Origin of the sequence: Streptomyces sp. NPDC057565 (assembly GCF_042801455.1) — a bacterium.
In the GTDB taxonomy this organism is placed as follows: domain Bacteria; phylum Actinomycetota; class Actinomycetes; order Streptomycetales; family Streptomycetaceae; genus Streptomyces; species Streptomyces yanii.
Genome location: NZ_JBHVFU010000001.1, coordinates 457,775 through 515,445, shown reverse-complemented (window position 1 = coordinate 515,445; position 57,671 = coordinate 457,775). Strand labels below are relative to the sequence as shown.

The 57,671-nt window shown below is 69.3% G+C and carries 45 protein-coding genes and 1 pseudogene (2 of these 46 running past the window's edge); 18 read left to right on the top strand and 28 right to left on the bottom strand.

Annotated elements, in window-relative coordinates; genetic code table 11:
• The 3 genes in view from fabD to ACFU8W_RS02140 are tightly spaced (at most 11 nt apart) and all read right to left on the bottom strand, a layout consistent with a single transcriptional unit that may run on beyond the window.
• Window positions 1-1,059: the 5' portion of an ACP S-malonyltransferase gene (gene fabD, locus ACFU8W_RS02150; protein ID WP_384031403.1), read on the bottom strand. 5,739 nt of this gene lie to the left of the window's left edge; 1,059 of the gene's 6,798 nt are visible here — the first part of the coding sequence; it begins with the start codon at window positions 1,057-1,059; its stop codon lies off the left edge, out of view.
• On the bottom strand, window positions 1,056-1,847 hold the full coding sequence (locus tag ACFU8W_RS02145) for an enoyl-CoA hydratase-related protein (RefSeq protein ID WP_345519347.1): 792 nt from the start codon (window positions 1,845-1,847) through the stop codon (window positions 1,056-1,058). Before ACFU8W_RS02145 ends, fabD begins: the two co-directional genes overlap by 4 nt.
• Window positions 1,848-1,858: 11 nt before the next feature.
• Window positions 1,859-3,094, bottom strand: coding sequence for a hydroxymethylglutaryl-CoA synthase family protein (locus ACFU8W_RS02140; RefSeq protein WP_384031401.1), 1,236 nt, complete (start codon window positions 3,092-3,094; stop codon window positions 1,859-1,861).
• A gap of 82 nt (window positions 3,095-3,176) precedes the next feature.
• Between ACFU8W_RS02140 and ACFU8W_RS02135 the strand changes: the two genes are divergently transcribed.
• A complete protein-coding gene (locus ACFU8W_RS02135) occupies window positions 3,177-3,950 on the top strand; it encodes a 4'-phosphopantetheinyl transferase family protein (protein ID WP_384031399.1) in 774 nt (257 codons plus the stop codon).
• Here ACFU8W_RS02135 and ACFU8W_RS02130 read toward each other — a convergent pair.
• From ACFU8W_RS02130 to ACFU8W_RS02110, 5 genes are all read right to left on the bottom strand, one after another.
• Complete coding sequence (locus tag ACFU8W_RS02130; protein ID WP_384031397.1) at window positions 3,860-4,633, bottom strand: thioesterase II family protein; 774 nt, start codon at window positions 4,631-4,633, stop codon at window positions 3,860-3,862. The two genes, ACFU8W_RS02135 and ACFU8W_RS02130, sit on opposite strands and share 91 nt — an antisense overlap.
• Window positions 4,630-11,451 carry an amino acid adenylation domain-containing protein gene (locus tag ACFU8W_RS02125; protein WP_384031395.1) on the bottom strand — a complete coding sequence of 2,274 codons (6,822 nt, stop codon included), beginning with the start codon at window positions 11,449-11,451 and terminating at the stop codon, window positions 4,630-4,632. Before ACFU8W_RS02125 ends, ACFU8W_RS02130 begins: the two co-directional genes overlap by 4 nt.
• Window positions 11,451-12,038 (bottom strand): Crp/Fnr family transcriptional regulator, encoded by a 588-nt coding sequence (locus tag ACFU8W_RS02120; RefSeq protein ID WP_327242725.1) that lies wholly within the window; start codon window positions 12,036-12,038, stop codon window positions 11,451-11,453. The genes ACFU8W_RS02125 and ACFU8W_RS02120 overlap by 1 nt, the downstream gene beginning before the upstream one ends.
• A 128-nt stretch (window positions 12,039-12,166) precedes the next feature.
• The gene (locus tag ACFU8W_RS02115) at window positions 12,167-13,051 is read right to left on the bottom strand and encodes a DUF6039 family protein (RefSeq protein ID WP_384031393.1); all 885 of its coding nucleotides are present in this window, start codon (window positions 13,049-13,051) and stop codon (window positions 12,167-12,169) included.
• Between the two features lie 69 nt (window positions 13,052-13,120).
• On the bottom strand, window positions 13,121-14,281 hold the full coding sequence (locus tag ACFU8W_RS02110) for a cytochrome P450 (protein ID WP_327242726.1): 1,161 nt from the start codon (window positions 14,279-14,281) through the stop codon (window positions 13,121-13,123).
• A gap of 174 nt (window positions 14,282-14,455) precedes the next feature.
• On the opposite strand from ACFU8W_RS02110, the gene ACFU8W_RS02105 reads away from it, so the two are divergent.
• Entirely contained in the window at window positions 14,456-14,713 is a 258-nt protein-coding gene (locus ACFU8W_RS02105) for a ferredoxin (protein ID WP_384031392.1), read from the top strand.
• Here the strand turns inward: ACFU8W_RS02105 and ACFU8W_RS02100 are convergent.
• From ACFU8W_RS02100 to ACFU8W_RS02085, 4 genes are read right to left on the bottom strand one after another with little or no spacing between them, the layout of a single operon-like run.
• Window positions 14,689-15,927, bottom strand: a complete 1,239-nt coding sequence (locus tag ACFU8W_RS02100) for a hydroxymethylglutaryl-CoA synthase family protein (RefSeq protein ID WP_384031390.1) — start codon at window positions 15,925-15,927, stop codon at window positions 14,689-14,691. The two genes, ACFU8W_RS02105 and ACFU8W_RS02100, sit on opposite strands and share 25 nt — an antisense overlap.
• Window positions 15,924-16,169 carry an acyl carrier protein gene (locus ACFU8W_RS02095; protein ID WP_384031388.1) on the bottom strand — a complete coding sequence of 82 codons (246 nt, stop codon included), beginning with the start codon at window positions 16,167-16,169 and terminating at the stop codon, window positions 15,924-15,926. Before ACFU8W_RS02095 ends, ACFU8W_RS02100 begins: the two co-directional genes overlap by 4 nt.
• Window positions 16,166-17,143: an LnmK family bifunctional acyltransferase/decarboxylase gene (locus ACFU8W_RS02090; RefSeq protein WP_384031386.1), complete on the bottom strand. Its 978-nt coding sequence runs from the start codon at window positions 17,141-17,143 to the stop codon at window positions 16,166-16,168. Before ACFU8W_RS02090 ends, ACFU8W_RS02095 begins: the two co-directional genes overlap by 4 nt.
• The gene (locus ACFU8W_RS02085) at window positions 17,133-20,810 is read right to left on the bottom strand and encodes an alpha/beta fold hydrolase (protein ID WP_384031384.1); all 3,678 of its coding nucleotides are present in this window, start codon (window positions 20,808-20,810) and stop codon (window positions 17,133-17,135) included. Before ACFU8W_RS02085 ends, ACFU8W_RS02090 begins: the two co-directional genes overlap by 11 nt.
• A 129-nt stretch (window positions 20,811-20,939) precedes the next feature.
• Between ACFU8W_RS02085 and ACFU8W_RS02080 the strand changes: the two genes are divergently transcribed.
• Window positions 20,940-21,656, top strand: coding sequence for a PIG-L deacetylase family protein (locus tag ACFU8W_RS02080; protein ID WP_345519323.1), 717 nt, complete (start codon window positions 20,940-20,942; stop codon window positions 21,654-21,656).
• 77 nt (window positions 21,657-21,733) lie between these two features.
• On the opposite strand, the gene ACFU8W_RS02075 is transcribed toward ACFU8W_RS02080, so the two are convergent.
• Both ACFU8W_RS02075 and ACFU8W_RS02070 read right to left on the bottom strand, forming a co-directional pair.
• The gene (locus ACFU8W_RS02075) at window positions 21,734-22,645 is read right to left on the bottom strand and encodes a DUF6039 family protein (protein WP_384031382.1); all 912 of its coding nucleotides are present in this window, start codon (window positions 22,643-22,645) and stop codon (window positions 21,734-21,736) included.
• Window positions 22,646-22,718: 73 nt separating this feature from the next.
• Window positions 22,719-23,264, bottom strand: a complete 546-nt coding sequence (locus ACFU8W_RS02070) for a DUF1697 domain-containing protein (RefSeq protein ID WP_384031380.1) — start codon at window positions 23,262-23,264, stop codon at window positions 22,719-22,721.
• 214 nt (window positions 23,265-23,478) lie between these two features.
• Here ACFU8W_RS02070 and ACFU8W_RS02065 point away from each other — a divergent pair, with 214 nt between their 5' ends.
• Window positions 23,479-24,123, top strand: coding sequence for a YbhB/YbcL family Raf kinase inhibitor-like protein (locus ACFU8W_RS02065; protein WP_384031378.1), 645 nt, complete (start codon window positions 23,479-23,481; stop codon window positions 24,121-24,123).
• Between the two features lie 197 nt (window positions 24,124-24,320).
• On the opposite strand, the gene ACFU8W_RS02060 is transcribed toward ACFU8W_RS02065, so the two are convergent.
• Window positions 24,321-26,135, bottom strand: a complete 1,815-nt coding sequence (locus tag ACFU8W_RS02060; protein ID WP_384031376.1) for an ABC transporter ATP-binding protein — start codon at window positions 26,133-26,135, stop codon at window positions 24,321-24,323.
• 481 nt (window positions 26,136-26,616) lie between these two features.
• Between ACFU8W_RS02060 and ACFU8W_RS02055 the strand changes: the two genes are divergently transcribed.
• Window positions 26,617-27,705 carry a protein kinase family protein gene (locus tag ACFU8W_RS02055; RefSeq protein ID WP_384032040.1) on the top strand — a complete coding sequence of 363 codons (1,089 nt, stop codon included), beginning with the start codon at window positions 26,617-26,619 and terminating at the stop codon, window positions 27,703-27,705.
• A gap of 211 nt (window positions 27,706-27,916) precedes the next feature.
• On the opposite strand, the gene cpt is transcribed toward ACFU8W_RS02055, so the two are convergent.
• A complete protein-coding gene (gene cpt / locus ACFU8W_RS02050) occupies window positions 27,917-28,447 on the bottom strand; it encodes a chloramphenicol phosphotransferase CPT (protein ID WP_384031374.1) in 531 nt (176 codons plus the stop codon).
• A gap of 261 nt (window positions 28,448-28,708) precedes the next feature.
• Between cpt and ACFU8W_RS02045 the strand changes: the two genes are divergently transcribed.
• Entirely contained in the window at window positions 28,709-29,590 is an 882-nt protein-coding gene (locus ACFU8W_RS02045; RefSeq protein WP_384031372.1) for a hypothetical protein, read from the top strand.
• Window positions 29,591-29,984: 394 nt separating this feature from the next.
• On the opposite strand, the gene ACFU8W_RS02040 is transcribed toward ACFU8W_RS02045, so the two are convergent.
• Window positions 29,985-30,647 carry a response regulator gene (locus tag ACFU8W_RS02040; protein ID WP_384031370.1) on the bottom strand — a complete coding sequence of 221 codons (663 nt, stop codon included), beginning with the start codon at window positions 30,645-30,647 and terminating at the stop codon, window positions 29,985-29,987.
• Window positions 30,644-31,771, bottom strand: coding sequence for a sensor histidine kinase (locus ACFU8W_RS02035; RefSeq protein ID WP_384031368.1), 1,128 nt, complete (start codon window positions 31,769-31,771; stop codon window positions 30,644-30,646). The genes ACFU8W_RS02040 and ACFU8W_RS02035 overlap by 4 nt, the downstream gene beginning before the upstream one ends.
• Before the next feature lie 218 nt (window positions 31,772-31,989).
• Between ACFU8W_RS02035 and ACFU8W_RS02030 the strand changes: the two genes are divergently transcribed.
• From ACFU8W_RS02030 to ACFU8W_RS02020, 3 genes are all read left to right on the top strand, one after another.
• Window positions 31,990-32,397, top strand: a complete 408-nt coding sequence (locus ACFU8W_RS02030) for a DUF6223 family protein (protein ID WP_384031366.1) — start codon at window positions 31,990-31,992, stop codon at window positions 32,395-32,397.
• A gap of 235 nt (window positions 32,398-32,632) precedes the next feature.
• Window positions 32,633-32,758 (top strand): hypothetical protein, encoded by a 126-nt coding sequence (locus ACFU8W_RS02025; protein ID WP_384031364.1) that lies wholly within the window; start codon window positions 32,633-32,635, stop codon window positions 32,756-32,758.
• 7 nt (window positions 32,759-32,765) lie between these two features.
• The gene (locus ACFU8W_RS02020; protein ID WP_384031362.1) at window positions 32,766-34,142 is read left to right on the top strand and encodes a TerD family protein; all 1,377 of its coding nucleotides are present in this window, start codon (window positions 32,766-32,768) and stop codon (window positions 34,140-34,142) included.
• A 215-nt stretch (window positions 34,143-34,357) separates the two neighbouring features.
• Here ACFU8W_RS02020 and ACFU8W_RS02015 read toward each other — a convergent pair whose 3' ends face one another.
• Together ACFU8W_RS02015 and ACFU8W_RS02010 are read right to left on the bottom strand one after the other, a co-directional pair.
• The gene (locus ACFU8W_RS02015; protein ID WP_384031360.1) at window positions 34,358-34,690 is read right to left on the bottom strand and encodes a MerR family transcriptional regulator; all 333 of its coding nucleotides are present in this window, start codon (window positions 34,688-34,690) and stop codon (window positions 34,358-34,360) included.
• A 39-nt stretch (window positions 34,691-34,729) separates the two neighbouring features.
• Window positions 34,730-34,922: pseudogene (locus tag ACFU8W_RS02010) on the bottom strand (IS5/IS1182 family transposase); the annotation flags it as partial.
• A 216-nt stretch (window positions 34,923-35,138) separates the two neighbouring features.
• On the opposite strand from ACFU8W_RS02010, the gene argG reads away from it, so the two are divergent.
• Together argG and ACFU8W_RS02000 are read left to right on the top strand one after the other, a co-directional pair.
• Complete coding sequence (gene argG, locus ACFU8W_RS02005) at window positions 35,139-36,587, top strand: argininosuccinate synthase (protein WP_345519302.1); 1,449 nt, start codon at window positions 35,139-35,141, stop codon at window positions 36,585-36,587.
• A gap of 1,059 nt (window positions 36,588-37,646) precedes the next feature.
• Window positions 37,647-38,120 (top strand): VOC family protein, encoded by a 474-nt coding sequence (locus ACFU8W_RS02000; RefSeq protein ID WP_384031358.1) that lies wholly within the window; start codon window positions 37,647-37,649, stop codon window positions 38,118-38,120.
• 527 nt (window positions 38,121-38,647) lie between these two features.
• Here the strand turns inward: ACFU8W_RS02000 and ACFU8W_RS01995 are convergent.
• Window positions 38,648-39,100 (bottom strand): MarR family winged helix-turn-helix transcriptional regulator, encoded by a 453-nt coding sequence (locus tag ACFU8W_RS01995; RefSeq protein WP_384031356.1) that lies wholly within the window; start codon window positions 39,098-39,100, stop codon window positions 38,648-38,650.
• Between the two features lie 214 nt (window positions 39,101-39,314).
• On the opposite strand from ACFU8W_RS01995, the gene ACFU8W_RS01990 reads away from it, so the two are divergent.
• A complete protein-coding gene (locus ACFU8W_RS01990; protein ID WP_384031354.1) occupies window positions 39,315-40,349 on the top strand; it encodes a hypothetical protein in 1,035 nt (344 codons plus the stop codon).
• Between the two features lie 449 nt (window positions 40,350-40,798).
• Window positions 40,799-40,975, top strand: a complete 177-nt coding sequence (locus tag ACFU8W_RS01985; RefSeq protein ID WP_384031352.1) for a hypothetical protein — start codon at window positions 40,799-40,801, stop codon at window positions 40,973-40,975.
• Window positions 40,976-41,024: 49 nt separating this feature from the next.
• Here the strand turns inward: ACFU8W_RS01985 and ACFU8W_RS01980 are convergent, their stop codons facing one another.
• Window positions 41,025-42,644, bottom strand: coding sequence for an IS200/IS605 family accessory protein TnpB-related protein (locus ACFU8W_RS01980; RefSeq protein WP_384031350.1), 1,620 nt, complete (start codon window positions 42,642-42,644; stop codon window positions 41,025-41,027).
• A 604-nt stretch (window positions 42,645-43,248) separates the two neighbouring features.
• Between ACFU8W_RS01980 and ACFU8W_RS01975 the strand changes: the two genes are divergently transcribed.
• Entirely contained in the window at window positions 43,249-43,830 is a 582-nt protein-coding gene (locus tag ACFU8W_RS01975; protein WP_384031349.1) for a hypothetical protein, read from the top strand.
• 74 nt (window positions 43,831-43,904) lie between these two features.
• On the opposite strand, the gene ACFU8W_RS01970 is transcribed toward ACFU8W_RS01975, so the two are convergent.
• Complete coding sequence (locus tag ACFU8W_RS01970; protein ID WP_384031347.1) at window positions 43,905-44,423, bottom strand: hypothetical protein; 519 nt, start codon at window positions 44,421-44,423, stop codon at window positions 43,905-43,907.
• Window positions 44,424-44,849: 426 nt separating this feature from the next.
• Here ACFU8W_RS01970 and ACFU8W_RS01965 point away from each other — a divergent pair, with 426 nt between their 5' ends.
• The 3 genes from ACFU8W_RS01965 to ACFU8W_RS01955 all read left to right on the top strand — a co-directional run bounded on the left by ACFU8W_RS01965 (window position 44,850) and on the right by ACFU8W_RS01955 (window position 46,683).
• Window positions 44,850-45,086: a hypothetical protein gene (locus ACFU8W_RS01965; protein WP_384031344.1), complete on the top strand. Its 237-nt coding sequence runs from the start codon at window positions 44,850-44,852 to the stop codon at window positions 45,084-45,086.
• A 430-nt stretch (window positions 45,087-45,516) separates the two neighbouring features.
• A complete protein-coding gene (locus tag ACFU8W_RS01960) occupies window positions 45,517-45,894 on the top strand; it encodes an ASCH domain-containing protein (protein WP_384031340.1) in 378 nt (125 codons plus the stop codon).
• A 132-nt stretch (window positions 45,895-46,026) separates the two neighbouring features.
• Window positions 46,027-46,683 (top strand): flavin reductase family protein, encoded by a 657-nt coding sequence (locus ACFU8W_RS01955; protein WP_384031338.1) that lies wholly within the window; start codon window positions 46,027-46,029, stop codon window positions 46,681-46,683.
• A gap of 319 nt (window positions 46,684-47,002) precedes the next feature.
• On the opposite strand, the gene ACFU8W_RS01950 is transcribed toward ACFU8W_RS01955, so the two are convergent.
• The 4 genes from ACFU8W_RS01950 to ACFU8W_RS01935 form a co-directional block, all read right to left on the bottom strand.
• Window positions 47,003-47,482, bottom strand: coding sequence for a lamin tail domain-containing protein (locus ACFU8W_RS01950; RefSeq protein ID WP_384031337.1), 480 nt, complete (start codon window positions 47,480-47,482; stop codon window positions 47,003-47,005).
• Window positions 47,483-47,976: 494 nt separating this feature from the next.
• A complete protein-coding gene (locus ACFU8W_RS01945) occupies window positions 47,977-51,714 on the bottom strand; it encodes a S8 family serine peptidase (protein WP_384031335.1) in 3,738 nt (1,245 codons plus the stop codon).
• A gap of 278 nt (window positions 51,715-51,992) precedes the next feature.
• Complete coding sequence (locus tag ACFU8W_RS01940; RefSeq protein WP_384031333.1) at window positions 51,993-52,742, bottom strand: response regulator; 750 nt, start codon at window positions 52,740-52,742, stop codon at window positions 51,993-51,995.
• Window positions 52,739-53,893 (bottom strand): sensor histidine kinase, encoded by a 1,155-nt coding sequence (locus ACFU8W_RS01935; protein ID WP_384032038.1) that lies wholly within the window; start codon window positions 53,891-53,893, stop codon window positions 52,739-52,741. The genes ACFU8W_RS01940 and ACFU8W_RS01935 overlap by 4 nt, the downstream gene beginning before the upstream one ends.
• Window positions 53,894-54,699: 806 nt before the next feature.
• Here ACFU8W_RS01935 and ACFU8W_RS01930 point away from each other — a divergent pair.
• Entirely contained in the window at window positions 54,700-55,845 is a 1,146-nt protein-coding gene (locus ACFU8W_RS01930; RefSeq protein ID WP_384031332.1) for a PucR family transcriptional regulator, read from the top strand.
• A gap of 166 nt (window positions 55,846-56,011) precedes the next feature.
• Here ACFU8W_RS01930 and ACFU8W_RS01925 read toward each other — a convergent pair whose 3' ends face one another.
• Window positions 56,012-57,671: the end of a carboxypeptidase regulatory-like domain-containing protein gene (locus ACFU8W_RS01925; protein WP_384031330.1), read on the bottom strand. The gene runs 2,471 nt beyond the window's last position; only the last 1,660 of its 4,131 coding nucleotides appear in the window; its start codon lies off the right edge, out of view — the gene reads right to left on this strand; its stop codon occupies window positions 56,012-56,014.

Below are 57,671 nucleotides of genomic sequence, written 5' to 3'. Positions count from 1 at the left end.
GGTCTGGGTGGTGTACGCGACGTCGGCAGTCCGCAGCCCGCGGTGCTCGCGCACATGGTCGCGCAGTCTGCGGGCGACCTCGCGCAGCTGCTCGGCGCCCGCGGCCGAGATCAGTACCAGCCGGTCGGCGCCCGGCACGGTGGCGGCGGGTGGCGGGGCCGCCTCCGCGGCGGGCGAACCGCCGTCCGTGGCCGGCCCGGTCCCTGCGTCCGTCCGCGCGGCCTTCGCCGCGGCCCAGAACTTGCCCAGCACCTGCCCGGGCCCGATCTCGCGTATCTCGGCGACTCCTTCGTCCAGCAGAAGGTTCATGCTGTCCAGCCAGCGCACCGGACGGTACAGATGACGCCGCAGCATGTCGGCGATTCCGTCGGCCGGGTAGGGCGCGGCCGTCAGGTTGGCGATGACGGGGACCGCGGGAGACGCGAACCGTACCGCGTGCAGGTCCGTCGCGAACTCGTCGGCCGCTGCCTCCATGTACCGGGAGTGGGCGGGCACGTCGACATTGAGCAGGACGCACTTCGTCGCCCCCGCCTCCCGCAGCACGGGGCGCAGTTCCCGCACCCGCGCGGCGGGCCCGGACAGCACCAGCTGCTCGGGCCCGTTGAGGTTGACGAGGTCGACGTCGTCGAAGCCGCGGGCCGCCAGCGTGCGGCCGACCCGCTCCGAGTCCAGTCCCAGCACGGCGAGCATGCCGCCGCCGGTGACACCGTCCATCACCTCGCCCCGGCGGCGCACCAGCCGGAGCCCGGTCTCGAAGTCGAAGCACCCGGCGGCGAACAGTGCCGCGTACTCGCCGAGGCTGTGCCCGGCGACGAAATCGGGCAGCGGGTCGCCGTCGTCGCGGGCGGCCAGGAAACTCAGTGCGTTCACGACGAACATCGCGGGCTGCGCGTAGCGCACATGGTGCAGCAGTTCGTCGTCCTCCAGGCACAGCGCCCGTACCGGGTGTCCGATGACCGCGTCGGCGATCGCGCACAGTTCCGGATAGCGGTCGAGGACGTCCTCCCCCATGCCCTTGCGCTGCGAACCCTGGCCCGGGAACACCCATGCGGTAGTCAATCCGAACTCCTCGTGGTGGGGGCGGTGCTGCTCTGCCACGGAAAGGTGCCGTCGGCGGCGAACGCGTCGAAGTTCCGGCGTACCCGGTCCGACGAGGTCAGCCGCATCAGTTCGGCCACGGCGATGTCCTCCGTCTCCGGGGGCATCGGCCGCAGCCGGGTCAGATAGGTCTTCAGGTCGCCCACCACATCGGGCGCGACCTTGCCCGCCCGGAACGCCACCCGCCGGAGCAGGGTCTCGGGATCGTCGTCCACGGCGTCCACGAGCCCGCGGCGTTCCGCTTCGGCCGCGGACAGCGGCAGGGTGGTCAGTGACATGGTGTACGCGGTCTGCCGGCCGGCCCGTCGGATCAGGAACGGCAGTACGCAACAGGGCAGCAGTCCCCACAGTCCTTCCGGCAGGCCGAACGACGAGCGGGGGGCCGCGAACATCAGATCGCAGGCCGCCGCGAGGCCGACGCCGCCGCCCGTGGTCTGTCCGTCCACCAGGGCGACCACGATCCGCGGGACGGTGGCCAGTCTGGTCATCAGGGCGAAGAATCGGCGGGCCGTGTGCTCGTCGTCCGCGGGAGTGTCCTGGGCCGCCCCCGCGATGTCCATGCCGGTGCAGAAGATGCCGTCCCGGCCCTGCAGGACCACGATCCGGCAATCGGGGCTGCGTTCGGCCCGGTCGAGCGCGGCGTCCAGCGCGTCGACCAGAGCCGCGTCCATGGCGTTGCGGCGGTCCGGACGGTCCAGGGTGATCCGCAGCAGTGCGCCGTCCTCGCGAACGGTGATTCTCGGGTCCATGGCCGGCTCCATCAGCTCCACCGATAGGTGCGGCGGTAGGCGTCGATCCGGTCGAGGACCAGCAGCCCGCGCCCCGCCATCCGGCGCTCGTAGGCAGCCGCGTACGGTCCGGTGTCGAACACGGCGTCCCTGGTGCCGAATCCGCGGTCGTCGGCCATGCCGGTGATCCGGTCGTACTCGGCCACGGTCAGCGGGTAACGGTCGGCCAGCTGCCGGTCGATGCCGCGTCGGACGGGCGGTTCGTGACCCACGACTCCGCTGAAGAACTCCGAGGCGCAGCCGGAGCCGTAGGAGAACAGCCCGACCCGTTCGGGGCCGTCGAGACGGGCGTGCTCCAGGAGCGAGCACACGGCGAGATAGAGGGCGCCGGAGAACAGATTGCCCGTGTCGGCGCAGTACTCCAGGGAGGGGGCGACCCGTTCGGTGAAGTCCCGGTCGATCTCTGCCGCGCCCGCCGCTGCCTTCTTGCGCATCAGGAGCCGGTGTCCGCCCCTGACCATGCCGGGGAATGGGGTGTGCATGACCAGGTGGCCGAAGGTCTTGCGCAGATCGGCGCCCGCGACCCGTTGGCAGTAGTGCTCGAAGCTCTTCTCCAGACAGGTCATGTACGCGAGCAGGGAGGCGTCCGCGTTGACCACGTCCACATCGGCGCGCGGGCGGGCGGTGTCCAGGACCTCGAAGGTGTGGAAGCCGCTGCCTCCCGGGTCGAGCCGCAGGATCCGGCCCGGTGAGCCGACGAGCATCGCGACCGCACCGGCACCCTCGGCGGGCTCCCAGGTGGTGCCGCGGGCGGCGGTACCCGGGGCGTCGGTGGCGATGACCAGGGCCAGCGCGCCCGGTACCGGACTGGCGGCGATCATCGCAGCGGCGGTCTGCAGGGCGGCCGTCCCCCCGTAGCAGGCGTGTTTCACCTCGAAGGACCGGCAGGCGTTGCCGAGCCCCAGGTGGTGATGCACATAGGTGCTGATGGGCTTGCCCAGGTCGAGGCCGGATTCGGTGGCCACCACCAGGAGTTCGATCCGTGCGCGTGCGTCCTCGTCCAGTTCGGCGAGGAGCGGCCGGGCCGCGTTGACCGCGTTGGTGACCGGGTCCTCGCACGGCAGGTTCACGGATTTTCGCCGCATCATGAGGTTGTCGAATCTGCTCAGGTCGAGGCCCCGGGCGACGAAGAGTTCCCGTACGTCGACGAAGGCCGGCCCGATGTACGAATGGATCGCTTCGATGCCGATTGTGCTGCCAGTACCCACGCGACTTTTCTAGCGGGCGGCCCGGCCCGGGTCTGCGCAGCATTGAGCAGGCGGCCGGAAGCGCGGTGGTCACGATGGGACGGTGACTTCGCCGAGCGGGTGGCCCGAGCACCCCGTGCATGTGTGGACCTGTGCGGTGACCGGGCCACCGGACGGATACCTCCGGGTGCTGTCCGCCGACGAGCTGGATGTCGCGGAGCGCCGGGTCGGCGACCGCGCCGAGTACGTGGCGGCCCATGTGCTGCTGCGCACGGCTCTGAGCTGGTGGGTTCCACGGGTTCCGCCGCGCGCCTGGGCGTTCGTCAGATCGCCGCTCGGGCGCCCGGAGATCGCCGAGCCGCGCGCGTACCGCTGGCTGCGGTTCAATATCTCGCACACGGGAGGGCTGGTGGCCTGTGTGCTGGCCGCCGGTACGGACTGCGGGATCGATGTGGAGACGGTCCGGCGGCGCACCGACACCGACGCGCTCGCCCGGCGGGTGCTCAGCTCCGGGGAGTACGCCGGGTTCGCCGGGCTGCCCGACGGGGTCAGGGCGCACCGCTTCCTCCAGCACTGGGTGCTGAAGGAGGCGTATGCCAAAGCGCGCGGTCTCGGGCTGCGGCTGCCGTTCGACGCCTGCGGATTCCTGCTCGGGCCCGGCCCGTTACGCGCCGAGCTGCCCGACGCCCCGCAGCCGTGGCGGTTCCAGCAGTGGCGCCCGACCCCGTGGCATGTGGCGGCGCTGGCGTTGCGCGGCGGCCAGGGGCGGCAGCCGCAGCCCGTCCATCACGGTGCGCCGCCCACCGGGGCGGGGTCGAGCAGTCCGAGGTCGGTACGGATCGCCGAGACCACCGGTGGCGGAGCCGACTTGAGGTAGAAGTGGTCTCCGTCGAAGGTGCGCATTCTGAAGTCCCGGCAGGTCACGGCGGACCAGGCGGCGATGTCGTCCCGGGTGACCTCGGGATCGGCGTCGCCGGTCAGTGCCGTGACCGGGCAGAACAACGGCGGGCGCTCAGGCGCCGGATCGTAGGTCTCATTCATCCGGAAGTCGGCCCGCAGCGACGGCAGGAACAGCTCGGCCATCCCGGGTTGTCGCAGGATTTCGGGCGGGGTACCGCCGAGCTGGGTCAGCAGGCCGAGGAAGTCGACGTCGGTGAGGGTGTGGCGGGGGGCGTGCCGTGCGGGCAGGTGCGGTGCACGGCGGCCGGAGACGAACAGGCGCAGCGGCGGGCCGGTCCCGCTCTCGCTGAACAGCCGGGCCATCTCGTAGGCGACGATCGCACCGAGGCTGTGCCCGAACAGCGCGAACGGCCGGTCGGCGTAGGGCCGCAGGGCGTCGAACAGGGGCGGCAGCAGTTCGTCGAGCCGTTCGCAGGGCCGTTCCCTGACCCGGGTCTCCCTGCCGGGGAGGACCGCGGCGAGCACCCCGATCTCCGGGAGCAGGGGGTCCCGCCAGGGGCGGTAGAACAGCGGGCCGCCGCCGGCGTGCGCGAAGCACAGCAGCCGGATCGGCGCCTCCTCGAAACCCGGGCCGGTGGACGCCCAGACACCGGCGTTCATGACTGCCCCGGAACGGACCTGAGCACCGCGTGGCCGAGGGTGCCGGATGCTCCTGTCACATTGACCAGGGCGCGCAGCGGTGCGCCGGGGGCGAGCGGCTCCCAGTCCCGCAGAGTGTCGGCGAGCTGTACCCGTTCGAAGCCGATCAGCGGGCTGAGCGAGGCGGCCCGGACCGTCGGGGCGATCCGGCGGTGCTCGAACTGGAGCAGCACCTTGATGAGCTGGGAGAGCCCTGCCGCGGCCTCCAGGTGCCCGATGCCCGGTTTGACCGTGCCGACGAGCGGGCGGCCACCGGTGCGGAAGATCTCGCCGAGTGCGGTGATCTCGGCGGCGTCGGCGATACTCGCACCCGCAGCGGCGCACTCGACGTAGCCGATGTCACCGGGCTCGAGTCCGGCTCCGTGCAGGGTCTGGCCGATCGAGGCGGTCAGGGCCTCCGCGTTCGCCGAGCCGTAGCGGCCCGCCCCGCCGATGTGCCCGGTCCAGGTGGTCTCGATGATCCCGCGCAGTGGAACGCCGCCGGATTCGGCACCGTCGGCCGGCCGGGGGCGCAGCAGGAGTGCGCCGATGCCCTCGCCCGGTATCCACCCGGAGGAGTCTGCCGAGAACGCCCCCGGCACTCCGGCGGACCGGAGCAGGCCACCGTCCTCCAGCAGTGCCAGGTGGTAGGGGTGCGAGACGAGGCTGGCGCCGGTGACGACCGCCGCGTCGCACTCGCCCGAGCGCAGACTGCGTACGGCGAGGTGCAGTGCGGTCAGCGAGGAGGAGCAGGAGGTGTCGACGGCGATGCTCGGCCCGGTGAGACCGAAGTGGTGCGAGATTCGGTTCGGGATCTCGGACGCGCCGCCGAAGATCTCCGCCTGTTCGCCACGCCGCCACGCGTCCGCGCCGATGTGCTGGTGGTCCTGCCACATCGCCCCGGTGAACACACCGATTCGGGGCGCCGTGGCGCGCAGCGACGCCGCGGTCAGCCCCGCGTCCTCCAGGCATTCCCATACGGCCTGGAGGGTGAGCCTGGTCTGCGGGTCGAGTGTGCGGGCCTCGGTCGGCGAGATATGGAACAGCAGGCTGTCGAAGGCCTCGGTGTCCCGCAGATAGCCCGCGTCGGGTGCGTGCTGTCCCAGGGCCGCGCGGCGGGACGCGGGCGGCGGCCCGATCGCGATGTGCCCGGCGGCCAGGTTGCGCCAGTAGGTGTCGAGGTCGTCGGCGCCGGGAAAGCGTCCGGCGGCTCCGAGCACGGCGATGTCGTCCACCGCGCGCGGTGCGTCAGCGGGGCGGGGTTCCGTGCGCGGCCGCGTGGTGGCCCGCCCGGACCGGGTGGCCGGGTCCGCCCCGCGGTCCGGGACCGTGGCGGGGTACTGCGGCGCCGCGCCGTGGGATTCGTGGCCGGTGCGGGTGCCGCCGATGAAGGTGTGCAGCAGCCGGTGCCCCTCGTCGAGCCCGAACTCGGCCCGGATGGCGCCGAAGTTCAGCGATCCGACCGGGCAGAGCCCGATGCCGCAGGCGGCCTGGGCCCCGGTGAGCAACTGGCCGATGTAGCCGGCCTCCAACGCCAGGTACAGGTCCGCGTCCTGCCCGTACAGGGGGGTGATGCCGTCCCGCTGGCCGATCAGGAACAGCTCGAAGGCCGCCTTGTCGAAGACCGGCCGGTTGTAGAAGACATGCGCGGTGCGGTCGAAGTCCGGTGCCGGTGTGATCAGTTCCAGTTCGTGCCGGTCCGGCCGGTAGTAGTGGACGCCCGCTTCGACGCCGGTGACACGGCCGGGCCGCACCCGCACATAGGCCTGGACGGCGTAGGTTTCGCCGGCCGACGGGTAGAGGTACCGGGACCGTCCGCCCGTCGTCGTGCGGCGCAGCAGTCCGAGCAACCGGGCCAGCGATTCCGCGGGCAGGGGCGCGGAGTCGAAGTCGCGCTGGGTGGACCGCGCGGCGTAGACCTCCTCGGCGAATCCGACGTCGGCGAGGGGGAGCACGCTGCGCGCGGGCGCGTGCCGGGTGGCATGGCCGGCGGATTTGAAGAGCTGCCGGTCCTCGGGCGAGAAAAAGTCCACGGCGGTGGGCCGTTCGAGGGCTTCGGGGGTGTCCTGCGGTACGGTTCCGGGCTCCGCCCGAGCCGCGGCGGGTTCGCCCGGTGCGTTCGGTGCAGGGGGCGGGGCCGGTTCGTCCTGCGCGGCCGGCGGCGCGACGGCGTCGGCTGCCCCGGGCGTGGCGGACAGGTGCCGGGCGATCGATATGCAGGTGGCCTCGGCGAGCAGCACCGCGACCTCGGTCCGCCGGCCGTACCGCTCCTCGATGAGAGCGGATGCCTGCACCATGGTGAACGACGAGGCACCGCTGTCCCACAGGTCGGCGGCCGGGTCCAGCGTGTCCAGCCCGAGGAGTCCGGCGAAGACCTCGGCGATGTCCTCGGCGCGCACCCCTGCCGCGGCGGGGGCCGCCGGCGTTGTCTGTGGCGCGGCGGGCGGCCGGGCGAGCGCCGCGCGGTCGAGCTTGCCGTTGGCGGTCGCCGGGAACTCGGTGAGCTGCTCCACGTAGTTGGGCACCATGTAGTCCGGCAGCGTGCGTGCGGCGAAGGCGCGCAGGTCCCGCACCGCGGGCATCGTGCCGTTCGCGGGGATCACATGCGCGACCAGCTTGCTGTCGCCGTTCTGGCTGCGTACGACGACGACCGCGTCGCGCACGTCCGGGTGCAGCCGGAGCCGGTGCTCGATCTCCTCCAGTTCCACCCGGAAGCCCCGGATCTTGACCTGTCCGTCGGAGCGTCCGAGGAAGACCAGGTGACCGTCCGGCCGGTGCAGGGCGCGGTCGCCCGTCCGGTACATCCGCTCTCCCGCACGGGCGGCGAACGGGTCGTCGACGAATCGCTCGGCGGTCAGCTCGGGCCGCCGGTAGTAGCCCTGGCTCAGGCACTCCCCGGCGATGAACAGATCTCCTTCGGTGCCCGGTTCGCAGGGCCGCAGCTCCTCGTCGAGGACGTAGTAACGGGCGTTGTCGATGGGTTTGCCGTAGGGGATGCTCCGCCACTGGGGGTCGACCTCGTCGACCGGGAAGAAGTTCGACCAGACGGTCGCCTCGGTCGCCCCGCCCAGGCTCACGATCCGCGCACCGGGGAACACCGCGCGCACCTCGTCGGGCAGGGACAGCGGGGTGTAGTCGCCGCTGAGGAAGACCAGCCTGAGCGTGCCGGTGCCGGGGTGGTCCGCGTGGGCGGCCATTCTCGGCGCGAGTTGGGCCAGGGTGGTGGGCGCCGAGTTCCAGAAGGTCACGGGTTCCTCGACCAGGGCGCGGAGCAGCAGATCGGGGTCGTGCTGCTCCGCCTCGTCGGCGAGGTAGAGCGCGGCGCCCCGGCCGAGCAGTCCGAGGATGTCGAAGACGGACAGGTCGAAGCCGAGTGAGGTCACGCACATGCCGAGGTCGCCGGGGGCGAACTCCCAGGTCCGGTAGCACCAGTTGAGGAGGTTGAGCACGGCCCGATGGGTCACCGCGACACCTTTGGGGCGGCCGCTGCTGCCCGAGGTGAAGATGACATAGGCCGTGTCGGACGGTGTGGCGTGGGCCGGTGGGTCGGTGCGTTCGCGGATGTCCTCGGCGAGCGCGGTCACATCGACGGTGGTGACCGCGCTCTCCGTGGGCCACCGGCGCTGTTCCGGGCCGGCCACGAGCACGATTGCGACGGCGGCGTCGGCCCGTATGGATTCGGCCCGTTCGGGCGGCAGTTGGGGCTCGATCGGCACGTAGGTACCGCCTGCTTTGAGTACGCCGAACACCGCGGCCACCAGGTCGGGGGTTCTGGGCAGGGCGATGCCCACGGCCGTCCCCGGGCCGACTCCGAGGTCCCGCAGCCGCCAGGCGATCCGGTTCGCCCGCCGATTCAGCTCCCCGTACGTCATGGGCGGCCCCGTGCGCCGGCGGACCGCTTCCGCGTCGGGCCGCCCGCGGGCCTGGTCCTCGAAGAGGCGGTGGACCGGGTGCGCGGCGGGGAAGTCGACGGCGGTGTCGTTCGCCTCGCGCACGACGGGATGGAGCGCCTGTGTGCGGTCCGGGACGTCACCGATGCGGGCGACCAGGTCACCGAAGGCGGCGAAGGCCTCGGCGAGCGCCTGCGGGTCGAAGGCCGAGGGGGCCACGTCCCAGCAGTAGTGCAGCCGGTCGCCGTCCACGGTCACGATGCAGTCGAGTGCCACCCCGGGAGTACTGGTCAGTCCGGGACCGGGGGTGACGCCCGCGGGCAGGGGCGTTCCGGTCACGTCGTAGGCGCTGGTGAGAACGACGGGGAGGGTGGGCGCGGGCCGGGTACGGACGCCGCGCAGGCCGGTCAGCGCAGAGGCGGTGTCCGCCGCGGTGTCCTCGTCGAGGATCCGCTGGTAGTACGCGGCCCGCTCGTGCGACGGCAGGCGCGGTTCGGCCGTCAGCAGGCTCAGGGCCGTGTGTTCGGCGGGCCTCGGTGCCTGCGGCCAGCGGACCACTTCCAGCGGGTACGGGTCGGGGAGGAGTCCGGTGAGCGCCTCGGTGAGCGCGCCGAGCAGGACCGGGTCGCCCCGTAGCCCTTCGTCCCGCAGGGTCGCCGTGGCGGCGCGCCAGCCGGTACGGACCCCTTCCAGACGGGTCCGCGGCCCACCGGTGTCCCGCGGTGCGGGTCCCGGCGGGAGTGCGGCGGCGCGGGCCCGCCAGTGCTCCTCGGCCCGGGTGTCGCGGGCCGGGGGCGGCTGCGGGGCAGGGGGTGTGCCAGGGTCCGGAGGTTCCGCGCCGTGCAGCAGACGCATCAGCCGGCGTCCGATGAGCTGGATACTCAGCCCGTCGGCGGTGAGCAGGTCGACGGCGAGGTGCAGCACGGCGGGGCCGCCGTCCTCCCCGCCGGTGATCCGCAGGTCCCACAGCGGCCACCGGCCGGGCTGGAAGGGGCGGGCGGTCATCTCCTGCGGCAGCCGCTGTGCCGCTTCGGCCGGCAGCACGGGGATGTGCAGGCTCCGGGGTGTGTGGGCGCGTATGCGCAGCTTCCCGCCGGGTGTCACGTCCGTGCGGAGCACATCCGTGGAATCCACCAGCCGTAACCAGGCCGTCTCCAGCCGTTCCGGGTCGAAGCTGTCGAGGCGGAAGCTCTGGTAGACCTGGCAGCCCTCCCGGGCTCCCGCGAGCCGGTCGACGAGATACCCCTGCTGCAGCTCGTTGAGGGCTCGCTCCTCGGCCTCCTCGGGATCGGCCAGCGCCATCAGCGCGCCCACGAAGTCCGCGAACAGTGTCCGGCCCGCGCCGGGCGCGAACAGCTCGGGCACCAGGTCCCAGCGCACCCGGAGCGAGCCGTCCTCCTCCCACATCTGGTGGTCGAGGGCGACGCCGGAGGTCTGGCCGACCGCGTACGACACCTGCCGGCCGAATCCCTCGTCGTGCCGCTTCGGCCGCAGATCGAGCATGCTGGTGAAAACGACCGGGAGCCGCGGGGCCGCGCTGCCGCCACGGCCGGTCCCGACCGCCCTGATCACCTCGATGCCCGAGGCCGACGAGTGCCCGAACCCCTCCCAGAGGCCGCGGTGCGTCGCTGCCGCCGACTCCGCGAGCGGCCGGGCGGGGTCGGGCCGCACCGGCAGCAGCATGGTCGAGGTGAGCGGTGCCACCAGCTCCGCGGTGGCCGCAGGGAGACGGACCCGGTCGCTGGTGGTCAGTACGAGCAGGAACTCCGGCCCGCCGCCCGCCCGTTGCAGTGCCTCGCCGAAGACGGTGAGGACCAGCGAGGTGGGCGACACCTCCCAGGCCGCGGCCTTTTTGCGCAGGGCCTGCCACTGCTCGGGGGCGAGGGTGGCCCCGAGCGGTTCGCGGCGGTGGCAGGACAGCTCTCCGCCGGAGGGCGGCCGGTCCGCCGCCAGTACGTCCGGGGCCGCGGGGATCTCGCGCAGCCGGGTGGTCCAGTAGTCGACATCTGCGGCGAACTCCGCTGTCCCGCGGTGTTCCTCCAGGGCCCATGCACAGTCCTGGGCGCTGATCCCGGCAACGGGCAGTTCCGTGCCGGGGTCGTGGTAGCACTGCCCCCAGTGATCGAGCAGGAGTTCCAGGCCGTAGCCGTCGGTCACCAGACCGTCGATGCTGAGGTGGACGACATCCAGGCCACCCGGTCCGTGGGAGACCTCGATCTCGAACAGGGGCGCCCTGTCGGGCGGGTAGCAGCGGTGGGACATCCGGTTCCGCACCGACGCCACATGGGCGTCGAAGTCCGCGCGGGAGCCGGAGCGCCGGTCGTGCGCCGTGATGTCCCATGTCCCGCCGTCACCGATGCGCTGACGGGTCCCGGCCACCACGACACGCAGCATTGCGTGATGGCCGAGGACCATGCGCCAGGCGTTCCGCAGCCGGCCCACATCGGTGTCCGCGAGCGCGAACTCGCGGTAGTGGTGGCAGCCGACGGTGTCGGGGCTCAACTGCGGGTGCTTGCCGACCACGTACGACTGCTGGACCGAGGTGAGCGGGAACTCCTCGGACCCGCCCGGTCTGCCCGGTGGGCGGACCGGGACGTCCAGCTGTCTGATCCCGCCGGCACGGCCCGGTGGTACCCCCGGCCCGCCGGCGACCGCCCCGGCCAGCGCCGCCACGGTGGATGACCGGTCGAGCCGGTCGAGGGGCAGATCGACCCCGTACCGGTCATGGATCTCCAGCAGCAGCCGGGCGGCCATGATGGAACTCAGGCCGATGCTCTCCAGCACATCGGTCTCCTCGATCCCGGACCGGTCCGTCAGCTCCTCCAGCATTCCGATGATTCCGGCCGTGACTCCGGCCGACGTTTCCTCACCGGCGGATATCCGTACGTGTGGCACCGAATTTCCCTTCATCAGGCTGAGATGCCCACATAGTTCGCCAGTCGCTTCTCGTCGACGACGATGAATCCATTGCGGTCGAAGTTGAGTAAGCCGACCGCTCCGAATCCCTTCAGGAAGAATCCGACCCTGGACCGGGTTGTCCCCACCATCTCGGACAGTTCTTCCTGGGTGAGCCGTTCGGAGATGCACAGGCCCTGCGGGTGCCGCCTGCCGAACTTGCGGCCGAGCTGCAGCAGTGCGGTAGCCAGTCGCAGCTTGCTGTCCATGGTCGCGAAACCGAGGATCACCTGCTGCTGTTCGGCCATCTGATTGACCAGGTACCGGATGAAGGCCTCCAGAAGCCCCTCCTCGCCCAGGGCGGCGAGGAATCTGCCGGCCGGCACTCTTCGGAGCACCGTGTCCTTCATCGCGCTCGCGGTGGCCTGCTGCTCCGGTTCGAGCAGGCAGCCCTCACCGAATATCTCGTCGGGGCCGTGCACGGACAGCAGGCAGACCTTTCCGTCCGGGGAGAACATCATCTGGTTCACCCGGCCGCTTTCCACGAAGTACACATGGGAATCGGCCTGCCCGCTGTTGTAGATGTTGGATCTACGCCGCACCCTGATCGGCGTGGCACCAATGCATTCACGGCGACAGATCGCGCCGATCTGGTCGGTAAGACACTTGTGTTCCGCGACGCTCAGGGCCATTACTCCCCCGTACTCCCCCATCCATCGGCCGACACGGGTCAGAAATCGGGATGCCACTGTTGTGGCGTCATCGCGGTGTCCACGAGAGTGCCCGGGAGGAACATCCGAGCCCAGGTGCCACCACCCTTTTCGGCGGAAATCAGTTCACGGAAGTACAGATCACGTACGTCCTCGTTCCGTACGTGCATTTCCAGCAGCCGGAAGTACGAGGCCATGGACCGCATGTGAATCAGCCAGTGCAGGTGGTCGGCGGGCCCGAAGGCACCCTCGTACACGAATACCGACACATCGTCACCGACATGACTGTTGATCGATTCGGCGACCTCGCGGGCGAACTGCCTTCCCTCGGAGCGCAGGTCGTAGTCGAGCACTCCGGTGCGGTGGATCAGCACACCGCAGTTGGCGGAGTTCAGCAGCCGGTCGAGCGGGATCGTGGTCTGCTGGTAGGCGGGGGGCAGACCGGTGATGCGTTCGGTGCCCTGGAAGACGGCGGTCTGCTTGGCCAGGTCTCCTTCCGCGCTGGTGTTGTACATGCCCCAGAACTGGGGCAGCATGACGCGGTCCTTGACACTGCCGGGCACGAAGAGACGACTCCACGGCTCGGGTCCGGTCGCCGCGGTCCGCATGATCCGCTCGTAGTCGCCCATCGAACGCAGGTGGATCATCCAGTGCAGGCGCCCCTGCACACCGAACGTCTCGTCGTACACGAAGGCGGTCGCCGTCCCGGGGTTGCCCTTGTTGATCGCCTCCGTGAGCTGGCGGGCGAACAGGTGGGCTTCGGTGGCGAGTCCGGCAGCGATCACCGCGGTGCGCTCGACGACGACTCCGGCGTTCGCGGACTGAAGTACGTCATCGCCTGCGGCAGCCGCCTGGTGCAGGGCGGTGCGGTCGCCCGAGTCCTGGGTGTTCGGGGCTATCGACACTTTTCTGACTCCTTCCGTACGTCGTTGTACTGCGGGACAGATGCGGCAGGAACCGGGCCGGCCTGCCCGTTACCAGGTAACGGGCAGGCGGTGGACGCCGTAGACGAACATGTCTCCACGGAACGGAACCTCCTCGATCGATGTGGCCACCTTGAGATCGGGCAGCCTCCGGAACAAGGTGTTGAGCGCGATCTCCAGTTGTGCGCGTGCGAGCAGTTGCCCCGGGCACTGGTGCGGCCCGAAGCCGAAGCCGAGGTGCTCCCTCGCCCCCCGGTGCATATCCCACCGGTCGGGGTCGGCGAACACCGACTCGTCACGGTTGGCCGAGCCGAGGACCACCAGCACGCCCTCGCCCGCCCTGATCAGTTCTCCACCTACCCGCACGTCCTCGGTCGCCACGCGCCGGGCACCGTAATCGGTGACGGTCTGGTGGCGTACGAGCTCCTCGATGGCGTCGTCCATCAGGGACGGGTCGGCCTTCAACTCGGCGAGCTGCTCCGGGTGCTGGAGCAGCACCAGCGTGCTCACACCGATCTGGCTGGCCACCGTCTCGTACCCGGCGACCATCAGCAGGGTGGCGATGCCGATGACCTCCTCACGGCTGACCTCGGCCCCCTCGCGGCGTTCCAGGATCCGGCTCAGCAGATCGCCCGTGGGGTGTGCCTCCTTGCTGCTGACGAGCTCTTCCAGGAACGACCTGAGCTTGGTGCGCACCGTCATCCGCTCGGCTGTGCTGATGCTCTGGTCGCCGATCATGTTGGTGGTCTCGTAGAAGAACTCCCGGTGCTCGTCGGGGACGCCGAGCAGTTCCGTGATGATCACGAACGGCAGTGGCAGCGCGAAGGATTCGATCAGGTCGGCCGGCGAGCCCTTGGCGATCATCTCGTCGAGCAGCCGGTCGACGATCCGCTGGATCATCGGGCGCAGCTCCTGGACCCGCTTCAGCCTGAACTCCGGCACCAGCAGGCCGCGCAGCCTGGTCTGGTCCGGCGGGTCCATCCTGATGAACGTCCCGGGCCCCGGCGGGCGGGACGTCAGCCGGGCCGGGAATCCCGGTCGGGTGAAGTCGGAACTGAACCGGGTGTCGCGCAGTACGGTGCAGGCATCTTCGTACTTGGTGATCAGCCAGACCATGCTGTCGTCGAAGTCCAGCCGCACCCGCGAGATGGACGGCCGACGGCGTAGTTCGGCGAGCTCTGGTGCGGGGTCGAAGGGGCACGTTCGGTTCATCGGGTAGGAATCCGGCACGACCGTTGTCACCTCTCCCAGGCGTATCTGAGACAGTGCGCAGCCTGACCCGGGTGGAAACCCGCCAGCCACTCAAGATTGAGCACTTTGTTCGGGTCTCGAAAACCTGCTCAATCCTGTTCAGCGGAGGCTCGACAGGATGCCTAGCCTGGCCGCATGCGGATACAGGTGGATCAGGAGAGCTGCGTCGGAGCAGGCCGCTGCGCATGGGCGGCCCCGGAAGTGTTCGACCAGGACGAGGACGGCTTCGTGGTACTCCTCGACCCCGGCCCGCCCACTGAACTGGCTGACCGGGTCTACGAGGCCGTCACGATGTGCCCCGCCCGTGCCATCGATCTGGACGAGACGGCCGGGCAGGACGGGACGGATGGGGCCGACGGACCCCGGGCTCAGTCGTCCGGCAGCCAGGCGTAGGTGCGGTGGTAGTCCTCGACACCCGTGAGGACGAGCATGTTCCGGTCACCCATCGCCCTGCGGGCCAGCGGCCCGTAACGGTCCAGGTCCGTGGTGCGGTGGGCGACGGGTGTCAGGCACCGGGAGTTCTCGGCGAGCAGCCCCTCGTATTCCCCGAAGGTCAACTCCACGCGTTCGGAAAGCCGTTCACCGATGTGCAGCGCGGCCAGTTCGGCCGCGGCGCCCGGTGCGAGGACTCCGCTGAAGAATTCCGAGGCGCAGCCCGAGCCGTACGAGAACAGCCCGACCCGCATGTCCGCCGTGTCCACGGCACAGTCGATGAGGCTGCACAGGGCCAGATAGACCGAGGCGGAGCAGAGGTTGCCGACCTGGCGAGGGTAGACGAGCGACGGGATCACCCGGCGCTCGAAGTCCTCGGCGATCTCGGGCTGCGCCGCGTCCGTGTTGTCACGCATCAGCTTGCGGTGGGCAGCCCTGACCATGCCGGCGAACGGGGTGTGCATGGCAAGCTGACCGAAGGTCTTGCGCAGGTCGACCGACTCCACCTTGGAGGTGTAATCGCGGTAGGAGTTCGTCAGGCAGTCGAGGTAGGCGAACAGGGAGCGGTCGGAGTCGGCGATGTCGAACTCCGGCCCGGGGCGGGCCGAGTCGAGCGTCTCGTAGCCGTAGGTGCCGAAGGCGCCGAGGTCCAGCCGGAGTATCCGCGGTTCGTCACTGATCAGTACGGCGGCCGCGCCCGCGCCGGTGGCGGGTTCGGCGTACTCCGCGCGGGCGTCCACCAGTGCCACGTCGCTGCCGATGACGAGAGCCTTGCCGCCGGGCGACGCGGCGGAGGCGAGATAGCCGGCGCAGAGCTGGAGCGCGGCGGTGGCCGCGTAGCAGGCCTGTTTGACCTCCACCATGCGGCAGTTGCGGCTGAGCCCCAGTTGCTCGTGCACATAGGAGCTCACCGACTTGCTGTAGTCCACGCCCGATTCGGTGGAGACGATCAGTATCTCGATGCGTGATCTCGCCTCGTCGTCGAGGGCCCTCACCAGCGGCGCGGCGGCGTTGACCGCATTGGTCACCGTGTCCTCGATCGGCAGGTTCACCGCCCGTTCGTCCATCAGCAGGTTCCCGAGCCGCTTGGGGTCGAGCCCCCGCCCCTCGAACAGGACGGGGACCGGGATCCGGGCAGGTCCGCAGTACACATTGAGTGCCTCGATGCCGATCACTGCTGCCTCACCTTCCAGAGATATCCGACGAGCGCGCCGATGTCCGGGATGTCACTGAACTCCGCCATCGGCCGGTCGATGCCCAGCCGGTCCTGGAGGGAGATGATGATCTCCACACGGTCGACCGAGTCGGCCCCCAGGTCCCGCAGATGCGCCGCGTCGGTGATCCGCTCGAGGGCGACGCTCGGCAGGATGTCCGTGATCGCCTCATGGACGAGGCTCCGCATCTCGTCCCTGGTCACTGTGTTCCCTCCGCCGTGACATGCAGGGTGCTGACGGCGATGACCTGGCCGGTGCCGGCGTTCTCGAGCACCATGGTCACGATCTCGTCGTGGGGTGTGCCCGGCCGGACCCAGCCGGTGACCTCGATGGCCAGTTCGGCCTCGGGGTCCGCGTTGCCGAGGTAGCACATCCGCTGGTCCAGGACCGTGCGCCCCATGAAGTCGTGGACGTCCCGGCCGAGCCCGCGCCAGTGGCGCAGCAGGGCCCAGTCGGTGATGGAGAAATAGGAGGCGAAGTACAGCAGCCCGACTCCGTTGATGTCACGGGTGGCGTCGACCGCGTACGTCAGCCGGGTGGGCCCGGTCGGCAGCCGCCCGGGGGGCTCCCCGTCGAGGAAGGTCCGGTTCGTCCGGGCGTTGCGGTAGTCGGCTCGCGGTGAGTGGGGGGCGGGCAGCCGGGGCAGTTCGGCGTAGCGGAAGTCGGGGGGCGAGGAGCGCACCAGGTCCTCGTTGCTGCCGGTGCGCCCCCGACTGATCCAGCGGTTGAAGTTCTCGACGTACAGGCAGTCCTCGTCCTTGCCCGCGTAGAACGCCTCGGGATCGAACGGGCCCTCGTCCACCGGGGTGTCGCTGTCCTGCCTGCGCACGGTGTGCAGGGCGAGCACCGATTCACTTCCGTAGTTGAACAGACCGGAGGTCACCCGCAGCCGGTCGCCGAAGTTCAGGGCGCCCACATGGAAGCGGCGCCCGGCCCGGATCCGGAAGTAGTAGAACGACAGATAGGCGGGCTCACCCTGCCGGTTCCTGGCGGCGAACACATCGACTCCGCACAGGGCGCTCACCGCCTCCCAGGTCCAGTCCCCCAGTTGCCCCACGAACAGACCGGTGCCGCACATGCCCGGGGCCACGGTGACATCCCGGCTGACCGTGCTGCGGTCCAGAATGCGCGGCGACGCCCAGCCCGGAAGTCCCGGCGTGCCCGTCTCATCCTTCATCTGCGCTGCCTTTGCGTCCGGCGACGGTGAGGAACCCGTGCAGTACGGCGTTGAGTGCCGCGGCACAGGTCACCGCCGGGAAGTGGCCCGCGTCACGGATTTCGTGGAAGCGGGAGCCGGGGATCGCCGCATGGAGCCGGCGGCCGGTCGCGATCGGGACGACGGTGTCCCAGTGTCCGTGCACGATCTGGACCGGGGCGGCGATGTCGGCCAGTCGGGGCCCGAGGTCGGGCGTTGCCGCGAACACATCGAGGTAGCGCAGCCCGCTGTAGGGGTCCATGCTCTCGGAGCGCAGCAGGTGGGCGCGGTGCGCCTCGCGTTCGCGGCGCAGCCGGCGTGAACCACTGCCCTCGGCGGCGTACGAGAGGTCCCGGTCGGCGACCACGTCGAGCCGGTTGATCTCGCCCTCGCGGTTGTTGAGGGTGGCCGAGCTGCCGATCAGGGTCAGTGACGCGGTGTCGTCGGGGAGTTCGAGTGCGAAGGTGAGGGCCACCAGCCCGCCGAACGAGGACCCGGCCACGTGCACCGGTCCGGTGACGCCGAGCCGGCGGACGGCGGACAGGTCCGTCCTGGCCATGCCGGGCAGGCTCAGTTCGGAGCCCACGGTCGACGCCCCGACACCGGGGTGGTGGACGCACATCACGGTGTACCGGTCGGCCAGCGCGGCGAACTGTTCCGCGAACACTCCGGCACCGATGTTGAACGGTGTCATCAGCAGGAGTGCGGGGCCCGAGCCGGCGATGAACACCTCGACATCGGCGTCCCCGATCCGCAGCAGCTCACATCGGACGTCCGGCTGCCGCTCGCGGAGCACGGCGCCGTTGTCGTCCCCGGGCGCGTACCCCTCTTCCAGCTCCTGCTGGATGTCCTCGGGAACGGCTTCGCGCGGGTGGAAGCCGCCCTCGCCGTCCACCGCCATCAGCTCCGGCACAGGCGTGGTCGAGGTGGCCAGGGCGACGAGGGCGTCGGCCGCGGCGTCGAGCCGGGCCGCCGGCAGCTCCGGGGGCACCGCGAAACGCACGAGCCGGTCACCGTCGTCGCCGGGTACGGGTCCGGCCCTGACGCCCGTCTCCCGGTAGATCCAGACGAGAGCGGAGACGACCCGGTTGCCATGGTTGCTCAGCTGTGCCATTTTCCCCAGGTCGAGAAGGACTTGGTGGCCGTGACCCGGGTCGAGGACGGGCAGCCCGGCGTCGGACAGCCGGGCGCCGAGCCGGGCCACAGCAGCGGTCCGCCGTGCCACCCGCGCGGCGGACGCCCCGAGGTCCGCGAGCGCCGCGCACACGATCCGGCGGGCGCCGAGGCTCAGCCCTTCGCCGTACAGCAGGACCTGTTCGTCGATCCGTCCGGCCAGGGCGGCGTCGCGGCAGGCCAGCAGGGCACCGTAGGGAACTCCGTGTTCCGCGGGCAGGGACAGCACCACGACATCGGCGGTGCCGAGCAGAGCGGCGAGGCTCGCGGGCACGTCCTCGGCTCCGGCGGAGCACTCCAGCAGCCGGGTGGCGTCGAGCACCGCCACCCTGTCCGGCGGCGCCGCGGCGAGCGCGGCCCGCAGCTGTTCCGGGCCGTCCCCGGGTGCGGGCGTCACGCGTATGTACGGCCGGGGTCCGGGCAGGCAGCGGCCCAGCGCGGCAAGGGCGGCCGAGCGCGAGGCGAACAGGGCGATGTGGGGCTGCGGAATCCAGTCCGGGGGCGTCTCACCGACGGCGCGCGCCGCGAGCTCGGTCATCCGCTGTGCGTCCCCGCCGTCGCCGTCGTACCACCAGACACCGGCCGCGAGATCGAGGCCTGGGAAGCCCGCCGGGAGCAGTGCGGTGTTGTGATGGTGTGCGGCGAGCAGCCGTTCGCGTTCGGCCACCGGGCCGGGCACGGGATCCTCGGCAGGCACGCTCCGCGGACGGCGCTGCGGATCCGGGTCCGTCCGCTGGGCGGGGGCCGTGGACCCGGTGGCGGCGGGAGTGAGCCGGGGCTCGGCGATCATCAGGATCACATCCGACACGGATGTGGGTTCCTCGTCGGCCGGACGGCACAGGTAGATGGGCGTGTTGAGTGGCCGGAACTTGTTCTTGAACTGGAAGTTCCCCTCACCGAAGATCCCGGCGGACCGGAGCTCGCTGAGGCCCTGCTCGACTTCCGGCTCGCTGGTCGCCGAATCGGCGATGCTCACTCCGAAGCTGGCACCGAAGCTGAAGGTGTCGCAGCCCTCCTCGACCAGTTGCCCGATGATCCGTACGATCGCCAGGTCGAGTCCGCCGAGCGGCATCCCGGGCGGATAGAACTCCAGGTCGAGCAGGTATCCGTTGGCGGCGGGCAGATCGGTGACGATCACGACATTGACCAGCTCGTCATCGAGATAGGTCAGGAACGGGCGGTAGCGCGGGGCCAGTTGTCCGGACCGGATCTCCTCCTTGACCACGGAGACATACGGATTGGTCATCTGTTTGTTGCCGGTCCAGGAGTCGATCATCGATGCGATCCGGCCGTCGGTGGCGGGATCGCTGCCGCTGCGGTATTCGACCGTGCGCCACTCCCCCAGCCGTTCGGCGCGCCGGACGAGATAGCGCAGGCGGGACATGGGCCCGCCGTCCAGGCTGAACGAACCGAGGTTTTCCAGCCGTTGGACCGCTCCGAACGGCGTGGCGGTGAGCGGGACAGCGCCCGCTTCGGCGAGCGGGATCAGCGCGAGGAAGTTGGCCTTCAGCCCGTTCTTCCGCGCGTAGGCCACATATTCGGCCGCCAGCTGGGCGAAGTTCTCGTCGCTGCCGACGTAGCTCCAGGCGAAGAGGTTTCCGTCCCGTTCGGAGAAGTTGAAGTAGGCCGACCTGTGGGAGCCGAGGAAGGCCAGGGGGGCGATGTCCCGTCCGGCGAGACCGCTCTCCACCGCATGCCGTGTGTGGAGATCTTCCAGGACGGCGGCCAGGGCGGGCTGGTCCCCGAGTTCGCGTTTGACGAGGACGGCCGGCTCGCCGTCGGCCGCCGGGCGGACCTCGTCCAGCGGCTGCGATGACCTGCCCGCCGGTCCGCCACCGGCGCCGTCGGCCGTGCCGAGGGTGACCAGACCGTACCCGTCGGCCAGGTGAGCGGCGAGTCCAACCACCGACGGCTGATCGAACAGCAGCGTCTTGGGCAGCGAGCCGAGGCGTTTCTCCAGGACGCTGATCATCCGGAGCATGTCGAACGAGGTGAACCCGTTGTCGGCGAAGGCGGCGTCCCGGTCGAACGCCCGGCCGGTGACCTCGGCGGCCAGCGCCGCCAGATCCTCCGCGAGATCCCCGTCCGCAGCGCCGGATCCGGCACCGGTCGGCTCCTCGGCGCGAAGGCCGGGGTGGGGCCCGGGCTCGGCCACCGTCGCCGCCACCGGTCCGTCCGGCGATCCGTCCGGCGGGCCGGTCTTCGGTGCGCTCGGCCCACCGGTCACGGCGTCCCGCGCCGCCACCGTTTCCGCGAACAGCTTCGCCAGCAGCGTGACGGTGTCGTGGTCGTACGCCTCGGCCGCCTGCAACTCGACCCCGAGGTCCTGGCTGAGCGAGCGGACCAGCTCCATCCGCAGGATGGAATCGACACCGAGGTCGTCGAACGGCGCGCCATCGGCGATGTCCCCCGCCGGCACTCCGATCACATCGGCGAGCCGGTCACGGACCAGGGTGGTCAGTTCCGTCGGCTTCATCGGCCACCTCCAGGGCCCGACAGTAACGACGGCGATCCGTACCGCCTGCCCAAATCTGAGCAGAGAGCGCGACCGGCGGGTCGATTACATGGACCGTCGCACCACCCACACCCAGGGATGGAGAACACCATGGCCGACACTCTCGAACCGATGCCCGACGACTGGAGCAGGGCGCTCGCGGTGGTCGCCCACCCGGACGACATGGAGTTCGGCTCCTCGGGCGCCGTCGCTGCCTGGACCGCCTCCGGAAAGAGCGTGGCGTATGTACTCGTCACGCACGGAGAGGCCGGCATCGACAGCATGAGCCCCGCCGAGTCCGCGAAGGTGCGGGCCGACGAGCAACTGGCCAGTGCGCGGATCGTCGGCGCGGCACCGGTGGAGTTCCTCGACCACCCCGACGGGTCCGTCGAGCACGGGCTGCCGCTGCGCCGCGACATCGCCGCCGCGATCCGTCGGCACCGGCCGGAGCTGGTGATCACCTGCAACCACCACGACCGGGCCATCGGCGGCGGCTGGAACATGGCCGATCACCGCAACACCGGGCGAGCGGTTCTGGATGCCGTGGGGGACGCGGGGAACCGCTGGATCTTCCCGGACCTCGAACTCGAACCGTGGGCGGGGGTCCGTTATGTGGCCATCGCCTCGTCGCCCGTTCCGACCCACGCGGCGGATGTCGGTGGCCATCTCGACAGCGCGGTGGCCTCGGTGGAGGCGCACGCCGCGTATCTGGCGGCGCTGGGACCGCGGTTCGCCGACGTACGGGGGCCGCTCACCGGATATCTCACCGCGACCGGGGCCCGTGCCGGACTCGAGTCCGCGGTGCCTTTCGAGCTTCTTGTGCGCTGAGCGGTTCAACCGCCCGACCAACGCCGTGGGCCCGCACACCGAGGTGTACGGGCCCACGGGGTTCGGCTGACGCCCGCTCAGCGCAGCGGTGTGGTGCGCTGATGCGGAATCAGCAGGGTGTCCTTGATGCTCGCCGGACGGAACAGCCGGTCCCACTTGCCGCCGCCCTTGCTCGGGTGCAGGCGCTCGGCACCGTACACCTCCTCGGCGGCGCGGCTGGAGCGGTCGAACTCCGCCAGTGCGCGGTAGTCCTCCAGAGTGCGCAGGTGGATCAGCCAGTGGATGCGGTCCTGCTGACCGAAGGTCTCCTCGTACAGCAGCGAGGTGACCCGTCCGGCCAGCTCCCGGTTCACATGGCCCTGCCAGTTGAACGCGAACTGGCGTCCCTCTTCACGGAATTCGTAGAGCACCTCCGCGCTGCGCATGACGATCGCACCCGCGTTGGCCGAGTTCAGCTGGAGCTCCGCCGGCTGGCTCAGCTGCGCCCCGGCGGGCGGAACGAACGTGCCGGTGTCCTCATGGGAGTGGTCGTCGTGGATCAGTCCGTGCTGGCCGAGCATGATCCGCTCCTGGAGCGAACCGTAGGTGAACATCCGCTCCCAGTTGCCGCCTCCCTTGGCCTCCGGCAGACGGTCCTCGTTGGTCGCGATGTCGAGGTACTTGTCGTCGTGCTCGACCATGTCGAGGAGCTTGCTGTAGTCGTTGGGTGCCTTCATCTGGATCAGCCAGTGAAGACGGTCGCGGGTGCCGAACACCTCCTCGTAGCAGAAGGTGGTGCAGACGCCGAGCTGCGCCTTGTTGATGTGGTCCAGCAGGTCGACGCTCCACTGCCGGCCCTCGGTCGAGAACTCGTATGCGAGCTGGCCGGTCCGGTGGATGATCATCCCTGCATTGGCCGAGTGCAGGAGTTCCTCGATGGGGAGCGAGGTCTGGTCCAGAGCGGTCGGCGTCGGGCCGGTCACGCTCGGGGTGGGTTCGGTGACGGTCATGGGTAACTGCCCTCTCGTCGGCTGAACCTGTTCTAGGCGATGGGCGGCCTTGAGAACCGCCCAGTATTGAGCGTCAGGACGCGCCCTTCTTGGCCGCGTCGAGAATTTTCACCACGGTGTGGAAGTAGCGCGTCGTCGCGTCGCGGCCCAACGCGCGTTCCTGAAAGCCCTTGGCCGCGGGTGCCTTGCCGTTGATCAGATACCAGACGACAAAGGCGTCGTACGCAGTGCTGCCTATGATCTCCATGTCCTTCTTCGGGGAGATCAGCGGCAGAGCCAGGTCCGGATCGATCCGCTCGGTCGTGAACACCACGCAACAGCGCATGTCGTGGGTGACCGTGACGTCCTTGAACGGGTCGAGCGCGATCAGCGCCTCCAGTTCCGCGACCGTACGCAGACAGACCGCGACCTCGTAGCCGAGCGTCCCTCTGAGACGGTCACCGATCCGGGCACTGAGCACGGCACGGTCGGTCTCGTCGGCCTCGAAGAAGACGTTCCCGCTCTGGATGTAGCTGCGCACGGAGTCGAATCCCATGTCCGTGAACAGGCTGCGCAAATACTCCATCTTCACCGAACGGCCCGGCACATTCATCCCGCGCAAGAACGCGATGTACAGCAAAACCCAACCACCTGTCCGCAAGAAAGGGGGAACCTCGGCGTGCGCCCGACAGCGTAGCGGTGACGGACGGTTCCCGCCCGGGAGAGACGCACACGACGGTGTACCGCCCCGCGCACGGTGCGCCCCGGGGCGCCGCTCAACTTTGGGCAGCGGGGAGCCCGGGGCCTCCGGCAGGCTGCGCGGCGCAACGGACTCACGCCGGAAAGGACCAGACGTGCGCTTGAAACGGACGATCACCGCCCTGGCGGTCGCGGCCACCACCTCCCTCGTCACCACATTCGCCGTGGCCCAACCCTCCACCGGGGCAGGGCATCACCAGGATGATGTCCTCACGGTGGCTCAGCGCCCGGCGCTCCCCGCGTCCCTCCCGAGGTTCTCCGTGACCCTGCCCGACATTCCGCCGGGCGGGTCCTTCGGGCAGGAGAACCTGCTCGACTGGGGCGGCTGCACCGGCGGGAACAAGTCGCCCGCGATCCGGTGGTCCGGGGCGCCGGCCGGGACCAAAAGCTATCTGATCTCGCTGTTCGACCTGGACTCCAAAACCTCCAGTGGATTCTGGCACTGGTCCGTCTGGAACATCCCGGCCGGCACGACCTCGCTGCCTGAAGGCGCCGGCACGCCGGGCAATCCGGGTCTGCCCGCTCCCTCGGTGCTCGGCAGGACCGACTTCGGGATGACCGGCTACGGCGGGGCGTGCCCGCCGCCCGGGGACACTGCGCACCGCTATGTGTTCACCGTGGCCGCGCTGGACACCGCCGACATCCAGGTTCCGCCGGACCTGCCGATGGCCGCTGTCAATGTCGTCATGCAGGAGCACGCGCTGGCGGCGGGATACCGCACCGTACTGACCGGGCGCTGACCGGTCCCCGTACAGCGAACCCGACGAAGGGCCGGGACGACACGTCCCGGCCCCCGCCGTGCGCACGATCCCCGCGTGCGAGTGGATTTCCGGCCCGTCGAGGCGGCGGGTCAGTCCTCGGCGGCGTCGGGAAAGACGGCCGCTTCACCCTCGCAGGAAGCCGGCACGTCGCCCCGCGGGGGCCAACGGACTCGCGTTCAGTGCAGGTCGGCCTTCGGCGCGGGAGTGTCGTCGAGGAAGCCGCCCGACTGGTGCTGCCACAGCTTCGCGTAGGCGCCGTCCGACGCGAGCAGCTCCTGGTGCGTGCCCTGCTCCACGATCCGTCCGCGGTCCAGGACCACGAGCCGGTCCATGGAGGCGACCGTGCTCAGCCGGTGCGCCACCACGAGCGCCGTCCGCCCGTCCATGAGCCGCCACAGCGCCTCCTGGACGAGAATCTCGCTCTCGGAGTCCAGGGCGCTGGTCGCCTCGTCGAGCAGCAGGATCGGCGCGTCGCGCAGGATCGCCCTGGCGAGGGCGACCCGCTGGCGCTGTCCGCCGGACAGCTTGAGACCGCGCTCGCCCACCATGGTGTCGAAGCCGTCCGGCAGCGCGTCGGCGAACTCCGTGACGTGCGCCGCCTCGGCCGCGCGGCGGATCTCGGCGTCGGTGGCGTCCGGCCGGGCGAAGGCAATGTTGTCCCGCAGCGTGCGGTGGAACATCGCCGGGTCCTGCGGCACGTAGGAGATCATGCTGCGCACATCGGCCTGACGCAGCGTGCTGATGTCCTGACCGCCGATCAGGATGCGGCCGCCGTCGATGTCCGTCATCCGCAGCAGCAGCCGGCTGAGCGTGGTCTTGCCACCGCCGGACCGGCCGACGAGGCCGATCCTCGCACCGCTGTTCACGGCCAGGTCGAGGCGCTCGAAGAGCGGTTCCGCACCCGCGTGGGCGAAGGTCACCTGCTCGAAGCGGACATCGGCGGCCCGGGACAGCAACGGCTCCGGCGACGCCGGGTCGAGCACGGTCGGTGGCGTCAGGAGCAGTTCGGTGAACTGCGCGGCCTCCGTCATCGAGCTCTCCAGACGGCGGTAGATCTGGTTGAACTCGAACATGATCCGCGTGGCGTTGGTGTAGTACGTGAAGGCGACAACGACCGCCTCCACGCCGTGGCTGCCTCCGCCGAGCGTGACCGCGAGCAGCAGACCCAGCGCGTTGGTCAGCACGGACATCGGCGCAACCAGCGTGTCGATGCGCAGGTTGCCGTAGTCCCACGACCGCAACGTGAGCCGCCGCGATGCCGCGACGCGGGACCGGTGCTCTGCGGCCTCGCGTCCCTCGGCGGCGAACGCCCGGACCGTGTCCATGTTCATCAGGCTGTCGGCGACGTGGCCCGACACCCGGGCAATCGCCTCCTCGCGCTGGTCGACGAGCGCCTGGCGGCGACGGATGAGGGGCGCCACGCACAGCGCCGTCAATGCGATCATCGCCAAGAGTCCGACGACGAGCAGCGGTTCGTAGCGCCACAACACCACCGACCCGAACACCAGCGGCACGAAGCTGCCCACGACCGAGAACGTCAGTGTGTCGATGAACTCCTCGAAGCGGGAGGCGAAGCTCAGGACCCGCTTGGTCAGCGCCCCGGCGAAGTTGTCATGGAAGAACGTGGCGTCCTTGGCGAACAGCTCGTCCATGCCGATCACGTACAGGTGCTCGATGCTGAGGGCGGCAACGCGGTTCAGGCAGTGGAAGCCGACGCGCCACAGCGTCTCCGCGAGCAGCAGAACGCCGGCGAAGCCGAGAACATAGGGCAGCGTGGAGCCGATGGTGATACCGGAGTCGTCGGCGATCCGGCCGACGAGCTTGGCGACGATCAGCGGCGCGATGTAGCCGATGCCGATGTTGCCCAGCGCCGGCAGCAGCATCCCGGGCACTGTCAGCCACCGGTGCCGGGCCAACTCCCGTCCGTAGTAACGAAGTGCGAGGAACACCGAGCCCTTGCCCGGCGCCTCGCGCGATTCAGGCGATCCCATACCAACCCTGTGTGGTCGTGCGGCAGCCCGCCTCATGCCTTCTGCGGGATGAGGCCGTTGCCTCAGTGGCCGCGCGGAGCTTTCGTTCGAGTGAGTGCGTCGCTCAGGTCGTCGTGCGACAGGCGGGGCACGGCGGCAGGGCCCCCGCGCAGCTCGTGGCGACGCAGACGTGTGAGTACGGGGAGGCCAGGCCCGGAACCTCAGTGTCCCGCGACAGCGCCCGCGGAGTCCAAGCGTTTTTCTCGGCCGGCAGCAACCCCGCATGCGGGTAGGACCTGTCGCAGCCCACACCACTTCGATGCCGTTTGCTGATGAGGAGACTGCTGGACGACGCCCCCTCCGTGCTGCCTGCTGGCGGTGGGCCGTGGCCGCCTGCCCGGTCCGGCGACTCCGCTGATCGACTCATCGACCTTCATCTACAGTGCACAGGCAGCAACTGGTGGACCCTGGCGGGCACGGTGGAAACGAGGTCGGCATTCCGATGCGGGTAGCGGTCGAGCGTCTCGATACGTCAGAAGACGCGCGCTTGGCCACCTACAGCACTGTCTCCACGTCTCTCGCCCTTCGAAGTGATCGCCGGCTGAGCGAGCTTGTGGACGCCGCCGTGCCGCTTGGCTCCGGTATCGGCGGGAGGTCTGCGCTGCTGGAGGTTGACGGGAAGCCGGTCTTCGTGAAGCGGGTGCCGCTCACGGATATGGAGCGGCTGCCGGAGCATGCACGATCCACGGCCAACCTGTTCGGGATTCCCACCTTCTGCCAGTACGGAGTCGGCGGGGGGCCTGGTTTCGGGGCATGGCGGGAGCTCGCCGTTCACACCATGACGACGAACTGGGTGCTCGGAGGGCAGTACCAAGGGTTCCCGATGATGTACCACTGGCGCGTGCTGCCGGACACGGCCGCGCTTCCCGACGAACTCGCGGACGTGGAGCGGGTCGTGGCCTATTGGGGAGGCAGGCCGGAGGTACGCCGTCGTATCGAGGCTCTTCAGCAGTCCTCTGCGAGCCTCGCGCTGTTCATGGAGTACATCCCTCAGACGCTCCACGAGTGGCTCACCGAGCAGGTGCAGGCTGATGAAGAGTCTGCCGACCGGGCTTGTTCCCTGGTGGAAAGGGAACTGGAGGCCGGCACGTCCTTCATGAACGCTCGCGGGCTTCTGCACTTCGACGCCCATTTTCAAAACATCCTGGTCGACGGCCGGCGTCTTTACTTCGCCGACTACGGCCTCGCCATCTCCTCCCAATTCGATCTGTCACCGTCCGAGACCAGCTTCTTCGAGCTGCACAGGACCTACGATCGCTGCTACACGCGGAGCTGGCTGGTGAACTGGCTGATCACGAATCTGTACGGCTACGAGCGGAAAGAACGCGAGGCACTCATTCGCGCATGCGCGGAAGGGGAGGACCCGCCGGACGGACCGCGAGAGGCCAGGGCGATCCTCTCCCGCCATGCACCGCTCGCCGCAGTGATGACGGACTTCTACGTCACGATCCAGGACGAGAACAGGGAGACCCCGTACCCGTTGAAGGCGCTCCGCCGCGCCCTTCATGCGGACCGGTCACGTCACAGCTGAGCAGGTCTCAGGAGTTGGAGCACGATTCCGAGTCCGGGACGTTTGCCGTGTACTCGTCGTACCGCGAGGTCCTTGAAGCACTGGGCATCCTCATGAGCGATCCGTACCTGTCGCCGGAGCGAATGGGCACCCTCCTGACCTCGGTAGATCCGGATTTCTCTGACGATCGTTCCGGCGCTGCGGTCAGAGCGGCAGACAGACGTGCGGCCGATCACTCCGCATGTGCGGCGATGGCCCGTGCACACTCCATCGACTCGGCGTGCGTGGTGTCCACTTCCAGGTCATAGACCACGCCCCGGTGGACGACGTCCGCCTGGGACGCGGCCATCCCCGTGACCCGATCGCCTCGTGCGATCTCACGACCTGCGGCGACCGTGCTCTCACACCTGACGCCGACCCACAACACTCGCAGACCGTCGAGGTTCTTCTGCCACCGCTGCTGGGACGCCGCTCCGCCGAGGAAGACCTCATCGACGATGAGCCGGGCACCCGCACGGGCCATCGCGGCAACGCCTTCGATCCACGCCGCTTCCAGTGTCCGGAACTCCGGCCCGACGATCACCTCGCCGTCCGAAGCGAACTCGATGCCCGCATCCGATGTCTGCATGGCCCCGGGCATCGCGTCGATCAACGTGTCGACCCCGAGGACCAGCCATGGATCCGGCAGGACCGCCTGCAGACACCGGGAGATCCCGGACTTCCCCGAGCTGGAGCCACCGTTGAGAACGATCACCTGAGTCATCACCGCACCACAGTAGACGCACCGCCACGACTCTCGAAAGTCAACGTATCCACCCTGCTCGGCCCCGGCCGAGCCGGCCCGTCCGGTAGAACGGCCCACGCATTGAACGCGTTCAATATTCCTGTCAGGATGGCCGCTGCTGCGGCCGCCCGCTGGGCGAGCCGCGCGTATTCGTCGTGCCGCGAGGGGGACCGAGCTGTGAATGAGGGCGGACCCTGGAGGAATCCGGGGGTTATCGGGCTGCGGCTTCTCGATCTGGCCATGCGCTACGCGCTGACCTTCGCGCTCACGTGGGCAGCCGTGGCCGCCGCTCTACCCGCTGATGCCCACGTCCCTGATACCGGCCTCGACTTCTTCCCGTTCATCGGGATCCCCTCCATCCTGATGAGCTTCGTGTACGGGCTGGCGAACACTCGCACGGGCATGGCCTTCAGACTCCCGCTGGCCGGGCTTCTCCTCCTCCCCACCTGGTTTCTGCTCTTCGGGAACTTCGTGGAAATGCTGGTCATCCCCGTGATGGGTCAGCTCGTCTTCGCGCTGTGCGTGATGCGGGCCCCGCTACTGGCCCCGTCCCGGCTCCGCCGACGGACTCTGGCAGTCCTGGCCGCCGTGGGCGCGCTGACCGGCTGCGCCGGCCCCTACACGTACACCGGGACACCCACGATCCACGACGCCACGCCCGCCGAGGCCGTAGGAAGGTGGCAATGCATCCAGGGCACCGAACTGACCCTGCGGCACGATGGATCCGCTGTCATCACCATGCTGGACGGCCAGGATTTCGACTTCGACGACGGCTGGCGCCTCTCCGGCACCGGAACCTGGACCCTGACCGACGAACCCGACCAGGGACAACACGTACGTCTGACGCTCACGACCCGCACCGCGTCCGCGGTACGTCCGGACTCGGAGTCAGCGGGAACACCCCCGGAGGGTCGCGTACAAGCACCCTGGACCTACACGTGGACGTTCAGCCTCCGCCGCGACACGCATCGGGAGCTTCAGCTGTACTTCTTCTTCAGCGACCCCGATGCGGGAAACACATACGTGATGGAGAGGAAGTCGACGGGGACCGACAGCACCCCGTCCGTACCACCGCGGCCGCGTGCGGTCCCCGCCCGAGAGGGTGATCGGGAGCAGGGGTGACGGTCGTGACGGAGACGGGACAGGAACGGTCCTACGGCCGTGTGCTGCTGGTCTCGATGCCGGCGCTAAGCGGCGGTCGCCCTCGTTCCCGTCATCGTCCGCGTCATCCTGGCCGACGGTATGGACCCGCTCGCTATCGTCACATCGTGGCCGCTGGCCACGGCCGTACTCATCGGACCAGCCCTGCTCAGTCGGCCGCGGCAACGGGGCCTCTTCGTCTCGGTGGCGCTGTGGGGCACGCTCGCAGTGGTCACCAACGGCGCCTTCGCCCTCTGCACGGGGCTCCTTGCGGAGTACCACCCACCGGCAATCACTCGGGCGGCGCTCGTCGGAACCTGGTCCGACGGAAAGGGGCGGAACGCCGGCCTTCACGGCGGACGGCAAGGTCACGACCTCAGGAGTTGCGCGGGGCTACCAGGCCGGACTCGTAGGCAAGGACGACGAGTTGAGCCCGGTCGCGGGCCTGGAGCTTAGCCATGGACCGGTTGATGTGGGTTTTTGCGGTCATCGGGCTGATCACCATACGGTCGGCGATCTGGTCGTTGGACAGGCCCTGCGCGACCAGGGTGACGGCCTCGCGTTCGCGGTTGGTCAGTTCTTCCAGCCCCGTGTCGATGCCGGCGTTGAGCGGCTGGGTGACGAACCTGTTGATGAGCTTGCGGGTGATCGAGGGTGCGAGCAGGGCGTCGCCGCGCGCGGCGACGCGTACGGCGTGCAGGAAGTCTTCCGGCACGATGTCCTTGACCAGGAATCCGGCAGCGCCGGCGCGCAGCGCGTCGAAGACGTACTCGTCCAAGCCGTAGTTGGTAAGGATGACCACATGCACTCCGGCCAGCGCCGGGTCCGCGGCGATGCGCCGGGTCGTCTCAATGCCGTCGACGACCGGCATCTGGATGTCGACGAGAGCGACGTCGGGCAGGTGTTCCAGGGCCAGGGCCAGGCCCTCCTTCCCGTCGGCGGCCTCGGCCACCACCTCGATGTCGTCTTCGAGGTCGAGGAGCGCGCGGAATCCACTGCGAATGAGCGGCTGGTCGTCGACCAGCAGGACACGGATCATGAGGTCCGGTCCACGGGGAGTTCCGCCTGGACGGTAAAGCCGCCCTCGCCCCGCGGTTCGGCGCGCAGCCGACCGCCGAGGGCGGTGACTCGTTCGCGCATCCCGAGCAGCCCGACGCCGGGCACCGGGGCAGTGTCCGGCGTCGCCTTGCCGTCGTCGTCGACGCGTATCGCGAGGGCGTCCGGACGGCAATCGATCTTGACCGACGCCGTGGTGGCGTCCGCGTGACGGGCGATGTTGGTGAGCGACTCCTGAACGATCCGGTACACGGTCCGGTCCACCGCGGCCGGCACGTCGTGTTGCTGTCCCTCGATCGTCAACGTCGTGTCCAGGCCGAACGTACGCGCCCGTTGCACCAGTTCCGGGACGTGGTCGAGCCCACGCGGCGGGGTCGTGTCGTCGTCGCGCAGCGCCTGAAGGGTCGCACGCAACTCCCGGCTCGCCTCACGTCCAGCCTCCTGGATCGCCAGCAGGGCTTCCGGCACCTCCTCGCCCCGCCTGCGGGCCACGTGCACGGCGACTTCAGCCTGCACTTTGATGACCGAGATCTGATGGGTGAGCGAATCGTGCAACTCCCGCGCGATACGGAGCCGCTCCTCGTCGGCGCGGCGCCGCGCGGTCTCCTCCCGGGTGCGCTCGGCCTCCTCCGCCCGCCACTCCGCCTGCCGCAGGGCCTCACCCGCGGCGCCGGCCGCGATCAGCCAGGCCAGCTCCAAGGCGCCTCGGGCCTGCGCGAACGCCTCGCCCGTGTCGTGCAGGCCCGAGGCCAGGGCCGCGAGCGGGAGCACGGCCAGCATGGCCACGCTCGCCGCCACCGTGATGATGCGGTGTCCCGCCCGTACAGCCGCGTACACCGCGAACAGGTACGCGACGGCAGGCACATCGAAACCGGCCGCCTGGTAACCGACCGCGCACAACCCAGTGGCGGCCAGCACGGCAACCGGAGCCCGGCGGCGCGCGACCAACGCCAGCCCGCCGACCGTCAGCAGCGCATACCCGAGCAAGTCGAAGGTCGTGGCTGGACGTTGCCCGGACAGCCCGGTGACCAGCAGCGCCGCCGACACGCCGACAGCGACAGCCCAGTCTCCGACACGGGCCCGGACACCGGACTCACCTGCACTCATGCGCGCACCCTAGCTGGCTACCGCCGCGGGCGAGTCCCCCTTGTTGACGAGCCGCCCACTACCGCACACGCAGTACCCTCGCGCCTCCTGCAGCGTCTGCGGCAGCCGGATGAGGCATCGGTGGCAGCGCGAAGTGTCTGCGTCCGCCGGACGACCGAAGGTGGGTCCGGCAGACATGCTCAGGCCACACCCAGTCACAGGAGCAGAAGGAGCACTCCATGCCGGTCACATTTGCGCTTGCGGCACCGGCGGCCGCGCACGCCTCCGTCCAGCCGATCGCCGCCAGTGTCTACACCATGACCCCTGGGCGCCTGGGCGCCAGCATGGCCGCGCTCATCGGGCTGACCGGCCTTGTCATCGGGGGGCTGGCGCTGGCCCGCTCCTCCGGTCGTATCGGCACCGGCAACGCACGGAACAGGGCCCTTGTTGCCCTGGTGGCGAGTCCGATCAGTGTGGCCCTCGGTGGGCTGGTGGTAGCCACGGCGGACGGTGGGCTCGGCACCGGCAACGGGCTGGGCGGGGGCATTGTTGCTGTACTGGTGGGACTGATCGGCACAGTCCTCGGTGGGCTGGCTCTGGCCCGCTCCCGCCGTACCGCCGTAGCGGGTGGCCGACCGACCGGCTGATCCCTTGCTTCTCCAGGTCGACGTGCGCGCCGCAGTGGTTGACGTAGCCGTCGACGAACAGTGAGCGTTGATCCCGACGGGTCGCAACGAAGCGGCACAGCGCGCCGGACCGGCCGGCTGCCAGGCCGGCCCGGATGACGGCGAGTTCCCCCTCCGCGCCCTGTGGCATGATCCGTTCGCAGGACCAAAATGCCGAGCAACAGGGCGAATTCGTCCCAGTGATGATGGAGGAGATGTGAGCGGACAGCTCCGCTGGCACGAGTCGATACCCGGCAACGATGAGGGCGGCGCACGCGCCGAGGCCGCGGCACGCCCGCCGGCCCCGCGCATGTTCGGCTCCGTACCGGGCGGACAGGGGTAGGCGCGCGATGGGGGGAATCATCAAGGGAGGCAACTCCTTCGTACCATCCGTGCCGCTGCGGGTCGCCGTCCGGCACGGGCTGGACGTCTCGGCCTTGCTCCTGACGGAGCGCGGACGTGTCCGGGGGGACGGGGATGTCGTGTTCCACGGTGCGCCGGTCCATCCTTCGGGCTCCGTACGGCTGGTCGGGGGTGAGGACGGCACGGAGTGGCTGGAGGTCGCTCTCACCGCGATCGAGGAGGACATCGTCCGCCTCCTCGTGGTCGCGTCGACGGAGAACGGCTGCGTGCGGGACGCGGACGGGCCGTCGGTGGAGGCGTTCGCGCCGGACGGTACGTCCGTCGCCCGGTACGACGTGACCGACGGTGGCGGCGAGACGGCCATGGTGATGGCGGAGTTCTACCGGCGGGCGGGGGGATGGAAGTTCCGCGCGGTGGGCCAGGGGTACCTGGACGGCCTTGCCGGTCTGGCGGCGGACCATGGCGTGGACGTGGCCGGAGACGAGCCGGTTCCGGAAATGATTCACACACCTATGCCCGCGCCTATGCCTGCGCCCGCGCCTGTGGCTGTGCCGATGTCGGCGCCGGCCCCAGGGCCGGTGCCCGCACCCGCGGCGACGGTTCGTCAGCCCTTGGCGTCGGGCGCGGGCGACCCATGGATGGACCGGTCGTTCGGCCCTGCCTTCGAGCCGTACACCGAGACCGGCCGGGACAACGATGTGATCACCGTGGACGGGCTCCCGCCGGGACCGGTCGTCGTCGAGCTCAACGTCGAAGGTGACGGGTACACGGGCCTGTGGACCCTCAACCGGCGCAACAAGCAGAAGGACAACATCGTCAACAGCACCGAGGAGAACTTCCGGGGGCGGCTGCTCGTGGAAGTGCCCGAGCGGGAGCCCCTGCGCCTGCGGTTGCAGGCGGAAGGGCCCTGGCGGGTACGAGTGCTGCCGCTGGCCGCGGCTCAGCGGCTGACGGAGGAACAGTTGGAGTACCGAGGGCCCGACGTCCTGCTGCACACGCAGGGAGTGGCCGACCTCGCCATCCACTACCGAGGCGACGACAACCTCATCGTCCATCTCTACGAACTGGCGGGACACGAGGACTCCACGAGCCTGCCCAGGCGGGAGAACGTCGTCAACGAGATCGGCAAGCGGCGGGAGACCGTGCCGCTTCCCGAGGGGCCGGTCATCATTCAGCTGGAGATGGCGGATGGTCCATGGAGGGCGCGGCTGAAACGGCTGCAACCCCACAGCCGGCCAGTCGCCGCCGCACCCGTCCCACGAGCAGCGCCGCTCCAGGTCGCGGACGGCGGTTCGACCGATGGCGTGGCAAAGGTGTCCGAGAACCGCAAGGTGCAGAAGTGGGCCTGGCGGGGAAGGCGGTGAGCCCGTGGAGCGTCCCGGCATCGCGTTGCGGCGTGTGGCCCTCGTGACGGGACCGTCGGGAACCTTGACGGGGTACGCATCCCGGCGAGCTGGGCGTGCTTGTGGAGCTTGCCTCCGATCAGGGCGGAGAAGAACCGGTTGAGGTCGCGGGGTGGGGCTGACCCGTCAGAGCCAACACTGCGGTCATAGGGACTGCTACGGCCGCTGTCCCTGCCTCATCGGCCCCGGGCCGGCTGTTCCGGGCCGTGCGCCGCAGGGGCCGCGGCCGCATCGATCACCTCGTCCAGCGCCGTCCGGGAGCGCTGCAGGTCATCGATCATCCGGTCGATGCGGTCGCGCTCCGCCGTGAGGTCGTCGATCAGTGGCGCGTCGGCGGTGGCGGAGGGACCGCCGTCGGTGTCCCGCACACACGGAAGCAGCTGCGCGATCTTGGAGCCGCACAGCCCAGCCGCGTACAGCTCCTGGATAGGGGCGACGCGGTCGACCGCGCCCTCGGTGTCCTCGCGGTGCCTGCCGGGAGAGGCCTGGACACGGCGCGCCGGGCCCACCTCTTCAGCTTTGGGTGGGCAAACTGGGTCCAGGTCGGGTCATGGCCGGAGCCGCAGCCGGATTGCGGCCGCGGTGACTGCACCGTGGAAGACGCAGACACGCGCCCTAGCCGGTGGCCGCGGCGTGGAAGTTCTCGAGTCGGAAGATGGTGCGCTCAACTGCGTTGCGGTGCTTGCAGGTGTCCTTGTCGGAACCGGTGGGCCGACCACCTTTGGTGCCGCGGCGATTCTGCTCGCCGCCCACCAGGGCGCCTGTGCAGCGCCGACCTGGCCCTCGGCGCGCTTTGCCCGACGGGCGCCTCGCCGTCGCCGAGCAGGGCGATCCGGCACTGTCGGCGCCGCCGCCCGCAGCGTCCTGGACCTCCTCGGTGGAACACCGTGCGAGGTCCGCACCGACTTCAGGGAATGTCGTTTTGCATAATCATGCGGATTAATACATACTCTTCCCATGTCTAAGGTTCTCACCTCCCTGCCCACCGGCGAGCGCGTCGGCATCGCCTTCTCGGGCGGCCTCGACACCTCCGTCGCGGTCGCGTGGATGCGCGACAAGGGTGCCGTCCCGTGCACCTACACCGCCGATATCGGCCAGTACGACGAGCCCGACATCGCCTCGGTGCCCGGCCGCGCGAAGACCTACGGCGCCGAGATCGCGCGCCTGGTCGACTGTCGAGCGGCGCTGGTCGAGGAGGGCCTGGCCGCGCTCGCCTGCGGCGCGTTCCACATCCGCTCGGGTGGCCGCGCCTACTTCAACACCACGCCGCTCGGCCGCGCCGTCACCGGCACCCTGCTGGTCCGGGCGATGCTCGAGGACGACGTACAGATCTGGGGCGACGGCTCGACGTTCAAGGGCAACGACATCGAGCGGTTCTACCGTTACGGCCTGCTCGCCAACCCCCACCTGCGCATCTACAAGCCGTGGCTCGACGCCGACTTCGTCTCCGAGCTGGGCGGCCGCAAGGAGATGTCGGAGTGGCTGGTCGCCCACGGGCTGCCGTACCGCGACAGCACCGAGAAGGCGTACTCGACCGACGCCAACATCTGGGGCGCCACCCACGAGGCCAAGACGCTGGAGCACCTCGACACCGGCGTGGAAACCGTGGAACCGATCATGGGCGTGCGGTTCTGGGACCCCTCGGTCGAGATCGCCGCCGAGGACGTGACGATCGGCTTCGACCAGGGCCGCCCGGTGACGATCAACGGCAAGCGGTTCACCTCCCCGGTCGACCTGGTGATGGAGGCGAACGCGATCGGCGGCCGCCACGGCCTCGGGATGTCGGACCAGATCGAGAACCGGATCATCGAGGCGAAGAGCCGCGGCATCTACGAGGCACCCGGCATGGCGCTGCTGCACGCCGCGTACGAGCGCCTCGTCAACGCGATCCACAACGAGGACACCCTCGCCCACTACCACAACGAGGGACGGCGCCTCGGGCGGCTGATGTACGAGGGCCGCTGGCTTGACCCGCAGGCGCTGATGGTCCGCGAGTCGCTGCAGCGCTGGGTCGGCTCGGCGGTCACCGGCGAGGTGACCCTGCGACTGCGGCGCGGTGAGGACTACTCGATCCTGGACACCACTGGCCCGGCGTTCAGCTACCACCCGGACAAGCTTTCGATGGAGCGTACCGAGGACTCGGCGTTCGGCCCGGTGGACCGGATCGGCCAGCTCACCATGCGCAACCTCGACATCGCCGACTCGCGCGCCAGGCTCGAGCAGTACGCCGGTCTCGGCATCGTCGGCACGGCCCACCCCGAGCTGATCGGCGCCGCCCAGGCGGCGGCGACCGGCCTGATCGGCACCATGCCGGAGGGCGGCGCCGAGGCCATCGCCTCCCGCGGCGAGGTCTCCGAGGACGACGAGCTGCTGGACCGCGCCGCGATGGAGTTCGGCACCGACTGACCGGTGCGTCGACCCGCTCCGGACGGGGAGCGGAGCAGCCGAGCCCGGTCGCAGCCGGGAGGCCGGGCCCTCGGGCGATTCGACACACTGCGTGCGAACCGCCCGAGGGCCCGAGCCGCTGTGCCGTATGGGCCGGTAGCCCCGCCCCCTCCCGCTCCCGGGCGGCCCGCAGCTCCGTGAGCAGCTCCGGTTCGTACGCGGCACCGTCCCGGTCGCGGCTCCTACGGCGATCAGGGGCTCTCGGCCCGCCGGATCGGGTTTCGCGATCGAGTCCCACACCATCGAGCCACCGGTGAGTGCGAACACGATGGGCGCACCGGGTGACCGCGAGACAGGCGAACGGGCTCACGCCCGAAGCGGTGACGAAGTCGCGAGGCAGGCGCAGAAGGTCGGGCTTGGTGACCTTGCCGAAGGGATTGTCCAGCTCCGGAGTGGTGCGCCCAAGCGTCACGACTCATCGCACGCGCGGATCCGTATGCCGCACCCGCCTCCCGCAGCTCCTGTGCCGACCGTCCGGCAGCCTGTCGGCGCCCCTCCCCCACCCGCTGGTATCCCCCACGGGAAGCTTCCACACCAGGGTCTGCGCTGCAGTGCCTGAACGAACTGCTCGTACAACCGCGGAAGTTCGGCCGCCACGATCGCCGACCCACACACGGCGCCGATGCATTGCCATCTGCGCCGATTACGGCGTCCCCCGAGCACGACCGCGCCCCGACGCCGCCGCCTTTTGCGGGTAACCTCGCCGCCTCCCGGGCTGCCTCCACCCACGTCGGGACCCTCGCGGTACCCGAGCGCACCACAGACCGAGGATGGCCAGCAGCGGGGACAGCCTCGGGTTACGGCTTGCCACGTCTCGGCACCGCTCGCCATATTCGACCCATTGCGCCACGCCCCGCGTCGGGGCACTTCCTTGCCACATAGCAAATACGAGCATATGCTCCTAAACATCGAGGTCCCGACTACGCCGGCGGTTACACCCTGCCGCTCGAGCAACGGACAGGACCCACCAGTAGACCGGTCCGCTTTGCAGCCGGTGCAACAAGAAAGAAGGACATTCCCATGGATTTGAAGCTCGAAGTCATCGTGCTGCCCGTCTCCGACGTCGATCGGGCCAAGGCCTTCTACGAGGCGGCCGGATTCCGTCTGGACCTCGACAAGGCCGCCAGTGAGGACTGGCGCGCGGTGCACTTCACGCCGCCCGGCTCCGAGTGCTCGATCCTGTTCGGCAAGGGGCTCACCTCCGCCGCCCCCGGCTCCACCCAGGGCCTGTACCTCATCGTCTCCGACATCGAGGAGGCCCGCGCGGACCTCACCGGCCGCGGCATCGAGGTGAGCGAGGTGTTCCACGACGCCGCAGGACTGCTCTACCACGGCCACGAGGCCGGGGAGGTCACCCACCAGATCGAGGGCCAGGAGCGACTTGCCGGCCTGCACCCCGACCGCGCCTCCTACGGCTCCTACGCCACCTTCAGCGACCCGGACGGCAACGGCTGGGTGCTCCAGGAGATCACAGAGCGGCTCCCCGGCCGCTGACATCACGCCAGTCACCACAGGCTCGACGGGCCTGGACCAGCCCAGCACGGCAGCCGGCCCGGCGTAGGACCGCTGGGCGCAGAGGTGCACTCCACGCCCAGCGGTACTGCCGCCATGGGGCCGCATGGGTCGCGCGCCGCCGTGCGGATCCCGCCGTGCGGATCTCCCTGGTGATGCAGGACCAGCGCGCCGCTGCGAGCCGGGCACCGAGAGGCGGCTGCCCCCAGGAGTCGTCCGCTCCCGTTGCGCAACCGCCGACGCGCGCCACGCGCCCGGGCTGCGCAGGCGGTCGGGTCGCTGGACGTCGTCGCGATTCCGGCGCGCCGCAGCGATCCCCGGGGCCGATGGTCCGGCTTCACGCAGGTCCGGCGCCGCGACGGTCGCCGGATGGACGTGCGCCTGCGCGTACCGTCGCTGTCCGGCGGCATGGCCGGCCCCAGTGAGCCGTATCGGCAACCGCCGAGGCCACGGCCTCCCTCATGGGTGCCCGAGGGATCAGTGGCGGAGTCCACCGGAAGAGTCGTGTCCTACTCGGCCCAGGGCTCGAATCCGGTGTGGAGGACGGCTTCCAGTGATGCGCGCAGCCGGGCGGCCTCTCCGGCTCCGAAGCTCTCCTCGAACTGGGCTTGCACGGCTTTCCACAGCGGTAGCGCCGACTTCACCCGGGAGAGGCCGTCCGGCGTGATCGTGACGACCCGCGCCCGACGGTCGACTGCCGATGGCTCGACGGTCACCAGACCCTCCCGCACGAGCGGCTTGAGGTTCGAGGCCAGCGTCGTGCGGTCCATGGCGATCATGTCGGCGAGGCTGGTGATCGTCATTTCTCCGTGAGCACTCAGCTTCTGCAGGATGCTGAACTGCGTCGCACGAAGACCGACCGGAGCCAGCGCCTTGTCGTACGTCGCGCCCAGGTACCGGGCCGCCTTGCGCAGGGCCAGGTTGTTGCACGAGTCGCCGAGGCTCGTCGACGCAGCGGTCATGGTCTCCTCCAGAGCTCTCCCCGGCCATAATAAGAGCACATGCTCGTAAGTACCAAAGGGCCGCCTGACTGTCGGTGACGAGTGGCGAGCCAGGACAGGTCGACCCGAATGATCCGCCTTGCCGTTCTGCAAATAGGAGCATATGCTCCTATCTATCGATGGCCCTTCTTGATCGACCTCTCCGCGCCACACCCCTCCATCAGAAAGCCCCGTCATGAACATCCCCATCGGATCCGCTTCTGAGCAGACGTCCTCCGCCACGGCCGGGCTCTCCCCCGAGCCCCGCGAGGCCGCCCGCCGGCCTCCGGTGAGGGTCTGGCTCCAGCCGACTCTGATCGCTCTGGTCGTCGTGACGGCCTTCATCGCCTGCTACGTCGGTCTGCAGCGCGACCCCAAGCCCCATCAGGTCGACATCGCCGTCACCGGACCGGACCTGCCGGGCGAAATACACCGGGCTCTTGGCGACGCCGTCGAGGTCCACCCGGTCGCTGACGCCGAGGCAGCGCGCCGCGCAGTGGAGCGCCACGACGTCGTGGCCGCGCTCAGCACCGACGGTCCGGGCCAGCTGCGCCTGGAGATCGCAGGAGCAGTCGGCGCGTCCACCACATCGGCCGTAAACAACCTCGTCGGCACCTACGCCCATGGTGCGGGCAAGCACGTCACCACCGAGGACGTCGTCCCCCTGACCCACTTCGACGCCCGGGGGCTTGCCGGCTTCTACATGGCCTTCGGAGTGACACTGGCCGGTTTCGTCCTCGGCTCGAACGCTCTCGGCCTGGCCGGTGTCTTGCACCTGCGTCACCGGTTCCGGCTGCTGGCCGGCGCCTCCGTGGCCATCGGCACCGTCGCAGCGATCATCGCCGGCCCCATTTTGGGATCGGTCCCGGCCCCGATCGTCCCGTTGATCCTCACTCTCACCCTCCTGGCAGCTGCGGCCGCCTTCACCACCAAACTTCTCGGCACCTACCTCGGCCCGATCGGAGTCCCGGTCGCCACCCTCCTGCTCCTGACCGTCGGCAACGCCACCAGCGGTGCCACCATTGGCGCCGATCTGCTGCCCGCAGCGGCCCGAACCATCTCCGCACTACTGCCACCTGGCGCAGCCGTCCGCACCATCACCGACCTGAGCTACTTCAACGGCGCGCACGCAGCAGGCCCTGTGGTCACGCTTGCACTGTGGGCCGCCATCGCCGCAGGCCTGCTCGGCCTGCGCCCCCGCCTGATGCGGCGCACCGCAGCTGCCTCCTGACCCGTATCCCCGGCCCCGGCCGTTCCACCACCGCCACGTCTGAAAGGCACTACCGATGACCGCCGACGACCAGGACCTGAGCCCATCGAGCCCGCCCCCTCACACAGCCAACCGCCTCACCACGATGGCCTGCCTGCACCAAGAAGGAGACCGACCGATGGCTGCCGGCAACCTCGTTCTCATCGCCAAGGCCGGTGGCGTGGGCCGCACAGTCCTTGAGCAACTGCGCTCGAGGGTGTCGGGACGACATCGAACGCGTGACGGGCCTACCTGCCCAGTCGGTCGAAGAGTTCGTGGCCGCTCGCAAGGACTTCTACCTGGGCTGAGCCGCTCTGGCCGGCCCCGGACGTTCGTCACAGAAACACCGCTTCCAGGCGGCTTCCGCGGAGACCCCCGACCTTGGTCGGCCGTATCCAGGAACCTTCACGAGCTCTTGAGGAGACGATGCAGTGAAACCTGCCCAGGAGAGCCCCGACCCTGCTGAAATGGCGCGCCGCGCCCGGTTCGGCAGGCTGCCGAACCGGATCCTCACAGAGGAGATGGTCGAAGAACGGGCGGCCACCGTGCCGGACCCGGCGAAGAACACGTACAACGCCGACGAGTGGCTAGTTCGGTACTGCCTATGAGCCACATCGGCCCAAACAGAGGATTCCCATGCACGTGCCCAAACCGTTCCTAGCCAGTGTGCGTGAGTGAGTCCTGGACCCACTGCTGCGTACCGGGCGCATCCCGAACGGTGTTGGATGCGCTGGGTTCCCGCGTTCGCGTCCCGTTCGGTGACGGCCCTCCGGGCGGCCGGTCCGTTGCGGGTGGGCGGGTTCCCTCACGCCCCCGGGTGCCTGGTCCGGCCTGGACGGTCCGATGCCCCGCACGATCACTCCGGTCGTGCGGGGGCGGTGCCGTCCGACGCCGGACCGGGTGCCCGAGGGCGCGTCGTCCGATCGCGATACCGGCGGCATCGTGACGGGACATGGTGCGGTGCGGGGTGACCAGTGGTTTCTGCCAGTGCTGGGCACCCCACCGGGAGGTGTAGGCCGGGTCGACCGCGACGATCGCAAGGCCGTGTTCGGCTGCCATCGACACCAGCCGGGCCTTCAGTTTCCCGGTCGGAATACCGGAGATCAGCTGCCGGAACCGCTTCCTGCGGCCGTGCTTCTCCCGGGTCTTCTCGGTGCTGAAGTCGAGATCTTCGATCCCGATCGCCGCGACCCCGACACGCACCGCCCAGTGGATCAGCCGGGTCAGCGCGTGGCGGAGCTGCGCATCGCGGTGACCGGCAGTCCCGGACAGGTCGAAGCCGAAGCGGCGCGGGTCACCGACGGGATTGCCGTGCCGGTCCAGCCGGTAGGCGGCGAAGTGATCGGCATTGGTGTCGACACCGATCACGCCCCGGGCACGGGCGGCGGACAGCGTCATGGTCTTCACGACGGGACGTTGCCAGGACGCGGTGAGGTACCAGCGGCCGCGCCGGGTGTCGAGGTGGATGCGGTAGGCCACGGCCCGGTTGGCGGCGATGCGGTCGGCCCACTCCGCACCCCGGTGCGCGAACGCGATCCGGGTGGTGAGGACGTACCGGCCGTGCCCGGCGTTGGCCAGGTGCGCGAGCGGGGCAGGCAGCCTGATGCTGACCTCGCCGTCCGGGGTGACGCGGATCGTCTCGTTCCCGAACCGCTTCCCCGACTCACCATCCGCCGCGATGAACCAGCGCTCCGCCTCCCACCGTTCCCGCCACTGCTCCTCGGTGAGCCCGGCCTCGGCGAGATGGTGGCGGGTGTTGAGCAGACGCTTACCGCCCCGCACCACCCGCACCCGCCCGGCCTGCCGGTCGGCGACAACGGCCGCATGCCGCGCCTCCAGTGCCGCCAGGCGGCGGGACTTGCGGAACCACTCACCCCGGGAGCGGTAGCCCCCCGCGGCCCGCTTCGTTCCGGGTTCACCGATCGGGAGGGACAGGCGGTGCCGCAGCGTCCTGATCCCGGCTGCCAGATTCTGGATGTGCGCCGCCTGGCAACGGCGCGCGAGCGCCCACTGATCGTGGGTGGCCTTGGTGATCGCACCCGCGATCCGCGACGACGACTCCTTCGTCAGGTCCCGCTTACGCGCTGCCCAGCTGTCCGCACTGTGCTCCAGACCATCCGCGCAGCGCGCCTTGAGATCACGCGAAGCCAGACGGCCCTGGTGCTCCCCGACCCAGCGGAGGACTTCCTCGTCCCGGGGCGTGAGGTGCTTGAGCCGGTCCCGGATCGCCACCCCGCAGGGCCCAGGCACCACGAAGGGTGCCGCAAACTCCCGCACACCACCCCCTCCCGCAAGGCCGGACGCCTGCCACCCAGCCCAACGAGCAACAGCCGCAAAAGGTCACCCATTCGGCCCCAGAACCACCGTTCCCACCCGCGCGAACCCACTGACGGGACTCACTCCCGCTCACCACAACTCACATCAACGCAGCAAACCGACAGCAGCTCACAACCCCTCATGGCAGTGTCGCTCGCGGTTCTCTCGATAGCTGTCGCCTTGAGCTGCTTCGCTCACGCCCTCTGACTGCCCAGCACTGATCGCTCCCGCCCCGCCGACCCGCACCGCGACGACGGCCAGGCCGTCGCCGTCGTAGGACGCCGCCGTTCTCCAGCCCGTTGTCGGTCTTCGGAGCGAACTGTCCTGTGACAGCAAACCTTGAGCGTGTCCGTCGAGCGTGTGAGGCGGTGGGCAGTTGCCCCTCTGGCGGCCTCCCCCGCGACGGGTTCCGGCGGGAAGTGCCGATCCAGGCTCTCCGCCCAACGCTGCGGCGCAACAAAGCCGGTGGTGCCGGCCTGTGCCTGGACCGGTCGGCGCGGACTCCGCCTGCACGGTTCGTCACGCCGATCGAGAGACTGCCGAAGAGACTGGATACTCTCCCGGTATGAAGATCATGATGGGTGGTCTCGCGGCCGGGGTGGGATTCGGGACGGCCACCTCGCTCATCAACGCGCTCTCCTCCCCCTACGCAGAGCTCGGCGCCCCGCTCACGGGCACTGTTTGGGCCAGTGCTGCCAAGGTGCTCAGCCTGCTGATGGACGCAGGCTGGTCCTGGGCCGCGCTCGCGGTGGCGATGGGCTGGCTGGCCGGGACCCGGGCCTTGGGCGCGCTGGTTGGGGCCCTGGCGCTGATCGCTGCCACGGGGGCGTACTACGTGACGGACGCCTTCGTCTGGGGAGCCGAAACGGATCTGGTCAGGTGGTGGGTGGTGGGTCTGCCGTTCGGGTTGGTTCTGGGTGTGGTGGGTGCAACCATCAGGCGGCCTGGATTGACCGGCTTGCTTGCCGCGTTGACAGTGCCGGTGGGTGCTGCCCTGCAGATGGTCGTACTACCGCCCCGGCCGCACCTCACCCTGACCCCGGCCATTGTTCTCGCCGAGGCCATCGTCTGGACGGCCTCCGCGCTGGGCGCCGGCTGGGCTGTCCACCATTTCTGGGCCGCGAAGCGTGCAGGCACTGCCGGATAGCGGAACCAACAGGGAGACCTCTCCGCGTCATGGGCAAGCCGACCGCAGCACCTCGCAGGAACTCGGTCACATCGCTACTCCTCGATATCACCGATGGCGACGCGGAGGTCATGCAAGCCCTCCAGGATCGCGATGACCGATGCCTCCGTCCGGTCGAGAGCTCGTCGGGTGGCCCGAATGTCACCGCGCTCGAAAAAGAGCCGGGCGCTGAGTGCGTCCGTAGCCGCCACGACGGCCGCCCAGGACGCCGCCCGGCGAGGAGGCCCCTCTTCCTCCGGCCCCATGAGTTGCACCGCGGTGAGTTGCAACCGGTTCGCCAGCACGACGGAGGAAACCTGTGAGTCGGGTCCTGCCTGCTCCGTCCATCCGAGCAGCACTTCGGCGACGTCCTCCAGCGGTTGCCTGCCCACGCCGGTCGAGGCAGTGATTTCCAGTTCTGTTTTGGCCAGCAGGGCGCCCAGCAGTCGCAGCCGGTCCTCGACCTGCGGGCCCTCGGGCCACACGTCCGGATCCAGTACTGGTTCAGCCCCCAGGGCGACGAGGGCTGCGTAGATCTGCTCCGCACTCACCGGGTGCACGCTTCTGATACTCACCTTCTCAGCTTCACCGCACGAGGGCGGCAGCGCACGCACCGCTCGCCGGTCACTGTCGAGGACATCACCGCCATCGACTGTGCCGATATCCGCACGTTCGTTCTCGCTCCGACAGTCATTCACCTCCGCGGTGGACGTGGCCGGGATGCCCTCCGTCGGGCCTGCGTCGCCACTTCCGGCCGGGACGACTACATCACCCCTTGACGGGGTTGAAGAGTCAAGGCGGGCGCAGCACCCGGACGCCGGGGGCTTTCGTCGACGCCGCCCCCGCTGGGTTGTCGCTACCGCGTGAGTCCACATCAAGTCCCGCCCTCCTCGGGGCGGTAGGTCGAGCGTCGGCCACCGGACCCGTATCCAGCACGTGAAGCCCGTTGCCCACACTGCCGCCGGGCATACTGACGACCGTGGTGTGGAAGCGATCCATGCATGACCGAAAGTGCGAGCCCCCGTACGTCCACGCCGCGGATTACCGTGCTGGGAGTACAGCCCGGTGATCCTCCCTTCCGTCTTGTGGAGATCGACGGAGAGGTCGTGAAAGCGGCAGAGTCGATCACGGACGTGCTCTTCACCGCTGCTGCCGCAGGGATCACGGTCCACGACCTCGACGACCCGGAAGTGGTCCGGTGGGTGGGTGGCGACAAGTTCACCTGGAGGCCGCACTGAAAAGTCATCAGGCGCCGCCGCACCGTCGCGCCACCGTCCCGCGGTCCGCCACTCGTCGGCCAGGTCCCGGAGGGTACCCGAGCATCATTACGTAACAGACGTATCGCTAAGGTGTCCCCGGTGATCCCGGGCCACCGGGGCCGTGAAGATACAGAAGGGGAAGGCCCAGCGCAGCGCTCTCACGAGTGGACGGCGCCGACGTGATCGCCCTGGCGCAGGCATCCATGGCCCGAGCCGCGGATGGCTGGGCGGGTCCTGTTCCTGTGCTGTGCAGTCCTCGTCCCGGCTTTCGGGCAGCGGCCGCCCTCGCCGCCGACGGCGGCGAGGAGACCAAGACGGGAGACCGGCTCCTACGAGCACGGGAAGGCGCCAAATGAACCGACGAGTATTCGGATGAGGCGATGAAGTGATGTGGCCGCGAGTCAATGGTATGCGCGCATTGGAACTCGGCACTCCGGGCGAGTTGCGGGTCGAGTTGAACTCATTCGTCCTGGCCGGAAAGAAGATCGCTACCACCGGTCTGCTTGCGGAATACGCCGGCGAGACCGAGGGCTTGGAGTATCCCGGTGAGCGGCTGGCCCTCTTGGACAACGACGGCCAGGCCATCGCCACCGTTGAGATCACCGGAGTGGAGGTGAAGCCCTTCATCGAGGTGACGTGGGAACATGCTGCGGCCGAAGGAGAGGGCGATGCCTCACTTGAGGAGTGGCGCGCCGGCCACCGTCGTTTCTGGAGCCGGATAGGAACTCCGGTCGAGGATGACACTCCCCTGGTGTGTCTGACCTTCCGGCTCACCGCAAGTCCCTGACGTCATTTCGCTCGAAGGCCGGCCATCATGACCTCAGCGCACGGCGCGATGAGCAGGAGGGACCTGGCGCCGGCTCCCGGCCCCGCCACACTTCGGCACCTGCCGAAGTGTCTGGCTCCTAGGCTCCGCACCATGAACGCCGCACCTCTCAGCACCCTGACCACAGACACAGCCGCCCCCCGTACAGCGATCGAGCCGAGCATTCTGTACTTCGGGACTCCGGTGGTCCTCCTCTCGACAGAGAACCCGGACGGCTCGTCCAACCTCGCTCCCATCTCCTCCGCGTGGGCGCTCGATCGGACAGTCGTGCTCGGTCTGGGCCGCGACGGGCAAACCGCACAGAACCTGGGCAGCCGGCCCGACCTCGTGATCAATCTGCCTGACCCCGCCCTGTGGCCTGCGGTGGAGCGACTGGCACCGCTGACCGGCCGGAATCCGGTACCCGCGACCAAGGCGCAGGGCTGCCGTTACGAGCCGGACAAGTTCACCGCGGCCGGCCTGCACAGCGCGCCCTCCCACACGGTACGGCCGCCTCGCGTTGCCGAATGCCCCCTTCAGCTGGAGGCCCGTGCCGAGCAGGTACGGCCGGACGTCTCAGGAGACTTCGTCATCGTTGAGGCCGTCGTACGGAAGGTCCACGCCGACCCCCGGATCGTCGTTCCCGGCACCGACCACATCGACCCTGCCACCTGGAGCCCGCTCATCTACAACTTCCGCCACTACTTCGGACTCGGCCCCGAACTCGGCCACTCCTACCGGACCCGGACCCCGGTACAGACAGAGCAATGAGCTGCGCCTGACTCCGCGTCATCATCTTGGCGTCTGCTGCCGGACTCGGGGCGTGGCACCCGTGACGTTCCCCTCCTTACGGGTGTTGGGCCCTGTGGCGTGCGCACCTTCGACCCCTCGGGAGGCGTACGCCTGGGCCCTGGACCCTCAGACCAGGGCCCCGCAGCTGTTCCCGGGTGCTGCGACCCTGCACCGTGCCGGGCAGTGGGAAGCCGGAGCCTGGGCGTACGAGTCCGGCGTGCCGCCACCCTCTGTGGGTGGTGGCACGCCGGATCAGAAGGGTTGCACCCCGGGGGCGGAAAAGGTGCACCCTTGGTCGTCAGCGGCGGTAGCCCCAGGAGTGGGTGTCCACGGTACGGCCGCGGTTGTCGCGCAGGGTCGCCTTGTCGGCGTAGTTGCTCCAGATGTAGTCCCGGCTGCGCTGGTAGACGTCCCGACGGGTGTCACGGCCGAACCCGGTGTGGACCCGGACCGTGGAGCGGCCGGCCAGGCGCACGTCGTCGAAGCGGTACAGGTTGCCGCTCCGGTCCGTGAGTGACCATCCGTCCAGGTCGACCGCGCGGCGGCCGGTGTTGGTGACCTCCACCCACTCCCGGTTCAGCGAACGGTTCGACCAGTCGTCACGACCGGGACTGTCGTACTGGATGTCGCCGAGGACAACGTTGGAGTACGACTGGTGACGGCCGTGCCCGTACCCGTGGCCACCGTCGGCGGCAGCCGGCATCGCCGCCACAGCGACCACGGAACCGGCCGCCACAGCAGTAGCGGCGATACGTCGGACGAAACGAGAATCAGACATTGATGTCCCCTCAGACAAAGGCGCCCAGGACCCGGTCAAGGGCCATGCTGCGCGGTGCGGATCCCGGCCCCTCAGGCCGAGAACCCACAGCCTGGACCACCTCCCCCACTTCCAGCCGCAACTCCGATTCGAGTTACTCAATCCGGACATTTCCGTAACTTACGCTTGCATTGATCAAGCACCCCCGACCGGGCGTGCCGCTGACATCGAATACCGGATCCACGCGCCCGGCCCCCAGCCGGGAACAAACCTTTCCAGCTTCCCCGCGCACCCCGGCGCCCCACCCCGCGAACCACCCATCCAGCAGACACACATCGGTAACAGCTACAGCACCGCGTGTGGACGGATATCTCCGCCGTCGACCGGTCCGATGCCGGACAAGCCACTGATCGTCGTGGGGCGTCGAGCGGCTGATCAACGCGAGCCACGTTCGACAAGTGCGCCCCTGGCGCAAGGGCAGGCCTTGTGCCAGGGGCGCGGTCAGGGAGCGGGGGTCAGCGCACGGCGTAGGCCTTGATCAGGGTCTGCTCGACCTTGCTGCCGCCCGTGTCCTGTGCCTTGACGCGCAGGGACACGTAGCCCGATGCCGGGTTGGTCAGGGACACCTTGTAGTGGCCGTCGCTCTTGGTCTTCACCGTCGCGGGGCTCCAGGTGGCACCGTCGTCGGTGGACACCTCCACCTCGACCCCGTCGACGTCCGCAGTGGCGCCGCCCTGGAGTGCGAACGCCAGGTCGAAGTCGTAGGTGCTGCCGCCCTGGGTGGTGTTCTCCGCGTCCAGGTTCAGGCCGTACTGCGGCCAGAGCAGCGCCAGGTTCTCCTTGGCGCTCGCCGGCCGGGCGGACTTGAACGTCCATGCAGTGCTGGTCTGCGTGGACAGCGGGAACCATGCCGGGCGCGACGCGTCGAGAGTGATCCGGTAGGTCGCAGGGTCGGCGCCGACCGGCAGCCCCGTCAGCGAGGGGTAATTCGTCTCCTTGAGGAGCTGCCCGTCCTGGTACACCCGCATCATCGTCTCGTCGGCGGCGGCGTACTGGCCGTAGTGCCCCGGCTGGCTGTCACTCATCTCCGGGAGGATGAGGGTGGCCTTGTCAGCCTCGCGGAACGCGTAGGCGGCCTCCGGTCCGGCCGGGCCGTTCGCCGCGCCCAGCCAGGTCTCCTCGTGCTGCTCGCCCGGCTTGTAGTTGCGGAGTACGTCCTTCACGGTGCGCTGGATGTCGTTGCGGTCCGGGTAGACCGTCTGGAACCACCGCATGTCCTTCATCGTCGGCCACTTGCTGCCGGTGGAGTACCACTCCTCCCGGTCCACCGGTGCGTCGAAGTAATCGATCACCTGCGTGATCATGGTCTCTCCCGGGCGGACCGCCGAGTCGGTCTCGCCGAGGTAGCTGCCCTTGGTGCCGCGGTAGTGGGACGTCACCACGGCCGAGTTCTCCGCCGTGACCGCGTCGACGGGGTCGGCCGGAATGCCGCCGGGAACCATCATTGCGATGTTGTAGACGTAGGGGTGATTGCCGATGCCCTGCAGGTTGATCTGCGTGGGACCGTCGGCCATCCGGTCGAAGAGCACCTTGCCCTGGTCCTGGGTGAGGCTCCAGGCGGGGATGGCAGTGCGGGTGACGCGCGGCACGATGGTGGCGAAGGGGCCGGGCCGGTCGTTGACGATGATCACTGCTTTCGCGCCGGCACCGGTCACCGCTGCGATCTGGTCGGGAGTCTTCCGGGTGGCATCGCGGGTGACGACCGCGAGCTTGCCACCGAGGTCCTTGCCGGCCAGGTCCTCCGGCCGTGCCATGCCGGCGTCGACCGCCTGGAGCGTGCTGGGGCCGTGCAGCCGGGCCGCGTACACCACCGGCTCGAGCGGGAGCGCGCCTTCCTGTCCGGCAATGGATGCCCGGATCACCGGCGAGTACCTGCGCTGCTGGAAGTTGAACTCGAACGTGCCGTTCGTCACCGGCTCGGTGGGCACCACATAGGCGTGGTCCCAGAGCTGGCTCGACGCGCCCTTCATGTAGTCGATCCCCAGCTTGCCGGGGAGTTTCTGGCGGTACCCGAGCTTGTAGCCGTTCGGCTCGGACTCCTTGGGCGTCGCGACCTTGACCTCCTTGCCCAGCCGGGCGTCCAGCGTGATCGTGTGATCCGCCTTCATTTCCAGCATGGGATCGCCGGCGAGGGTGTGGTTCAGGATCTGGCCCGAGACAGGGTCCTTCGTGTAGACGACACCCATGACGGAGTAGCGTCCCACCGGCAGTGCGACAGTCTTGGTTCCGCCCTGGGGGAAGACCTGGCGGACAACACCGTTGTCCAGGTCGAAGGCCACGAGCTCGGCGGTCGCCGGGTTTCCGCTCCGGTCGATCGTGTTGACGGTGAGGTCGACGGTGGGCACGTCCTTCGTCGCGCCGACGGTGGTGTGGATCGCGGTGCCGTCGGCCGCGGTGGCGGTGATGATCCCGGTGTAGTCGCCCACGGCGCCGAGCTCGGGGCGGTAGGTCACCGTCACGCCGGCGGTGGAGTTCGCCGGGACCGTCACGCTGTCGGCGTTGAGCGTGAACATGCCGTCCGGCGGAGGCGCGGTCTCCCCGACGCTGAACAGGCGCAGCGACAGCGTCTTGTCCGTGGAGGAGGTGTTGGTGTAGGTGACCGTCCTGGTGACCGGAGCGCTCTCGGCCGACTTCTTGCCCATGCTCACGACGGCGGGGGTGGAGTAGACCGTGGCGTCGATCGCCTTGGGTACGTCGACCCGGCCACCGCCCTGCTGGTAGGCCGTGTAGGAGCCCTGCTTGGCGGTGCTGACCAGCACCTGCTTGAGCCGGTCGGCGGTCCAGTCCGGGTGACGCTGGGCAAGGATCGCCGCGGCGCCGGACACATGCGGGGTGGCCATCGAGGTGCCGTTGGCCGAGGTGTAGTTGTCGTCGACCGGGGTGCCCATCGTGGTGCCGGCCGCACGCGCGGCAACGATGTCCACGCCCGGTGCGGTGATCTCCGGCTTGACCGCGAAGGTGTCCTTGACCGGGCCGCGGCTGGAGAAGCCTGCGAGCTGGTCCTGCTTGTTCACCGCGCCGACGGTCAGTGCGTCCTCGGCGGCGCCCGGCGCGCCCACGGTCCCCTTGCTCGGGCCCGTATTGCCGGCCGCGATGACGAACAGCGTGCCGGAGGACTCGGTGAGTTGATTGACGGCCTGGCTCAGCGGGTCGGTGCCGTCACTGCCGGCCGCCGAACCCAGGCTCATGCTGACGATGTCCGCACCCTGGGCAACCGCCCACTCCATGCCGGCCATGACCCCCGAATCGCTGCCTGAACCAGCGCTGTTGAGGACCTTGCCGATGTACAGGTCGGCGCCCGGCGCCACACCCTTGTACTTGCCGCCGGAAGCGGCACCCGAGCCAGCGATGGTCGAGGCGACATGTGTGCCGTGACCGTGGTGGTCGACCGCGTCGGGGTCGTCGGTGAAGTTCTGGGTCTTCTTCACCCGCCCTGCCACATCGGGGTGGTTAGGGTCGATACCGGTGTCGAGGACGGCCACCTTGGTTCCGGTGCCGTCGTATCCGGCCGCCCAGGCTTCCGGCGCGCCGATCTGCGGCACGCTCTGGTCCAGCGTCACCTTGACCGGCTTGTCGAGCCAGAGCTTCTTGATGCCGTCGGCGAGCTTCGGCGCCTTCGTCGCCTTCGTCGCGGCCGCGCTGTCGTCGTCGACCGCCTCCCAGAACGTCGACGCCTTCTTCTTGCTCGCGTGCAGCGCCACCGCGTTGGCACTGGGCAGCTCGTCGGCCTTCACCGAACCGGCCGGCGCGGCCTGCTTCAGCGCCTTGCCGGCCTTGCCCGGCGCGCCCCCGTAGGTCGCGAGCAGCGGCACGGCGGCGCGGTGCGCGTCGTCGTAGCCGTACTCGACCAGCTTGGTGACGTTGAACAGCTCGCGGTCGAGCTCGTTCGCGGCAAGGTACGGCTGCGCCTTGTCCGGGATGACATAGACCTCTTCACCCACCTTCATGGAGGAGAACGCCGCCGGAATACCGTCGGCCGAGGGCTCGACCGTCGCCGCCTGGAAGCCGTTGGCGTGGCGCTCCAGCGTCACCACCTCGCCCGTGACGAGGGTGAGCTTGTGCGTGGCGACAACAGGGCCGTTCTGCTGCGGTTGGGCGGCTTCGGGAGCCGGCGTCGCCGCGGCGGCCACGGGGAGGACGCCGAGCGTGCCGGCCACACAGGCCGCGGTGAGCATCCCCAGGGCCGTCCGCACCGGACGGCGTGTCAGCCGGTAGGCTATGGGGGTCGTCGGGCTGGCCGAGGATCCGGTCGATCCAGCTGGTCGTGACTGTCTCATCAAGGCGATGACCTTCTCTGAGGGGGAACAGGGGCGCACGAAAGCCACGCGGCCACGGGAACGGGGCGCCGCGTCGGATCACTGTGTTTGGCGGGGTGTGTGGTTGTGCTGCTCTATGGGGCGAGAGCGGTGAGCAGCACCGGGTCGGCGGACCGCGCGCCGCGTTGATGCAGCGGCCGTGCACCGCCGGTGTGTCAGGCACGGGAACCTCGTCGCGTCGTGGGGCTGGGCTGCGATGCCCAGATCAGGCCACGGTCCAGTGCTGCGGCCACGGCGCCGGTGCGGCTCTCCACGCCGAGCTTGGCGAAGACACGGACCAGGTGGGTCTTCACCGTTGCCTCACTGATGAACAGCGCGCGTGAAAGCTGACGATTCGACAGTCCTTTCGCCAGCAGGACGAGAATTTCCGTCTCGCGTGGCGTCAGAGTGGACTGCGGTGCCCGCCTGCGGCCGGGCGGCTGAGTGGCGATGGGCACAGCCAGCACCGTCTCGCCGGTCGCGACGGCCTGTACCGCGCTGATCAGCTCGTCGACCGGTGCGTCCTTGAGCAGGTAACCGGTCGCACCCGCCTCGACCGCGGCAAGGATCTCGGCATCGCTCCTGTAGGTGGTGAGGATCAGCACCCGGGGAGGATCCGGCAGGGCTCTGATCCGGCGGGTGGCCTCGACACCGTCCATGCGCTCGCCGCCGCCGTCGCCTGTCGCATCGTCGGCGGCATCTGGCACCTCGCCGATACCGGCGCCCATGCGCAGGTCCATGAGGACCACGTCGACGTCCGTCGGCCCGGCAACCGTCCGCAGTGCCTCGGCGCCGTCCGCCGCCTCACCGACCACCACGACCTCGGGGACGTCCTCGAGCAGCGCGCGCAGACCGCAGCGCACCACCGGGTGGTCGTCGACGATCAGTACACGCACCTGCGGGTGGGACTTCCTGGGCTCGGTCACGATGTCCCCCCGCTCGGCATCGGCAGGCTTGCGGCGACCACCGTTCCCTCACCGATCGTGGACTCGACGGTAAGCACGCCGCCAAGCTCCGCCATCCGCTGGCGCATCCCGTGCAATCCGAAGCCACCTCCGCTGTCCTGCCGGGGCAGTTCCGGGTCGAACCCCTTGCCGTCGTCGAAGACATCGAGGGTCACCCGGTCGTCCAGATAGCACAGACTCACCACGCACGTCGTGGCGTGCGCGTGCCCACGTACGTTGGCCAGCGCCTCCTGGGTCAGGCGCAACAGCGCCACATCACACTCGGAACCCAGGGGGTACGGCTCCCCGTGCAGATGGAACGCAGTGCTCGGACCGCCGTCGGCACTGCGGTCGAGCAGTCGGCGCAGCGCCTCGGGCAGTGGTGTCTCGACCAGGGGCAGCGGGCTCAGCTCGTGCAGGAAGCGTCGGCACTCGGCGAGGTTCGCAGTGGCGACCTCAGCGGCAGCAGCGGTCCGCTCCCGCGCGAGCGAGGCATCGGGCGGCAGCGCGGCATCGGTGGCGCGTAGCAGCATGATCACGCTCGACAGGCCTTGCGCGACCGTGTCGTGGATCTCCCGGGCCAGCCGCTGGCGTTCGGCCAGCCGACCGGCCTCCCGCTGTGACGCGGCCAGCGCGTCCCGGGTGACGACCAGCTCCTCGATGAGCGCCAGTCGGGCCTCGCTCTCCCGATGCAGCGCCTGGTACCCGAGCACCAACAGCGTGGAGACCAGTGCACCCATCACCGGGCCTGCCACCTGGGGCGCCTCCAGCACGCCGGCCTGGGCCTCCCTGGCAGCGACCACGACGGCAGTCCCCACGGCGACAGCCGGGATAGCCAGCCGCAGGGGCAGAACCTGGACATACAGAGCGAACAGCGGGAAACCCAACCAGCTGAATCCCGCACTGAACGCCATGAGACCGGCCCACACCACGGTCAGAGTGCCGAGCCAGCGCAGCACACGGCCCGGGCTCACGACGGCCGTGCCGACAGGGCCGACGCGAACCTTGCGGCGGTCAGAGCCTGCAGGCCGGGCGCGGTCGACGAAACCCACCGCGTACGTCGCGGCGAGGAGCACGGACAGGGCCACCACGATCGACGCGTCCCGGTCCGACAGAACCGCGCCCGAACCCATCACGACCGTGAGACTCAGAACAAGCGAGGCAACGAACAAGCCGTTCAACGCACGCCGCAAGGACCGCGGCATGGCGTACGCCGCACATCCGGGCTGCCCAATTATCATTCGCGCCTCACTCCTGATTCCTTGCGGGCGGTCAGCGCAGACTATGCCGCGCATCGGCCAGGAACCCGTCCATCATTTGGTTGATTCGAAATGGTGCTTGATTCTTAACTGTCCCGAAATGCTGCACTTTCCAAGACCGGCCTAGAGCACATGGATTCGTCCTCCCCGGGGCAGATATGAGCGGCGTGACTTGTCATGCCCACCGCATGCCGCCTCGAGAAGCGCAGGAAGGTCCGCCCGCAGGGTGTACCGCGGGTGACCTGGGATCAATGCGGAAACAGTCCGGACGATCAAGCAGCCGGCGTCCCGCCGGTACGGGTAGGGGTGGGCTCACGTCATATTTGCGGCATGGAAGAAATACGCCAAGGTCCATTGGTTGCCCACAGCCTGATCAACCGTCAACATCTTTCTGATGCGGCAGAGGACATTCTTTGTCGCGACGAACAGGAGGCGCTCGTGCATCCCCACGCCATATTCACGGCGAGCGAAAGCACGGCGTCTCAGAAGGCCTGGGATCGAGGCGTACACCGAGAAGGCCGGTGCTCGGACGGCGGCGACTGCCGCCGATACGACCGCCGGAGTGCTCGACGGCCAGCACCCGGAGGTGTTCGATGTACCCGGAGCTCCAGCACCTCGTTGACTCACTGACGGCCAAGCTGTCACGCCCGGCGACCGTCGAGGACCGCCGACAGCGGCTGGTGGTCCACAGCCGGCACGACGAGCTGCCCGACCCGGTACGCCATGCGTCGATTCTGCAGCGCTGCGTATCCGCCGAGGTGTTGGCATGGCTGCGACGGTTCGAGCTGGCCAAGGCGCGACACCCGGTGCGCATTCCCCGCAACGTCTCGCTCGGCATGCTGCCTCGGATATGCATACCGATCCGGCACCACGACCTCCTCCTGGGTTATCTGTGGCTCATCGACGCCGACGAGTCGATGGGCTCGGAGCAGATCACGCTGGCCGAAACCACCGCCCAGGACCTCGCTTCTGCGCTTCGTCGTGAGGCGCTGGCCGGCGAGCTCGCGTCGAACCGGGAGAGGGAGGCGATCAGGAACCTGCTGCTTTGTGGCGTCGATGCCCAGGCCGATGCGGCGCGCACGCTCATCGACGGCGGGCACTTCGACCCTTCCCTGGGCGTAGTCGTGATGGTGGCCCGGCCGGTGTTCACCCCCGGCGCCGAGCCGGATGACCAGGTGCGGCTCGCCCTCGAACATGCGCTCATCGACACCCGCCACCGGGTGCCGGTCAGACACGCCGTCCACCTCGTCTCCCATGGCGACGGGTTGTTGCTCTTCGGCACGGAAGGGGAGGTCGACGAGCCGATGGTGAACCGCTGCGTGTCCCACCTCGACCACGCCCTGCAGACCGCGTTGTCCGGACTCGAGCAGGTTTCGTCAACCGTGATCGGTGTCGGACAGCCACGGTCGGAGTTGGCGCAGGCACGTGACTCCTACGTCGAGGCCGAGCAAGCCGCTCGTATCGCTGCTCTCACGCCCGGCGTCAGCCGGATTGCCCGATGGTCCCAACTCGGAATCTACCGAGTGCTCGCACTATTATTCAGACAGGACCTCGGTGAGCTTGTGCTTCATCCCGGGCTCGAGCGGCTTTTCACCGATCCGGAAGCGCTGCCTCTGCTTCAGACACTGGAGACCTACCTGGATCTCTCCGGGAACGCACTCGCGACCTCGGAGCGCCTGAAGCTGCATCGCACGTCGCTGTACTACCGCATCCAGCGCTTCGAGTACCTGGCAGGCGCGAACCTCAAGGACGGCAATGAACGTCTCTGCCTGCACCTCGGACTGAAACTGGCGCGGTTCACCGGCCGCTACCGGCCTGTCGGCTGAACCCCCGGTCCCGCGACGCCCCGCTGCCCGCCCCGCAGTCTTTGGCCTCATCTACGCCGGCTGCAGAACGGGGCGGCCGAGAAGGGCGACGGCCCCGCCATCGGATCGGTGGCGGGGCCGCGGCCTGTGTGTGCGGGGCGGCCTGGCCCCGCACACAAGCGTCAGGTCAGGGGCAGTTGCGGTCGGGTTTGAGAGAGAAGTCGGCCATGGTCGTCATGCCTTGCTTGATCTTGACCGTTCGGGTCTGCGACGCCCAGCCGTCCTTGGCAGCGATCACCGTGAGCGGATTGTTGCTGACGTCGAGCCAGAGTACGTACTGGCCGTTCTTGTCGGTCCTCAGCGTGTAGCTCGCCGTCTTCGAGGTGATCTGCACAGTCGCTCCGATCAGCGGCGCCGACGTGCCGGTGCAGCCGACCCCGGTGATGGTCCCGGTGACCTTTCCCCAGGTCTTGGGCGGGTTCACCGTGAGCGCCACCGGCACCGAGGGGATCGCCCCGTACGGGGTCTTCGCGCTGAGTGTGAGTTCCGCGGTGAACGTGCCCGGCTGGGTGATCTCGGCGACGTTCGCGTTGAAACTCACGTTGACGTCAACGCTCTCGCCCGGCTGGATCGTCACCTCCGTCTTGTCCACCGAGAGCCAGGGCGTTGCGACGCATTCCTCATAGCCGGGCAGCAGCTCGGATTGCCTGCCCGCGTCCCACCCTGCGGGGGAACCTCCGATCTTGTAGAAGCCGCAGGCGGAGCCGGCGCGGTAGACGGTGTTGTTGGAGTTGGGCAGCGCGGTCCAGGTGTCGGAACCCGGGTCGTAGCTGAAGCCCTGGTTGGTGATGGTCGTCTTGTTGTTGGTCACGCCGCCGGACACAAGGAACTTGCCGTCCGCCGCCGAGTAGCCCATACCCCACAGGTCGGTCGGGAGGTCCGCAACGGCGCTCCACCTGCGGGCCGACGGATCGTAGCTGTAGGCGTGGTTCGAGGTGCCGGCAAACGTCGCTCCGCCTGCGCAGTACAGCTTGCCCGTGATGGTGCCGCAGCCGAGCCAGGAGATCGGCTCCGGATACGACGTGGCCGAACTCCAGGTGTTCGAGGCCGGGTCGTACGCCTGTACGTCCGTCCCGCTACAGTCGTCGTATGTGCAGCCGCCGACGATGTAGATCTTACCGTTGAGTACGGTCACGGCGGCGCCGGCGTACGGTTGCGGCATGTCAGCACCTGTGGACCAGGTACGGCTCGCCGGATCGTAGATCTCGGTCTTGTCCACCGGATACCCGGATACGCCCCAGCCGCCGAAGACGTAGAGCTTGCCACCGTAGGCGGCCGCCTGCGGCGCCGCACGGGCGGCGCTCAGGTCCGGCAGGGCACTCCACGCCTGGGCGCCCGGGTCGTAGACGTAGGCATCGTTGTAAGTTGATACGCCGTCCGTTCCGCCGACGGAGTAGACCTTGCCGCCGATGGTCGCCACGGCGTTGTCCATGACCGGTACGGGGTAGTCGGCCACCGTCGTCCACGGTGCCGCGTACGGCGTCGCCGACGGCTCGGCGCCGGCCGTCTTCGTCGTCTTGCCGGGCCGGAATCGCAGGGGGCTGTAGTGCCCCTTCACCTCCTGCAGCGGAGCACCCTTCTGCGCCGCGGCGGGCTGGTGGCTGCCCGGCTGCTTACCGATCTCGGCGGTCACCGGGGCGGTTCCGGTGTTCTTCAAGGTCACCGTGGAGCTGCCCTGGCCCTTCCAGTCGACGGTCTTGCTGACCTGGGCCGGGACCTCGATCCGGGGTGCGGGCAGAGCGAACGTGCCGTCCGTTGCCCGGTGCGGGGCCACATCGACGGTGATG

Excerpts from the sequence above, each read along its gene's own strand:
- ACFU8W_RS02145 (WP_345519347.1), bottom strand. The coding sequence starts at position 1,847 with ATGGACCCGAGAATCACCGTTCGCGAGGACGGCGCACTGCTGCGGATC.
- ACFU8W_RS02130 (WP_384031397.1), bottom strand. The coding sequence starts at position 4,633 with ATGAACGCCGGTGTCTGGGCGTCCACCGGCCCGGGTTTCGAGGAGGCG.
- ACFU8W_RS02125 (WP_384031395.1), bottom strand. The coding sequence starts at position 11,451 with ATGAAGGGAAATTCGGTGCCACACGTACGGATATCCGCCGGTGAGGAA.
- ACFU8W_RS02110 (WP_327242726.1), bottom strand. The coding sequence starts at position 14,281 with ATGAACCGAACGTGCCCCTTCGACCCCGCACCAGAGCTCGCCGAACTA.
- ACFU8W_RS02105 (WP_384031392.1), top strand. The coding sequence starts at position 14,456 with ATGCGGATACAGGTGGATCAGGAGAGCTGCGTCGGAGCAGGCCGCTGC.
- ACFU8W_RS02090 (WP_384031386.1), bottom strand. The coding sequence starts at position 17,143 with ATGAAGGATGAGACGGGCACGCCGGGACTTCCGGGCTGGGCGTCGCCG.
- ACFU8W_RS02085 (WP_384031384.1), bottom strand. The coding sequence starts at position 20,810 with ATGAAGCCGACGGAACTGACCACCCTGGTCCGTGACCGGCTCGCCGAT.
- ACFU8W_RS02080 (WP_345519323.1), top strand. The coding sequence starts at position 20,940 with ATGGCCGACACTCTCGAACCGATGCCCGACGACTGGAGCAGGGCGCTC.
- ACFU8W_RS02075 (WP_384031382.1), bottom strand. The coding sequence starts at position 22,645 with ATGACCGTCACCGAACCCACCCCGAGCGTGACCGGCCCGACGCCGACC.
- ACFU8W_RS02060 (WP_384031376.1), bottom strand. The coding sequence starts at position 26,135 with ATGGGATCGCCTGAATCGCGCGAGGCGCCGGGCAAGGGCTCGGTGTTC.
- ACFU8W_RS02055 (WP_384032040.1), top strand. The coding sequence starts at position 26,617 with ATGCGGGTAGCGGTCGAGCGTCTCGATACGTCAGAAGACGCGCGCTTG.
- cpt (WP_384031374.1), bottom strand. The coding sequence starts at position 28,447 with ATGACTCAGGTGATCGTTCTCAACGGTGGCTCCAGCTCGGGGAAGTCC.
- ACFU8W_RS02045 (WP_384031372.1), top strand. The coding sequence starts at position 28,709 with ATGCGCTACGCGCTGACCTTCGCGCTCACGTGGGCAGCCGTGGCCGCC.
- ACFU8W_RS02040 (WP_384031370.1), bottom strand. The coding sequence starts at position 30,647 with ATGATCCGTGTCCTGCTGGTCGACGACCAGCCGCTCATTCGCAGTGGA.
- ACFU8W_RS02035 (WP_384031368.1), bottom strand. The coding sequence starts at position 31,771 with ATGAGTGCAGGTGAGTCCGGTGTCCGGGCCCGTGTCGGAGACTGGGCT.
- ACFU8W_RS02030 (WP_384031366.1), top strand. The coding sequence starts at position 31,990 with ATGCCGGTCACATTTGCGCTTGCGGCACCGGCGGCCGCGCACGCCTCC.
- ACFU8W_RS02020 (WP_384031362.1), top strand. The coding sequence starts at position 32,766 with ATGGGGGGAATCATCAAGGGAGGCAACTCCTTCGTACCATCCGTGCCG.
- argG (WP_345519302.1), top strand. The coding sequence starts at position 35,139 with ATGTCTAAGGTTCTCACCTCCCTGCCCACCGGCGAGCGCGTCGGCATC.
- ACFU8W_RS02000 (WP_384031358.1), top strand. The coding sequence starts at position 37,647 with ATGGATTTGAAGCTCGAAGTCATCGTGCTGCCCGTCTCCGACGTCGAT.
- ACFU8W_RS01995 (WP_384031356.1), bottom strand. The coding sequence starts at position 39,100 with ATGACCGCTGCGTCGACGAGCCTCGGCGACTCGTGCAACAACCTGGCC.
- ACFU8W_RS01990 (WP_384031354.1), top strand. The coding sequence starts at position 39,315 with ATGAACATCCCCATCGGATCCGCTTCTGAGCAGACGTCCTCCGCCACG.
- ACFU8W_RS01975 (WP_384031349.1), top strand. The coding sequence starts at position 43,249 with ATGAAGATCATGATGGGTGGTCTCGCGGCCGGGGTGGGATTCGGGACG.
- ACFU8W_RS01965 (WP_384031344.1), top strand. The coding sequence starts at position 44,850 with ATGACCGAAAGTGCGAGCCCCCGTACGTCCACGCCGCGGATTACCGTG.
- ACFU8W_RS01960 (WP_384031340.1), top strand. The coding sequence starts at position 45,517 with ATGCGCGCATTGGAACTCGGCACTCCGGGCGAGTTGCGGGTCGAGTTG.
- ACFU8W_RS01955 (WP_384031338.1), top strand. The coding sequence starts at position 46,027 with ATGAACGCCGCACCTCTCAGCACCCTGACCACAGACACAGCCGCCCCC.
- ACFU8W_RS01950 (WP_384031337.1), bottom strand. The coding sequence starts at position 47,482 with ATGTCTGATTCTCGTTTCGTCCGACGTATCGCCGCTACTGCTGTGGCG.
- ACFU8W_RS01935 (WP_384032038.1), bottom strand. The coding sequence starts at position 53,893 with ATGGGTTCGGGCGCGGTTCTGTCGGACCGGGACGCGTCGATCGTGGTG.